The sequence below is a fragment of the Enterococcus sp. C63 genome (genome assembly GCF_040887215.1).
Lineage (GTDB): Bacteria > Bacillota > Bacilli > Lactobacillales > Enterococcaceae > Enterococcus_B > Enterococcus_B hirae.
The window spans coordinates 57,672-115,342 of the sequence record NZ_JBFOFI010000008.1 but is presented as its reverse complement, the minus strand read 5'-3'; the positions used below and the strand labels follow the sequence as shown (position 1 = coordinate 115,342).

General features: G+C 37.0%; 53 protein-coding genes, 1 pseudogene and 1 other annotated feature (1 of these 55 only partly in view). Of the genes and pseudogenes, 42 read left to right on the top strand and 12 right to left on the bottom strand.

Annotation, left to right across the window (positions count from 1 at the left end; translation table 11 throughout):
• Window positions 1–143: 143 nt before the first annotated feature.
• Genes AB3H90_RS12085 through AB3H90_RS12055 form a run of 7 tightly spaced genes read left to right on the top strand, consistent with a single transcriptional unit; the run spans window position 144 to window position 6,301 of the window.
• Window positions 144–2,087 carry a transcription antiterminator gene (locus AB3H90_RS12085; RefSeq protein WP_368016786.1) on the top strand — a complete coding sequence of 648 codons (1,944 nt, stop codon included), beginning with the start codon at window positions 144–146 and terminating at the stop codon, window positions 2,085–2,087.
• 1 nt (window position 2,088) lies between these two features.
• Complete coding sequence (locus AB3H90_RS12080; protein WP_342081976.1) at window positions 2,089–2,550, top strand: PTS sugar transporter subunit IIA; 462 nt, start codon at window positions 2,089–2,091, stop codon at window positions 2,548–2,550.
• A 23-nt stretch (window positions 2,551–2,573) separates the two neighbouring features.
• A complete protein-coding gene (locus AB3H90_RS12075; RefSeq protein ID WP_368016785.1) occupies window positions 2,574–3,920 on the top strand; it encodes a PTS galactitol transporter subunit IIC in 1,347 nt (448 codons plus the stop codon).
• A 22-nt stretch (window positions 3,921–3,942) separates the two neighbouring features.
• Entirely contained in the window at window positions 3,943–4,227 is a 285-nt protein-coding gene (locus AB3H90_RS12070) for a PTS sugar transporter subunit IIB (protein WP_010720673.1), read from the top strand.
• A gap of 26 nt (window positions 4,228–4,253) precedes the next feature.
• Window positions 4,254–5,081, top strand: coding sequence for a class II fructose-bisphosphate aldolase (locus AB3H90_RS12065; RefSeq protein WP_094940711.1), 828 nt, complete (start codon window positions 4,254–4,256; stop codon window positions 5,079–5,081).
• A gap of 12 nt (window positions 5,082–5,093) precedes the next feature.
• Window positions 5,094–5,789, top strand: coding sequence for a triose-phosphate isomerase (locus AB3H90_RS12060; RefSeq protein WP_368016784.1), 696 nt, complete (start codon window positions 5,094–5,096; stop codon window positions 5,787–5,789).
• Window positions 5,786–6,301 (top strand): YjbQ family protein, encoded by a 516-nt coding sequence (locus AB3H90_RS12055; RefSeq protein WP_088745227.1) that lies wholly within the window; start codon window positions 5,786–5,788, stop codon window positions 6,299–6,301. The genes AB3H90_RS12060 and AB3H90_RS12055 overlap by 4 nt, the downstream gene beginning before the upstream one ends.
• A 250-nt stretch (window positions 6,302–6,551) precedes the next feature.
• On the opposite strand, the gene AB3H90_RS12050 is transcribed toward AB3H90_RS12055, so the two are convergent.
• The 4 genes from AB3H90_RS12050 to AB3H90_RS12035 are packed head-to-tail and all read right to left on the bottom strand — an operon-like array spanning window position 6,552 to window position 9,895.
• Window positions 6,552–7,157, bottom strand: a complete 606-nt coding sequence (locus tag AB3H90_RS12050; protein WP_034700108.1) for a response regulator transcription factor — start codon at window positions 7,155–7,157, stop codon at window positions 6,552–6,554.
• Entirely contained in the window at window positions 7,150–8,265 is a 1,116-nt protein-coding gene (locus tag AB3H90_RS12045; RefSeq protein ID WP_368016783.1) for a sensor histidine kinase, read from the bottom strand. Before AB3H90_RS12045 ends, AB3H90_RS12050 begins: the two co-directional genes overlap by 8 nt.
• The gene (locus AB3H90_RS12040) at window positions 8,262–9,014 is read right to left on the bottom strand and encodes an ABC transporter permease (RefSeq protein WP_096708638.1); all 753 of its coding nucleotides are present in this window, start codon (window positions 9,012–9,014) and stop codon (window positions 8,262–8,264) included. Before AB3H90_RS12040 ends, AB3H90_RS12045 begins: the two co-directional genes overlap by 4 nt.
• The gene (locus AB3H90_RS12035) at window positions 9,011–9,895 is read right to left on the bottom strand and encodes an ABC transporter ATP-binding protein (protein ID WP_368016782.1); all 885 of its coding nucleotides are present in this window, start codon (window positions 9,893–9,895) and stop codon (window positions 9,011–9,013) included. The genes AB3H90_RS12040 and AB3H90_RS12035 overlap by 4 nt, the downstream gene beginning before the upstream one ends.
• A gap of 585 nt (window positions 9,896–10,480) precedes the next feature.
• Here AB3H90_RS12035 and AB3H90_RS12030 point away from each other — a divergent pair.
• Window positions 10,481–11,914 (top strand): 6-phospho-beta-glucosidase, encoded by a 1,434-nt coding sequence (locus AB3H90_RS12030; RefSeq protein WP_094940716.1) that lies wholly within the window; start codon window positions 10,481–10,483, stop codon window positions 11,912–11,914.
• A gap of 122 nt (window positions 11,915–12,036) precedes the next feature.
• On the opposite strand, the gene AB3H90_RS12025 is transcribed toward AB3H90_RS12030, so the two are convergent.
• The gene (locus AB3H90_RS12025; RefSeq protein ID WP_010737245.1) at window positions 12,037–12,405 is read right to left on the bottom strand and encodes a hypothetical protein; all 369 of its coding nucleotides are present in this window, start codon (window positions 12,403–12,405) and stop codon (window positions 12,037–12,039) included.
• Window positions 12,406–12,656: 251 nt separating this feature from the next.
• On the opposite strand from AB3H90_RS12025, the gene AB3H90_RS12020 reads away from it, so the two are divergent.
• The 11 genes and pseudogenes from AB3H90_RS12020 (at window position 12,657) to essC (ending at window position 28,029) form a co-directional block, all read left to right on the top strand.
• The gene (locus tag AB3H90_RS12020) at window positions 12,657–14,306 is read left to right on the top strand and encodes a DNA mismatch repair protein MutS (RefSeq protein ID WP_368016781.1); all 1,650 of its coding nucleotides are present in this window, start codon (window positions 12,657–12,659) and stop codon (window positions 14,304–14,306) included.
• 300 nt (window positions 14,307–14,606) lie between these two features.
• Window positions 14,607–15,542, top strand: a complete 936-nt coding sequence (locus AB3H90_RS12015) for an ABC transporter ATP-binding protein (protein WP_010720660.1) — start codon at window positions 14,607–14,609, stop codon at window positions 15,540–15,542.
• Window positions 15,535–16,305 carry an ABC transporter permease gene (locus AB3H90_RS12010; protein WP_010737247.1) on the top strand — a complete coding sequence of 257 codons (771 nt, stop codon included), beginning with the start codon at window positions 15,535–15,537 and terminating at the stop codon, window positions 16,303–16,305. The genes AB3H90_RS12015 and AB3H90_RS12010 overlap by 8 nt, the downstream gene beginning before the upstream one ends.
• 260 nt (window positions 16,306–16,565) lie before the next feature.
• Entirely contained in the window at window positions 16,566–17,084 is a 519-nt protein-coding gene (locus tag AB3H90_RS12005) for a GNAT family N-acetyltransferase (RefSeq protein ID WP_053765962.1), read from the top strand.
• A 116-nt stretch (window positions 17,085–17,200) separates the two neighbouring features.
• Complete coding sequence (locus AB3H90_RS12000; RefSeq protein ID WP_010720657.1) at window positions 17,201–18,163, top strand: tRNA-dihydrouridine synthase; 963 nt, start codon at window positions 17,201–17,203, stop codon at window positions 18,161–18,163.
• Window positions 18,164–19,144: 981 nt separating this feature from the next.
• Complete coding sequence (locus AB3H90_RS11995) at window positions 19,145–20,635, top strand: NAD(P)/FAD-dependent oxidoreductase (protein WP_063627654.1); 1,491 nt, start codon at window positions 19,145–19,147, stop codon at window positions 20,633–20,635.
• A complete protein-coding gene (locus AB3H90_RS11990; protein WP_010737250.1) occupies window positions 20,622–21,491 on the top strand; it encodes a phytoene/squalene synthase family protein in 870 nt (289 codons plus the stop codon). Before AB3H90_RS11995 ends, AB3H90_RS11990 begins: the two co-directional genes overlap by 14 nt.
• 260 nt (window positions 21,492–21,751) lie before the next feature.
• Window positions 21,752–22,045, top strand: a pseudogene (locus AB3H90_RS11985) (WXG100 family type VII secretion target).
• Window positions 22,046–22,196: 151 nt separating this feature from the next.
• Window positions 22,197–22,472, top strand: a complete 276-nt coding sequence (locus AB3H90_RS11980) for an EsaB/YukD family protein (RefSeq protein ID WP_010720653.1) — start codon at window positions 22,197–22,199, stop codon at window positions 22,470–22,472.
• Complete coding sequence (essB, locus tag AB3H90_RS11975) at window positions 22,473–23,645, top strand: type VII secretion protein EssB (RefSeq protein ID WP_094940726.1); 1,173 nt, start codon at window positions 22,473–22,475, stop codon at window positions 23,643–23,645. It abuts the gene before it with no gap.
• Between the two features lie 70 nt (window positions 23,646–23,715).
• Complete coding sequence (gene essC, locus AB3H90_RS11970) at window positions 23,716–28,029, top strand: type VII secretion protein EssC (RefSeq protein ID WP_368016780.1); 4,314 nt, start codon at window positions 23,716–23,718, stop codon at window positions 28,027–28,029.
• 347 nt (window positions 28,030–28,376) lie between these two features.
• Here essC and AB3H90_RS11965 read toward each other — a convergent pair whose 3' ends face one another.
• Both AB3H90_RS11965 and AB3H90_RS11960 read right to left on the bottom strand, forming a co-directional pair.
• Window positions 28,377–29,609, bottom strand: a complete 1,233-nt coding sequence (locus tag AB3H90_RS11965) for an SWIM zinc finger domain-containing protein (RefSeq protein WP_368016779.1) — start codon at window positions 29,607–29,609, stop codon at window positions 28,377–28,379.
• A gap of 156 nt (window positions 29,610–29,765) precedes the next feature.
• Window positions 29,766–30,233: an Rrf2 family transcriptional regulator gene (locus AB3H90_RS11960; protein ID WP_368016778.1), complete on the bottom strand. Its 468-nt coding sequence runs from the start codon at window positions 30,231–30,233 to the stop codon at window positions 29,766–29,768.
• A gap of 127 nt (window positions 30,234–30,360) precedes the next feature.
• Between AB3H90_RS11960 and AB3H90_RS11955 the strand changes: the two genes are divergently transcribed.
• Both AB3H90_RS11955 and AB3H90_RS11950 read left to right on the top strand, forming a co-directional pair.
• Window positions 30,361–31,209 (top strand): SDR family oxidoreductase, encoded by an 849-nt coding sequence (locus AB3H90_RS11955; RefSeq protein WP_368016777.1) that lies wholly within the window; start codon window positions 30,361–30,363, stop codon window positions 31,207–31,209.
• 445 nt (window positions 31,210–31,654) lie between these two features.
• Complete coding sequence (locus AB3H90_RS11950) at window positions 31,655–32,095, top strand: DUF2798 domain-containing protein (protein ID WP_010720646.1); 441 nt, start codon at window positions 31,655–31,657, stop codon at window positions 32,093–32,095.
• A 153-nt stretch (window positions 32,096–32,248) separates the two neighbouring features.
• Here the strand turns inward: AB3H90_RS11950 and AB3H90_RS11945 are convergent, their stop codons facing one another.
• The gene (locus tag AB3H90_RS11945) at window positions 32,249–32,764 is read right to left on the bottom strand and encodes a PadR family transcriptional regulator (RefSeq protein WP_010720645.1); all 516 of its coding nucleotides are present in this window, start codon (window positions 32,762–32,764) and stop codon (window positions 32,249–32,251) included.
• 112 nt (window positions 32,765–32,876) lie between these two features.
• Between AB3H90_RS11945 and AB3H90_RS11940 the strand changes: the two genes are divergently transcribed.
• Together AB3H90_RS11940 and AB3H90_RS11935 are read left to right on the top strand one after the other, a co-directional pair.
• Window positions 32,877–34,091 carry an MFS transporter gene (locus AB3H90_RS11940; protein WP_368016776.1) on the top strand — a complete coding sequence of 405 codons (1,215 nt, stop codon included), beginning with the start codon at window positions 32,877–32,879 and terminating at the stop codon, window positions 34,089–34,091.
• Window positions 34,092–34,352: 261 nt separating this feature from the next.
• Window positions 34,353–34,670, top strand: a complete 318-nt coding sequence (locus tag AB3H90_RS11935) for a hypothetical protein (RefSeq protein WP_010737260.1) — start codon at window positions 34,353–34,355, stop codon at window positions 34,668–34,670.
• Between the two features lie 88 nt (window positions 34,671–34,758).
• Here the strand turns inward: AB3H90_RS11935 and AB3H90_RS11930 are convergent, their stop codons facing one another.
• The 3 genes from AB3H90_RS11930 to proB form a co-directional block, all read right to left on the bottom strand.
• A complete protein-coding gene (locus tag AB3H90_RS11930) occupies window positions 34,759–35,103 on the bottom strand; it encodes a hypothetical protein (RefSeq protein WP_010720642.1) in 345 nt (114 codons plus the stop codon).
• Window positions 35,104–35,206: 103 nt separating this feature from the next.
• Window positions 35,207–36,451, bottom strand: a complete 1,245-nt coding sequence (locus tag AB3H90_RS11925; protein WP_368016775.1) for a glutamate-5-semialdehyde dehydrogenase — start codon at window positions 36,449–36,451, stop codon at window positions 35,207–35,209.
• Window positions 36,448–37,254 (bottom strand): glutamate 5-kinase, encoded by an 807-nt coding sequence (gene proB, locus AB3H90_RS11920; RefSeq protein WP_010720640.1) that lies wholly within the window; start codon window positions 37,252–37,254, stop codon window positions 36,448–36,450. Before proB ends, AB3H90_RS11925 begins: the two co-directional genes overlap by 4 nt.
• Before the next feature lie 201 nt (window positions 37,255–37,455).
• On the opposite strand from proB, the gene AB3H90_RS11915 reads away from it, so the two are divergent.
• The 12 genes from AB3H90_RS11915 (at window position 37,456) to AB3H90_RS11860 (ending at window position 47,889) form a co-directional block, all read left to right on the top strand.
• Window positions 37,456–37,986 carry a dUTP diphosphatase gene (locus AB3H90_RS11915; protein WP_053765952.1) on the top strand — a complete coding sequence of 177 codons (531 nt, stop codon included), beginning with the start codon at window positions 37,456–37,458 and terminating at the stop codon, window positions 37,984–37,986.
• A 51-nt stretch (window positions 37,987–38,037) separates the two neighbouring features.
• Window positions 38,038–39,408, top strand: coding sequence for a DNA repair protein RadA (gene radA, locus AB3H90_RS11910; protein WP_010720638.1), 1,371 nt, complete (start codon window positions 38,038–38,040; stop codon window positions 39,406–39,408).
• 33 nt (window positions 39,409–39,441) lie between these two features.
• Window positions 39,442–40,602 carry a PIN/TRAM domain-containing protein gene (locus AB3H90_RS11905; protein WP_010720637.1) on the top strand — a complete coding sequence of 387 codons (1,161 nt, stop codon included), beginning with the start codon at window positions 39,442–39,444 and terminating at the stop codon, window positions 40,600–40,602.
• A 216-nt stretch (window positions 40,603–40,818) separates the two neighbouring features.
• Window positions 40,819–42,279, top strand: coding sequence for a glutamate--tRNA ligase (gene gltX / locus AB3H90_RS11900; RefSeq protein WP_368016774.1), 1,461 nt, complete (start codon window positions 40,819–40,821; stop codon window positions 42,277–42,279).
• Window positions 42,276–42,516, top strand: a binding site (T-box leader). (Overlaps the previous gene by 4 nt.)
• Before the next feature lie 75 nt (window positions 42,517–42,591).
• A complete protein-coding gene (epsC, locus tag AB3H90_RS11895; protein WP_010720635.1) occupies window positions 42,592–43,128 on the top strand; it encodes a serine O-acetyltransferase EpsC in 537 nt (178 codons plus the stop codon).
• A complete protein-coding gene (gene cysS, locus AB3H90_RS11890) occupies window positions 43,125–44,537 on the top strand; it encodes a cysteine--tRNA ligase (protein WP_368016773.1) in 1,413 nt (470 codons plus the stop codon). The genes epsC and cysS overlap by 4 nt, the downstream gene beginning before the upstream one ends.
• Complete coding sequence (locus tag AB3H90_RS11885) at window positions 44,534–44,929, top strand: Mini-ribonuclease 3 (RefSeq protein WP_010720633.1); 396 nt, start codon at window positions 44,534–44,536, stop codon at window positions 44,927–44,929. Before cysS ends, AB3H90_RS11885 begins: the two co-directional genes overlap by 4 nt.
• Complete coding sequence (gene rlmB / locus AB3H90_RS11880; RefSeq protein ID WP_010720632.1) at window positions 44,922–45,809, top strand: 23S rRNA (guanosine(2251)-2'-O)-methyltransferase RlmB; 888 nt, start codon at window positions 44,922–44,924, stop codon at window positions 45,807–45,809. The genes AB3H90_RS11885 and rlmB overlap by 8 nt, the downstream gene beginning before the upstream one ends.
• 4 nt (window positions 45,810–45,813) lie before the next feature.
• Window positions 45,814–46,344: an NYN domain-containing protein gene (locus tag AB3H90_RS11875; RefSeq protein WP_034700055.1), complete on the top strand. Its 531-nt coding sequence runs from the start codon at window positions 45,814–45,816 to the stop codon at window positions 46,342–46,344.
• A 77-nt stretch (window positions 46,345–46,421) separates the two neighbouring features.
• Window positions 46,422–47,000: a sigma-70 family RNA polymerase sigma factor gene (locus AB3H90_RS11870; protein ID WP_034700053.1), complete on the top strand. Its 579-nt coding sequence runs from the start codon at window positions 46,422–46,424 to the stop codon at window positions 46,998–47,000.
• A 113-nt stretch (window positions 47,001–47,113) separates the two neighbouring features.
• The gene (locus AB3H90_RS11865; RefSeq protein WP_005875105.1) at window positions 47,114–47,359 is read left to right on the top strand and encodes a Veg family protein; all 246 of its coding nucleotides are present in this window, start codon (window positions 47,114–47,116) and stop codon (window positions 47,357–47,359) included.
• 92 nt (window positions 47,360–47,451) lie between these two features.
• On the top strand, window positions 47,452–47,889 hold the full coding sequence (locus tag AB3H90_RS11860) for a GNAT family N-acetyltransferase (RefSeq protein ID WP_010720628.1): 438 nt from the start codon (window positions 47,452–47,454) through the stop codon (window positions 47,887–47,889).
• Between the two features lie 90 nt (window positions 47,890–47,979).
• On the opposite strand, the gene mscL is transcribed toward AB3H90_RS11860, so the two are convergent.
• The gene (gene mscL, locus AB3H90_RS11855) at window positions 47,980–48,444 is read right to left on the bottom strand and encodes a large conductance mechanosensitive channel protein MscL (RefSeq protein ID WP_368016772.1); all 465 of its coding nucleotides are present in this window, start codon (window positions 48,442–48,444) and stop codon (window positions 47,980–47,982) included.
• Between the two features lie 235 nt (window positions 48,445–48,679).
• On the opposite strand from mscL, the gene AB3H90_RS11850 reads away from it, so the two are divergent.
• From AB3H90_RS11850 to rny, 7 genes are all read left to right on the top strand, one after another.
• Window positions 48,680–49,948, top strand: a complete 1,269-nt coding sequence (locus AB3H90_RS11850; RefSeq protein WP_368016771.1) for a M16 family metallopeptidase — start codon at window positions 48,680–48,682, stop codon at window positions 49,946–49,948.
• Window positions 49,941–51,230, top strand: coding sequence for a pitrilysin family protein (locus AB3H90_RS11845; protein ID WP_010720625.1), 1,290 nt, complete (start codon window positions 49,941–49,943; stop codon window positions 51,228–51,230). Before AB3H90_RS11850 ends, AB3H90_RS11845 begins: the two co-directional genes overlap by 8 nt.
• A 230-nt stretch (window positions 51,231–51,460) precedes the next feature.
• Entirely contained in the window at window positions 51,461–52,351 is an 891-nt protein-coding gene (locus tag AB3H90_RS11840) for a RodZ domain-containing protein (protein WP_010720624.1), read from the top strand.
• Window positions 52,352–52,519: 168 nt separating this feature from the next.
• Complete coding sequence (pgsA, locus tag AB3H90_RS11835; protein ID WP_010720623.1) at window positions 52,520–53,098, top strand: CDP-diacylglycerol--glycerol-3-phosphate 3-phosphatidyltransferase; 579 nt, start codon at window positions 52,520–52,522, stop codon at window positions 53,096–53,098.
• Window positions 53,099–53,413: 315 nt separating this feature from the next.
• Entirely contained in the window at window positions 53,414–54,661 is a 1,248-nt protein-coding gene (locus tag AB3H90_RS11830; RefSeq protein ID WP_368016770.1) for a competence/damage-inducible protein A, read from the top strand.
• Window positions 54,662–54,766: 105 nt separating this feature from the next.
• Complete coding sequence (gene recA, locus AB3H90_RS11825) at window positions 54,767–55,807, top strand: recombinase RecA (protein ID WP_010720621.1); 1,041 nt, start codon at window positions 54,767–54,769, stop codon at window positions 55,805–55,807.
• 569 nt (window positions 55,808–56,376) lie between these two features.
• Window positions 56,377–57,671, top strand: the 5' portion of a protein-coding gene (gene rny / locus AB3H90_RS11820) for a ribonuclease Y (RefSeq protein ID WP_010720620.1). 262 nt of this gene lie beyond the right edge of the window; the window shows 1,295 of its 1,557 coding nt (coding positions 1–1,295); the start codon lies at window positions 56,377–56,379; the stop codon falls past the right edge of the window.

Genomic DNA, 57,671 nt, shown 5'->3' with positions numbered 1-57,671 from the left:
GTTGTCGTGAGTCTCACCAACATCAAAAAGTATAGGGTCATAATAATCTCTTCCACTTTAATGTGGAACAGATTACGTATTTATCTTTAGGGAGAAAAACTCTATGATATAGACAAGGAAAACGTTTTCTGAGGTGATGATGGATGTTATCAAAGCGCGAGAGTCAGTTAATTGAATTACTTTTAGAGGAGGAGAATTTTCAACCAGCAAGTTTCTTTAGTGAAAAACTCAATGTTTCGAATAAAACAATTTATCAAGATATTCAGAAGCTGGGACAGTTCTTGAATCGTTTTGAGTTAAAAATTGAAAAAAAACCTCGCATTGGGATCTACCTAATTGGAACGTCAACTAAAAAAAATGATGCCAAAATATTTATCACTAGTAAAGAAGCTATGTCAACAGAGGTAAAGTATAGTTCAAATTATCGGAGAGTGTACTTATTCGCTAATCTAATTTTTAAAACGGATAAAAAAAGATATGAGTATTTTGAAAAAAAGTTTTTTGTCAGTATTGCAACTTTGCGTAAGGATTATGAGGAAATCATCAAATATTGTCGGTTAGCTGGGATTAGGATTACTTCAAATCATGTAATAGACACACAAAAAACACCTGAAGAGTTGATCCAGCGGACATTTGTCAATTATTTTGAAAAAAACATCGGTGTAGGGAATGAAAAATGTCAATATCACTTTGTTTTTGATCCAGCGATGGTTAAGTTTGTGGATGATTTTGTAAAGAATTTTTACCAACAGTCTAAGCAGCAACCAACAAATTATATTGTCCATTCACTCAAACTTTCGTTGTTAACTTTGATTGGTCGAGTAAAGCATGGCTACCATTCACAAACAAATAAAAATCCTTTGTTTGTCGAAATAAAGAAAATGGAATTATATATGGTGGCACTAGATTTTTCAAATGGGGTCAAAGATGAATTGAATTGTTCCTTTACGATAAATGATCTTTACTTTATTTGTTCGTTGTTTATGGGACATGGAGTGAGACCGTTTGTGAATCTGGCAACCCATAGTCAACAAATCATGGAGACCACCAAACAATTCATTCAAGATATGTCGACACTGGTTGAGAAGGATTTGGAGCAAGATAGTCAGTTGCTTCAATCTCTATTTGCCCATATTGAGCCAATGGTTTATCGGTTGCAAATGGGGATTACCATTAAAAATCCTTTAAAAGAGGATATCATTCGGCAATACAGCACAATGTATACGCTAACAACTTACTGTATTCCAAAATTGGAAAAAGCAATGGGGATCAGAGTAACGGATGATGAAATTACTTTTTTGACTATTCATTTTCAGTTAGCTTTTGAAAAAATTGTGAATACGAAGCATGTTTTTCTTATTTGTCCAACTGGGTTGGGAACTTCGCAATTATTATTTCAGCGTATTCGTCATAGTTCTCCTAGCACCGTAGTCTATGAAGTGATTGATGTTCAAAAGTTGCAGGATTACAACTTAGATAGTGTCGATTTGATTATTTCAACAGTCAAATTGGAAAATGAGTATCAAACGCCGATTATTTATGTTCGACCATTACCAACGAAAGAAGAAATTGCATTGATTAATCGTCATCTTCTTACCTTGAATCAACAAGACAATACATTTTTACCATCCATTGCACCGGATAAAACGATTTTAAAGAAATATTTGAAGGATGGTTGGATGTTCTTGAATCAAGATTTTGATAGTAGAGAATCTGTACTTTCTTTCATCACTGAGAAATATAAAGAAGAACAATTAGTAAAGGATAATTTTCTTGAGGTTGTACTTCAAAGAGAAAAACTAGGAGCTACCGGACTTTCATCAGGCGTAGCCATCCCACATGCAAATCCTAAATATGTAGTAAAAACAAAAATTTCTATTATCACTCTAAAAAACAAAATTACTTGGGGAGATGTGGATGTAAGGGTTGTTTTATTCTTAGCGATTGCAGAAGAAGATATGATTCAAGTGAAAAATATGATTGCACTACTTTATGATGTCTTTGTCTCACCTGAGAGAATAAAAAGTATTGCAAGTAAAGAAACAAGGAATGAGATTATTAACGAAATTATAGGAAAGAGGAAGTAAGATGACGAGTTATTTTGGAAAGAAAATTGCATTATTTCAATCTGAGGTAAAGAGTCAGAAGGAAGCTTTATCAATTATTGCAACTTGTCTATATCAAACAGGTTTAGTGAAGGATTCGTTTGCAGAGAATGTACTGAAAAGAGAAGAAGTGTTTCCTACTGGCTTATTAATCAATGATGTTGGGATTGCTATACCACATACGGATGCAGAACACGTGAATGATTCTCAAATTGCATTTATGTCATTGAAAACACCAGTAACTTTTTATGAAATGGGAACTGCAGATAAGGAAATTTCAGTCAGCTTGATCTTCATGTTGGCGTTGAAAGAACCACATGCACAGTTAGAAATGTTACAGAAGTTAATTACGATGTTTCAAAAAAAAGAGGTGGTTCAAAAGCTTCAAGCTGTAAATAATACAGAGGAGTATTATCAAATTATTGAAAAAGAAGGATTCGTTTAATAACCATTTTGAGGGGGAGCATTATGTTAGATTTATTACAAAAATTTGTTGATCTCGGATCAATCGTTGTATTGCCAATCTTAATTTTTGTTTTTGGTTTGATTTTAGGAACGAAACCAAGTAAGGCTTTTATTTCAGCATTAACGGTTGGTGTTGGATTTGTCGGGTTGAATTTAGTTATCGATTTATTGACCAATAGCTTAGGACCAGCAGCACAAGCGATGGTTGAACGTTTTGGACTAAACTTAACAACCATTGACGTTGGTTGGCCGGCAGCAGCTGCGATTTCTTATGGAACCGTTTTAGGTAGTTTGGCGATTCCAGTAGCTATCGTAGTCAATGTGTTATTAATTATTGTTGGCTTAACAAAAACACTGAATGTTGATATTTGGAATATCTGGCATGCAGCATTTGTTGCTTCACTTGTCTACGCAGTAACGAATGACTTTGCAATGGGCATGTTGGCAACGGTTATTTATACAATGATGATTTTATTGTTTGGCGATATTTTAGGACCAATCATCAATAAATTCTATGGATTTCCAAATATCACCTTCCCACACGGAACAGCAGCACCTGGGTTTGTTTTTGCCTTACCTTTAAATTGGTTATTCGATAGGATTCCAGGATTGAAAGATTGGCATGCAGATCCAGAAACGATTCAAAAACGGTTTGGCATCTTTGGTGATTCAACAGTCATGGGCTTTTTAATTGGTTTGGTTATGGGAATTTTAGCTGGATATGATGTGGCGGGAATTGGTCAATTGGCGGTGAAAACTGGTGCCGTAATGGTCTTAATGCCTAAAATGGTGGCACTTTTAATGGAAGGCTTAACACCTATTTCAGAATCAGCAAATTCATTTGTTCAAAAACGTTTCCCAGGAAGAGAATTATATATCGGGATGGATGCCGCATTGTCAGTAGGACACCCAGCTGTATTGTCTTCTTCGTTAATCTTAGTCCCAATCACGATTTTATTAGCAGTGATTTTACCAGGTAACATAACCTTGCCTTTCGGTGATTTGGCAACTATTCCATTCTTAGTTTGTTTGATGGCAGCTGTCTTTGGTGGCAACATTATTCGAACAATCTTAGGTGGGACGATCTACATGGTCACCATTTTATACATCACTTCATGGGTGGCACCATTTTTAACAAAAGCAGCACAAGCGGCAAACTTTGATTTACAAGGACATTCATCAGTAACTGCGATGGCAGAAGGTGGACTGTGGACAACACTTTTATACGTTGGTGGCGCAAAACTATTTGGTTACTTTGCCCTAGTCGGAATTGGTCTGGTTATTACAGGTTTACTATTCTACGTGAATCGCATTTTACCTAAAAGAGCAGCTAAACAAACTGAAGCTTAATACAAAATAGGAGAGATGACAGATGAAAAAATTATTAATTATGTGTGGAACAGGTGTGGCTACTTCAACAGTGGTAACAGGAAAAGTAAAAGAATGGTTGAAATCAAAAGGACTCGAAAATGAAGTGAAACTATATCAATCAAAAGTTGCTGATGAGATTGGCAAAATTGATGACTACGATATTGTGGTCAGTACGACCGTGGTTCCTGACAACATTAAAGATAAAGTAATTATGGGGCTTCCTTTATTAACCGGAATTGGCATTGATGGGTTGTTTGACGAAATTGAAGCGAAGATTAAAGCCTAAAAAATACTTGAAAAGAAGGTAATCAAATGTTAGTTACAACGAAAGAGATGTTTGAAAAAGCGCAAAAAGAAAACTATGCGATTCCGGCAGCAAACTTTTTTGATTTAGATTCTGCAAGAACCTTTGTAGAGGTTGCAGAAAAAATGCAAAAGCCATTAATTTTAGCCTTTGCACAAGCGCATATTGAAGAATGTCCTCTTGAAGAGGCAGCATTAATTGCAACATATTTAGCCAAAAAAGCAAGTGTACCAGTAGCACTTCATTTGGATCATGGACAAGATGAGGAAATCATCAAGCAAGCAATCGAGCTTGGGTTCACTTCTGTGATGATAGATGCTTCGCAGGATGAGATTGAAACAAATATTCGTCGTTCAAAAGCAATTACGGAATATGCTCATGAAAGAGGCGTTGTGGTAGAGGCTGAGATTGGACACGTGGGAACGGGAAATAGTTATGAATTTAAGGAAACCACGGACACCATTTATACCGAAGTGGAGGAAGCAGCACGTTTTGCGAAAGAAACCGGCGTCGATTCATTGGCAGTTTCGATAGGTACGGCTCATGGGCAATACAAAGGAACACCGAAAATCAGCTTTGAGCGGTTGGAAGAAATAAAAAATGAAGTTTCAATTCCACTAGTGTTGCATGGTGGCTCATCATCTGGTGATGAAAATCTCCATAAGTGTGCTGTTTCAGGGATCAATAAAATTAATATCTTTACTGATTTTATCACAGCAGCAATGGATGTAATTAACGAAGAAAAACCAGAGGATTATTTTACACTTAAACGATTAGCGAACCAAGCGATTGCGGATACGTTAGCGCATTATTACAAAGTATTTGCAACAAAATAGAGGAGGGTTCTCATGAGAACAGTAAGAAAACCATTTTTTGTGGTTAATCCTAAATCTTATTTGTATGGTGAACAGGCATTGGAACTAGCAAAAACAGCGGATCAATTAGCTGCAGCATACGACATCGATATCATTTTTACTTGTCAACATGTTGATGTTCGGCTAATTAAAGAACAGACAACGCAGTTGATTGTGAGTGTTCAACATATCGATGGGATAGTCCCTGGTAGAGGGATGGGACACGTTTTACCTGAAGGCGTTGTAGCGGCTGGAGCAGAAGCGACCTTCCTTAATCACGCAGAACGTCCTTTATCGGTTAGTGAGCTGTGTGATGCCGTCAAGCGAGCAAAGGAACTTGGTCTATTGACTATTGTCTGTGCGAATTCTTTAGAAGAGGCGAAGCTCGTAGCTTCATTGAAGCCGGATGTAATGGTTTGTGAGCCTACGGAATTAATAGGCACAGGTCAAGCAAGTGACATTTCTTATATGATTCAAACCAATGAAGCTATACGCAAGATGGATCCTGAAATTTTTGTTCTGCAGGCAGCAGGGATTTCAACGGTAGCAGATGTTCGCAAAGCACTTGATTCGGGGGCTGATGCAACGGGTGGAACCAGCGGGATTGTTTGTGCCAAAGATCCTGTGGACACATTGAAAGCGATGATTGAAGAAGTAAGTAAATGGAAAAAGGAGCAATCGACAAAATGACAACTTATACTGAGCAACTTGTTTTGACTTCAAATGGACAGCGAGTGACGTATCATAATATTACCGAACAAGTAAAAGAAATTGTGGCAAAAAGTGGGATAAAAAATGGCATTTGTCTTGTTCAGTCGCCACATACTACTTGTTCAGTTATTTTTGAGGAATTCATGCACGATTTGGATTTTAATGGGGATGAATTTTTACAGGTTGATTTAAATCGGATTCTTGATCGGATCATTCCTCGAGAATTAACGGAAAATACCGATTATCGTTATCCTGGTCCGAAGCATCTTGATTTCTTGCTGTCCTTAGATGATCCAGACTATGCTGGTGATGCTGGAACGATTTTAAATGGAGATGCACATATCCGAGCATCATTCTTCGGAGCAAGTGAAAATTTCATTGTCAAAGAGGAAACATTAATGACAGGAGCTGTCGGCTCGATTTATTTCATTGATTTTGATCAAAACCGTGTTAGAAATCGAAAATGCCATATTTTAGTAATGGGTGAATAGAAAAGTAATAAGAAACAAACATTTGGGAAACTAATTGAATGATCACACCTATAAAAATTAATACGAAAGATAATAGTTAGTTCATTCCGTTTTTTTGGTTAAACGACTAAAATTCATCATAGAGAATACTATAGGGAAACAAAAACTATTTAGTTTAGAAAAAGTATAGCCAGTTATCTGATCGGTAAATAAGATCATTGGGAAGACCTTGCTTAAGGCGTTCTTCTCAGTGATCTTAATTTGTTGTTGTTTAAATCCATCCTTGCTTTATTGCAAAATTTATCGCTTCAATTCGTGAACGTGATGCTGTTTTGCTTAGAATAGCAGAGATGTAATTACGTACAGTTCCCTCACTCAAAAATAGAGTTTGGGCAATTTGTTGGGTGCTGATGCCGGTTTTTAACAACGTTAAAATTTCAAGCTCTCTTGGGGTTAAAGGGTTTTTTTGAGTAATGAATGATTGAATAACCAATTCAGGTGAAAAAATCGTATCACCCGCCATGATTGAGCGGATCGAACGAATAAGTTCTTCACTGGGACTATCTTTTAGCATATAACCGTTGACATTGTTCTGTAAAGCTTGCTGAAAATAGTGTTCTTGCGCAAAGGTAGTCAGAACCATAATTCTCACATCCTGTTTTAATAAACGAAGCTGCTTAGCAATTTCCAAGCCAGTCAACTTAGGCATTTCAATGTCTAATAAAACGATATTTGGTTTCAATTTGATGATGTCAGATAATGCCGTATCACCATCTGTTGCAGAACCAATAACTTCAAAATCTGTTTCAAGATTCAAAATCATCGTTAATGCAGTGTTCAATAATTGTTGATCCTCTGCCAAATACAATTTAATCATGCTCATTCTCCTTAGGCAACGAAATGACAATCTTTACTCCTTGTGTTCCAGTGATCGTCAACTGTCCTTTTTCAGTTTGAATCCGTTCTTTCATTCCGCTGATTCCATAGCCGGTTGATTTTAGTTGAGTGAATCCTTGTCCATTATCTTGAATGGTAATAAAATAGGTGTCTATATTCTCGGTAAAATCAATCATCGCAATACTAGCTTTGCTGTGACGAATCATATTTGTGATGGCTTCTTTAATAACTGCGGATACTGTATGTTGAATGTTCGTCGGCCATTTTTCGGCTAGTTCCTCTCCTACAGAATGAAGCTGAATATTGGTAAGGACTAAATTTTTTTCTTCTTCTAGCATCGTTTGGGCAATTGTTCGCTCTTGTAAATTTGAAACGATCCCACGAACTAATGATAAGTTTTTTCGGGAAGTCTCAGCAATATCATGTAATTCATTGGTTGCTTGGCGTGAATCAATTGCTATTAATTTCTCCGCTAATTCAGCCTTTAATGAAATGATGGAAAACGCTTGGCCTAAATGATCATGGAGATCACGAGCAATACGATCTCGTTCATTTTGGCGCACAACTGCTTCTAAACGTTTATTTTGTTGGTTGAGGCGATAGATCCGCCGATAAGATTCCCCTACCGACTTAGCTGCTAGTGGTGTAATAATAGCAGCTATGATAGTGATACCTACATTAATGTAACTGGATGAATGGGTGAAACGAGTGGTCCACAACATAGCGCCAAGACTAATCATGACGCTTACATAATAACCAGTCAAATAATGATAGAATAAACGTTTGGTTACTGGCAGGGAGCCAATCTCCCAGACAACGAAAATAAAGAGATATCCATTTTTTTGAAAGATACCAAATAAGCAGGCAATCAATAATTGAAGGAAAACGTCCCATGTTAAAAATTTATGAACTTCATAGCCATCTCGGTAAGCTTTAAAAAAAATAACTAAAAGTAATATAAATAACCAGTCAAACCAAGAATTAAGGGGGAACAATGAATAGATCGTCGGTATTAAAAATACTAACCAGAAATAAGGTGCAATGCCGAATCGTTTTGGGAAAAATATGTGCTTTTCGAAAAAACTCATATGGTAGAAACCTCACTTTTACTTTGAAAAAAGACGACTACTTTGAACAGTACGAATAAAATAATCGTCCAAACTAAGAGTACCCCAAAACTAACAAAATTAAAACGTTGATAATTGATAAATCTTCTTAAAATTACAGCTGTTTGACAAGTTGGTAGCCAGTGTCCAACCTTTTGTACCCATGGGGGCATTATGCTAAGTGGCCACCATAGTCCGCTTAAAATTGCCATGGGAAAAACGATGAGATTACTAAGCAAATTTACTACGTTATCTGAACCTAATAGAGAGATGATCATTCCAATCAATATAAGTGGGAATGATAACAATGGAACGAGGAATAAAAGACCTATTAAATGAAACCAATTAATTGTTAGCTGATTTACTAAAATTCCAGTCATTATTAGTGCCAAAACCGAAAGTATATTTAACGATAGAAAGACGATTAACATCGATAGATAATATTGTGATTTTGAACCTGGACGTAGTGCTACAAATAAATCGAACTTTCTAGTATGATCTTCTAACAGAGTATGTGCGACTGTCATAACAGAACTAATCAATGAGCTATACACAATCATACTAATCATATAAGCGATATTCCATGTTTTCGAAGCTACTGGTTGTGTTATTACCTGAGTAAATATAAGGTAAAAGCCTGTTGGCATGGCGATACTGAATAAGAGGAAGCGCAAGTTACGGAATACGATGCGTTTATAGTTGATTTGAACTTGAAACAAGAATTTTTTCATTTACCGCTACCTCCAATTACTTTTTGAAATAAAGAAGCCAACGAATTTTGCTGAATGGCTAATTCGTCTAATTGATTAAGATAAGGAATTAAAGCTTCCATCACTACGTTTGGTTCATCAGTTATTAATTGAATATGCTGATTAGTTTTTAAACATTCTTTAACAGCTGAAATGGATGTGAATGTTTCTTTTGGTAATGGAGTGGTAAATTGGATGGTTATATGACCACTTTTTTTCCGCAATGATTTCAAGGTACCATCGTATACTAACCTAGTATCTTTTAAAATAAGGATTCGATCTGCAATCTGATCTAGTTCCTCCAGATAATGGTTAGTGATAAAAAAAGTCTTTCCATTTTGCTTCAAACGGTCAATACTTTCCCAGAATGATTGTCGACTATTACTATCCATTCCAGCAGTCGGCTCATCTAAAAAAATTAGTTGAGGGTTTCCTGCCATAGTTGTTGCAAAAGTCAACCGACGTTTTTGTCCGCCAGACAATTGATCTAAGTAACACTTCTCCTTTTCTTTTAAGTTGGCTAAGCGAATCAAGGCTTCATAAGATAATGGGTTGTGATAGTAACTACGAGCAAGATTTAAACACTCTTTGACGGTGACTCGTTCGAGTGACAAGTTTTGTTGCAACATTACACCGACTTTGTCACGGACTTTCCTGATATCTTGGGTTCCCATCACATAAGTAGTTCCTGAATTTGGTTGAATCAATTGGTTAAGTAGATTGATCAGAGTGGATTTTCCTGCACCATTTTCTCCTAATAGTGCGACAGTCTCTCCGGGTGCAATCTGAAATGAGATAGTATCTAAAATGGTTGTCCGGTTATACACCTTCGATAAGTTTTGTACATCGATTATTGGATTCATATTCTTTCCTCCTGCTGATGTTATCTTAGCTATTTTTTGAGTTGTAAAACAGTCATGGATGTCATCAGTTGGACATGACAATTGTCATGTCTAAAGAACACAGAAATGTAGACTGCTGACTGAATAGTCAAAAAGTTGTTATTATTAATTAAAGAAGTGGAGAAAAGCTAAACTACCTTGTTGATTGTTCATTATGGAAACTCTTTTCACTTATATCTACTATTAAATTTCGCTAATTTTGATGTGGGGGAGGACTTTTGTTACTTGGCAACCAACTGATTTTTTTTGGAAGTTTGTGATTCATGGGGCACGTAAATTACTTTTATCAGACGTTCTACGGTATAATAAATGACGAACATGTTTCATTCATTTTCCTCTTACAACCGATTGAAAGCGTTTGTATTTTTGTTTCAAGAAAGATACTTAGATGCTTGGAGTATACTTTCGTTGATATCATTGATTGGAAAACGATACCTGATGCGCTTGTCACTAAAGTTTTTTCTGACAAGTGTGCATTTGGTGGTGTTCTAACTTCGTTTACTAAAGCAATTGAAATAAATTTGAGATGAAAAAGGAGCGGATAGGATGGCTTTTCCAGAGAATTTTTTATGGGGCGGTGCATTAGCAGCCCATCAATTTGAAGGTGGTGTAATTGGAACATCAAAAGGGCTTTCGGTGGCTGACGTGATGACAGCTGGCTCACATGGTGTACCTCGAGTAATTACAGATGGAGTTGTGGAAGGTAATTATTATCCCAATCATGTAGGGATTGATTTTTACCATCGCTATAAAGAAGATATTGCACTGTTTGCTGATCTTGGGTTCAAATGTTTTCGTACATCGATTGCTTGGTCACGTATTTTTCCAAATGGAGATGAGCTGGAACCTAATGAAGAAGGGCTTCAATTTTATGACGATGTCTTTGACGAGCTGTTGAAATATGGAATCGAACCGGTTATTACATTGTCCCATTTTGAAATGCCCTATCATATTGCCAAAGAATATGGTGGATTTATGAATCGTCAAACGATCGATTTCTTTCTTAAGTTTGCAGAAGTGGTATTTAAGCGCTATCAAAATAAGGTGAAATACTGGATGACATTCAACGAGATCAACAACCAAATGAACTATTCAAATGATATTTTTGGTTGGACCAACTCAGGGGTTCATTTTGGCGATTATGAAAATCCAGAAGAAGCGATGTACATTTGTGGCCATCATACGTTAGTTGCTTCTGCTAAGGCGGTTAAACTAGGAAAATCAATTAATCCAGATTTTGAGATTGGGAATATGATTGCGATGGTTCCTATTTATCCATTTTCTTCTCGACCAGCGGATCAAATCTTAGCGCAACAGATGATGCATGATCGTTGGTTCTTCTGTGATGTACAAGTTCGTGGACACTATCCAAATTATGCCCTTAAAATGTTTGAGCGTAAAGGGTACCAGATCGATATAACAGAAGCAGATCGACAAGCACTCGCTGAAGGTACAGTGGATTATATCGGTTTTTCATACTACATGAGTAATACGGTCGATTCGCAAGTCCATCAAGATGTTTCAACGAATGTTAGTGGTGGAAGTACGTACTCCGTAACGAATCCATTTATTAAGGAATCCGACTGGGGGTGGGCGATCGATCCAGAAGGTCTCCGTTATTCATTGAATGCTTTTTATGAGCGTTATGAACTCCCATTATTTATTGTTGAAAATGGGTTTGGTGCCATTGATGTTTTGGAGGCGGATCACACGATTCATGATCCTTACCGTATCGAATATTTACGTAGTCATATCCAAGAGATGGAAAAGGCGATCAATGAAGATGGTGTCGTGCTTTTGGGTTACACGCCGTGGGGTTGTATTGATTGCGTGTCATTTACAACAGGGGAGATGAAAAAGCGTTACGGTTTTATCTATGTTGATCGGAACAATGATGGTTCTGGTACGCTAGAAAGGTATAAAAAAGACTCCTATGATTGGTATAAGCGGGTAACAACCTCTAATGGAACAGAGCTTTAGACGAGCAAACATGTAAATAGACCACAAAAAATCAGCTGGTTGTTTTCAAATCAGCTGATTTACTATTTATTTGTATTAAATTGAAAGAGAGTAAAAAGTTTATGCAAGTTGACCAACCTTATTTATAGAACCGTTTTTATTTTTTCCCATAAGTGATCCAGATCCATTGTTCCGTACTCTGCTTTAGAAATAGCTATCACTGGTATCTGAGGGAATTTCTTTTCAATTTCTTCTTTGGCATAGGCAAACGTTGGGGTTAGTAAAATAATATCTGCTTCCGAGGCGTGTTCGTCTATCTGACTTGCTTCATATATTTTAAGAGCCCAAGATTGATTTTTTTCTCTTAAAAACTTCGCTAATTTCATTTCTAAGAACTGGGTTTGCAAACTACCATTGGTAGAAATAAAATTAAAAGACAGATCAAAAATGACAATAGTTTTCATTTTTTGTTCCGCATGTTTTTGAGGATTGTTCATCGAAGTAGTAGCCATTTGTTTTCTTCCTTTCGTTTCACCTATTCGTTATCTCTAGTATACGACAATTATTTTGTAAGCGCTATTTTAAGTTGGTGGAAATAAGTGTGCTTTTTCTTTTAATTTCATTTCATATAGCTACATAGTGAATAAATTGAATAAATATGAATAAACAGCTATTTTATGTTGAACTTTCATTATTCAGCTCATAAAAGGGGTCAAACAATGCTATACTTTATCCAATGGAAAACAGAATAGGAGAAAAATGTATGGATCAAAAAACATTTATTGTGCTATTGATTTGTGGCGTGATCGTTTTGCTCATTGCTCTAGATTTCAATGCGCGTCGAAAATTAAAAGAAAGTGTCCATCAGAAGTGGGGAAGAGTGCCTTATCAACCTCGATTTGATAAAGAAAAAAGTTTAAAGGAAGCGTGGCTCACAGAAAAAGAATTTCGTTCATGGTCAAGTGAAGTGGATGACTTGACGTGGTACGATTTGGATATGTTTGAAGTTTTTGAAGGCATCAACCTGACATACTCTAGTATTGGTTCGGAAGCTTTATATCAACGGCTGAGGAGCTTTAACTTTGGGGAAGATCAACGATTAGAAAAGTTAATTGCTTTTTACCAAGAAAACCCTCAAACAAGAGAAAAAATCCAATATCAATTTGCACGACTAGGGAAAAAAGATGGTAATTTTACGAAGCAATATTTAGCGGATGGCCAAAGTAAACAGATCGGACATGTCGGCTTTTATACTTTTTTAGGTCTTTTACCGATCATTGGTTTAATTTTATTATTATTTGGACAAGTCTTAGGTATCTATCTAGCGATTGGTAGTTTGATTTTTAATACACTTTATTATCAAGTCAAGAAACAGACATTGGAAACTGAGATTAATAGTATGGGTTACCTAGTCTCAACGATCTCAACAGCGAATCAAGTAGCAAAGATTGCTACACCGGTTCAAGATGAATTACGGCAAAATGTTAAACCGTTAAAAGATATTCCTAAATTTGGTTTTTCTTTTCGAGTTAAGAGTGGTTCGGAAGCAGAAATTTTATTTGATTATGTCAATATGATGTTCATGTTGCCGTTTATTTCTTATCACTTTGTTATTAGCAGGTTAGAGAAAAAAACGAAAGAAGCAATGAAGGTTTGGGAATTATTGGGAGAAATGGAAGTAGCGGCTGCGGTTCTCAACTATCGTACTTACATGCCCATTACCTGTCAGCCAGAATTTACGGATAATGGCGTAGAGGCAGAAGACCTCTATCATCCTCTCTTGAAAGAAGCGGTAGTGAACCCGGTAGATTGGCATCAGAACATCTTAGTGACGGGCTCGAATGCTTCAGGTAAATCTACTTATGTAAAAAGTATTGCGATCAATTGTATCTTAGCACAGACGATCCAAACAGCCCTCGCAGAAAAATTCACCTTGCAGCACGGTCACGTACTGACTTCTATGGCGATCGAAGATGACTTGTTTGCAGGAGATAGTTATTTTGTTTCAGAAATCAAATCGATTAAACGTCTACTAGATCAAGTGGAAAAAGGGGAAAGATGTTATTGTTTTGTGGATGAGATTTTAAAGGGAACCAATACGATCGAACGGATTGCTTCTTCTGCAGCAGTAATAAGATGGTTGGCAGATTACCCTTCACTAGCTTTTGTGGCAACTCACGATATTGAATTGACTGAGATCTTGAAAAATGAATGTGAGAATGTCCATTTTGAGGAACAGGTCACAGCAGAAAAAGGAATCAGTTTTGATTTTAAATTAAAGCAAGGTCCAGCAAAAACCAGAAATGCGATTGCATTATTGAAAGTCTTAAATTATCCGGAAAAACTAGTTGCGGATGCAAAAGAAGCGGCAACATTTTTTGATCAACATCGAAAATGGGAGATTTTTGACTAAAACGTACGGACTTAATATGTCAGGCTTGAATGGTTTGTCGCAAACTCATTTATATTAAAAAAGGAAGAAAGCGTGCCTTTTCCTGATGGAGAAATCATGCTTTCTTCCTTTTTGGAAATGGATAAAAGGATTCATTTATTTTAGTAGAACAATTGATCGAAAGAAGATGAAATGATTGATTTTATATTGGATGCTCGAATACATAAAATTCTATTTTATTTTGAAAACTTTATTCATTTTCTTTCAATCATTCCATGTTACAATAGAGAATCAGATGGAAAAAAGGAGATCGTTAAAAAAATGACACAGGCTCTTGAAATAAAGAATTTAAAAAAAGTATACGCAACGGGAGTTGAAGCGTTGCGAGGGATTGATTTAACGGTGGAAGAGGGCGATTTTTATGCCTTGCTTGGTCCTAATGGTGCGGGGAAATCTACGACAATTGGGATCATCACTTCACTTGTGAATAAAACTTCTGGTGAAGTAAAAGTGTTTGGTTATGACTTGGATACTGATTTGGTTCGTGCCAAACAACAAATCGGATTAGTACCGCAAGAATTCAATTTTAATCCTTTTGAAACAGTTCAACAGATCGTAGTGAATCAAGCAGGATATTATGGTGTTTCACGACAAGAAGCAATCAAGCGTAGTGAAAAATACCTTAAACAATCCAATCTGTGGGAAAAAAGAAATGTTCGTGCGCGCATGCTTTCTGGTGGGATGAAACGGCGACTGATGATTGCTAGAGCATTGATGCATGAACCGAAACTATTGATTTTAGATGAACCTACTGCAGGTGTAGATATTGAACTAAGACGTGAAATGTGGGAGTTCTTGCGAGAATTAAATGAACAAGGTACCACGATTATTCTAACGACTCATTATTTGGAAGAAGCCGAAATGTTGTGTCGGAATATCGGGATTATCCAATCGGGTGAATTGATTGAAAATACAAGTATGAAATCATTACTTTCTAAATTACAATTTGAAACGTTTATTTTTGACTTAGCACCGTATGAACAAGCGCCAGTTCTACAAGGGTACACTAGTACGTTTGAAGATGAGCGGACCCTTGCTGTTGAAGTAGAACGGGATCAAGGGGTCAACGGAATCTTTGATCAATTAAGTGAACAAGGGATAAAAGTGCTTTCGATGAGAAATAAATCGAATCGCTTAGAAGAATTATTCTTGAAAATCACGGAAGAAAATGGTCATGTGGAGGAAAAAAATGTTTAGTCTTTATTTTACAGCTTTAAAAAGTTTAGCCATCAAGGAAACCAATCGCTACTTGCGGATTTGGGTCCAAACACTGGTACCACCAGTGATTACCACTTCACTTTATTTTGTGATCTTTGGGAAAATGATTGGCGGACGTATTGGTGATATGGGTGGATTTTCCTACATGGAATTTATTGTTCCAGGGTTGATCATGATGTCCGTTATCACTAGTTCTTATTCCAATGTTTCGTCTTCATTTTTTTCTCAAAAATTCCAGAAAAATATTGAAGAAATTTTAGTTGCGCCCGTTCCCACACATGTGATTATTTGGGGATTTGTGATTGGTGGACTGGGTCGTAGTATCTTGGTTGGGGCGTTGGTAACGATGATTTCACTATTCTTCGTTCCGCTAAATGTCTTCTCTTGGGGCATCGTGATTGTTACTTTGCTGATGACATCGATTTTATTTTCACTAGCGGGTTTGATCAATGGGATTTTCGCACAGTCGTATGATGATGTGTCGATCGTGCCGACCTTTGTCCTTCAGCCATTGACATACCTCGGTGGTGTCTTTTATTCGATCTCTATGTTGCCACCAATCTGGCAGGCAATTTCTAAAGTTAATCCGATCGTTTACATGATTTCAGGATTTCGTTATGGGTTCCTTGGAACGACAGATGTACCCATCATGATTTCGATCACGATTCTTGTGTTATTTAGTTTAGTGCTTTATTCACTATGCTGGTATTTAATCAATAAAGGTAGAGGGTTAAGAAGCTAGAGTTTGTGAAATGATCAAAAAAACTTATTCGGTTTTCTACAGAAACGGATTGATTTGATCAAATTTTTGGTAATAGACAAGAAATAGTTGAGGCTAGGATAGATGCTTATCCTAGACTTTTTTTGTTCGATTAAAGGACTTCCTCATACAAATTTAGACGATCTACTCTTAAATTAACTAAATATAATATGTTAAAATGATAACTAAACTTTAGTTTTTAGTGTTTTATCTAGTATAGAAAAATAAAAAGGGGATATGGAATGACAATTGAATTTCGCGAAACGACGTTAACTGATGTGCCAGCCGTCATGAAAATCATTAATGAAGCAAAACGGTTATTAGCTTCCGCTGATAGTCCGCAATGGCAAAATGGTTATCCAAATGAAGAAACGATCAGGCAAGATATCGAAAAAACATGGTCTTATGTTTTGGTAGTCGATGGAATCATTGCTGGAACATTAGCCTTACAAAAAACACCTGATAAAAATTATCAAGAAATCTTTGAAGGAAGTTGGGAAAAAGCTGATGCGCCCTATACAACAATCCATCGCATTGCACTAGCTGATGCATTTCGCGGACAAAAGCTGGCTTACCGACTCGTTGAGTATGCAGAAGCAGAAACAAAGGCCTTAGGAATGGCACAAGTAAGAGTTGATACGCACAAAAAGAATACTAGTATGCAACGTATCATGGCTCATTGTGGGTTTGAGTTACGTGGTATCGTCTATGTCGACGATGAGATAGACAATGAACGATTGGCGTATCAAAAATTGCTTTAGTAAAGGAAGCAGTGGTTTTGCTTCTTTTGTTGATTCCTAGTATAATGACTCTGTTTTTTAGAATAGCGAACGAAGAGTATTACATGGCGAAACTACAATGAAATGGAGAGTTATCAGTGAAAGAAAATTTTTGGGCAGAATTACCGAAGCCCTTTTTTATATTAGCACCAATGGAGGATGTCACAGATGTGGTGTTTCGACATGTTGTGCAGGCGGCAGGAGCGCCCGATGTGTTTTTTACAGAATTTACAAATTCCGATAGTTTCTGCCATCCTGATGGTAAAGAAAGTGTCAGAGGTCGCTTGACATTTACCGAAGATGAACAGCCGATGGTTGCTCATATCTGGGGTGATAAACCAGAATTTTTTAGACAAATGAGTATCGAACTAGCAGAAATGGGTTTTAAAGGGATCGATTTGAATATGGGATGTCCGGTTCCTAACGTTGCTGAACGTGGGAAAGGGAGTGGCTTGATTCTTCGTCCGGAAGTTGCAGCGGAACTGATCGAAGCAGCGAAAGCAGGAGGATTACCTGTAAGCGTCAAGACAAGAATCGGCTATACAGAACAAGAAGAGTTGGAAGGTTGGTTGAGTCATTTATTGAAACAAGATATCGCCAATCTTTCTGTTCATTTACGTACGAGAAAAGAAATGAGTAAAGTAGATGCGCATTGGGAGTTGATCCCTCAAATCGTAGCATTAAGAGATCAACTTGCGCCACAAACGTTGCTTACGATCAATGGCGACATTCCTGATCGGCAAACGGGCTTGGAATTAGTTGAAAAATATGGTGTAGACGGGATTATGATCGGTCGTGGGATCTTTAAAAATCCTTTTGCTTTTGAAAAAGAACCAAGGGAACATTCAGCAACTGAATTGATTGATCTTTTACGTCTGCAATTAGATCTCCAAGACCAATATGCCAAAGAAATCCCCCGTTCAATGACTGGGCTACATCGTTTCTTTAAAATCTATGTCAAAGGATTTCCGGGCGCAAGTGACTTACGTGTTCAATTAATGAATACTAAATCGACCGACGAAGTCAGAGCGCTTTTAAATGCTTTTTCTAATCAAGAGTAACCGATGAAAATTTCAAGAATACTGTATTCTGTTTGTATTTTTGAATCTTATAAAAGAAATCAGAGTAGATAAAACGCCGAATGATCCGAATGAATTTTCGTGATCATTGGGCTTTTTTTTGTAAAAGTAGTTATTTAATGAGAAATTTGAATGGCAAATGAGACAAAACTTGTCACAGTCTCTTCTAGTATCTCTAAAAACGAATAAACGGTGTTCAAACATCAGCTCCTTGAAATAAGCCTGAATTTTTCAAAACATGAGAAGCTGTTTCAAAAAATTCTTTCTTATTGTCATCAGAGCTACCCGATGTTTTCACGACCTCTGATTCACGGCGTTCAAGAAGCAACTCCTCAAGAATAAGCGATGATTTTCTAAAATATGAGGAGCTATTTTAAAAAATCCTCTCTTATTCGCTCGGGGCTAAACGCTTCTTTCACAGCCTCTTGCTAAACGGTGTTCAAACATCAGCTCCTTGAAATAAGCCTGAATTTTTCAAAACATGAGGAGCTGTTTCAAAAAATTCTTTCTTATTGTCATCAGAGCTACCCGATGTTTTCACGACCTCTGATTCACGGTGTTCAAAGAGCTGACCTTCGGCGATAAGTCAAAAAATCTCAAAACATGGGAAGCTGTTTCGAGATTTCCATCCTTAATGCTCCTGCGATTACTCGTCGCAGTTTTTACTTGGTGAGCGCTCAGGTCAAAACACTCTTTTCACGACCTCTTGTTCACGGTGAGACAAAAGTAGCATCTTCGGAAAATTTGCTGAAATTTACCAAAAATTTGAGAAGCACCAAGTAGGTAACAATCAACATCAAAAACTAGTTTTTGTGTTTCTTGTCAATTTTCGGAAATTCCTTCTTATTTCTTGATGCTAAACACTTTTGTCTCAACCTCTTTGAGCATATTAGTTTATCACTTGATAAATTTTGCGTTATCATTAAATTTATCAAGTGATAAAAAAGGTAAGTAGGTGATCCCATGAAAAAAATTATTGTCATTGGGGCGGGAGTAGCTGGATTAAGTGCCGCAGTTCGGTTGCAAAAGCTAGGATATGAAGTCACACTGTACGAAAAAGATCGTCAAGTTGGCGGGAAAATGAATCAAATCAAAACGGCAGGATTTACCTTTGATTTAGGACCAACGATTGTGATGATGCCAGAAATTTATCGGGAAGTATTTGAATTTTGTGGGAAAGACCCCGATGACTACATTCCAATGAAAAAAGTTGATCCAATGTTAAAACTGTATTTCAACAAAGAGGAACCAATCGAGTTTTCCAATGATTTAATTGAATTGACAAAGACGTTGGAAAACATTTCGCCAGAAGATACACAAGGTTATTTCGCATTTTTAGCAGATATCTATCAGCGATATACGATCGCAAAAGAAGCCTTTATCACGAAATCATTTCGTGGTTTTTGGGATTTTTATAATCCTAAATCATTATGGGCAGGGATCCGCTTGCGGACATTCAGCGATGCGTATACGTCTATTTCTAAATTTGTGAAGGATGACCGTTTGCGTAAATCATTGGCTTTTCAAACACTTTATATCGGGGTATCGCCTTATCAAGGACCCTCTTTATATACGATTATTCCAATGATCGAATTATTTTATGGTGTTTATTTTATTGAAGGTGGAATGTATACGTTAGCGACTTCATTGGCTCGATTGTTTGAAGAATTAGGTGGAAAGATCGTTTACGAAACATCAGTAGATGAAATCCTAATTGACAATAAGATCGCTAAAGGGATCCGAATCGGGAAAGAACAAGTGATGGCTGATGCTATTGTATGTGGCGCTGATTTTCCTTATGCGATGAAGGAATTAATTCCTGATGAAAGAAAACGGGGAAAGTATACAAATAAAAAAATCGCTAAATTTGAATATTCATGTTCTTGTTTTTTGATGTATCTTGGCTTAGACAAGAAATACCCAGAGGAACACTTGCATAGTATTTATTTTGCAGAAGACTTTAAACAAAATGTGGATGATCTCTTTGAACGAGGAAAGTTACCAGATGATCCATCTTTTTATTTGTACCGACCGTCATTGATGGATGATTCGCTTGCACCTGAGGGTCAGGAAGGCTTATATGTCTTAGTACCAGTACCAGAATTGTCAAAATATGAGAAGTGGACGGAACAAACGATGCAAGCCTATCGCCAAAAAATCATCCGATTGCTCAAAGAAAAGACGATTTTTAAGGATATCGATGAGCATATCGTATCCGAAACATTGATCACGCCCAAAGATTTTTCTGAACGTTTCAATGCTTATAATGGAGCGACTTTTGGCTTAAAACCGACATTGAAACAAAGTAATTATTACCGCCCGCATAACAAATTTTCTGCAGCAGAAAATTTATATTTTTGTGGGAGTAGTACCCATCCTGGCGCAGGGGTACCAATTGTTATGCAAAGCGCAAAATTAGCGGTAGAGGAGCTGTTGAGAGATGATAACCATTAACAATGATCCTTTTCAAGAATACCAAAAAGATTTTGCCTATTGTGAATCAATCATCAAGAAAAATTCAAAATCGTTTTACCTGGCTTTCTCACAGTTGCCTAAACGAAAAGCTCAAAGTGTCTATGCCGTGTATGCGTTTTGCCGACGTGCAGATGATTTGATTGATCGCGACAACAATCAAGCGGGATTGAGACAGTTAGAACGGCAATTGCTAGATTTTAATGAGGGAAAGGTTCCCAACGATCCAGTCTGGCGTGCGCTATCAGTGGTCTTTGACAATTTCCCCATGGTAACCGCTCCTTTTTTTGATATGCTGACTGGTCAACGAAAAGATGCTGATTTTAAGCAACCAGAAACAAGAAAAGATCTTGAAGAATATTGTTATTACGTTGCAGGTAGTGTAGGTTTGATGTTGCTTCCGCTTTTAACTGAGCGCCCAGCTGACATCGTTGTACCAGCTAAAAAATTAGGAGAAGCGATGCAGTTAACGAATATTTTACGAGATGTTGGAGAAGATTATCAAATGGGGCGAATCTACCTGACAAAAGAAGACATGACTAGATTTGGGGTGGCAACTACCATGTTAAAAGAAAAGCAAGCCCAAACACAATTAGTCGCTTTATGGGAATCACTGGCTAAGCAGGCTGAAAACTTATATGAAGAATCATTTGAAATGTTTCCTCTTATTACAGAAGATTGTCGTCAAGCACTTGCCAGTGCTGCGTTTATTTATCGTGAGCAATTAAATATCGTGAGAAAACAGCATTATTCTTTATTTGATAATAAGAATAAAGTTAGTCATTATCGAAAAGTACAGCTTTTAAAAGAGGTCAAAAGTTATCTCAAAAGCTATTGAACCGTCTGATTATTAAAGAACCGAATATAAATTCAATATTGTTGTTTTCAAACGATCATTAGTTGAAAAAATTGAAAGCAATGAGCCCGAGACCAAAAAGGTTGTCGGGCTTTTTATCACTTTTTTGTTACATAGGTCTTTCTATGCGAGAAAAATTTTCAGATAAAAATAAAGATTTAGCGGAATATTTTAGAACTTGTCGTATATTATTCATGACCAAGGTAATCGTTTTACCAACTAAATGCTAGGAGGATGGAAGAATGGGACCAATTGCAGTTACGCCTGATCAATTAAAATCACAAGCGAAGATCTATCAGCAATCAGCGCTCCAAATACAAGAGGCTATCCGAAAAGTAAATACGATGAACCAGCAAATTGCACATAATTGAAAAGGACAAGCTTTTCAAGCATATCTTGATCAGTATCACCAGTTAGAAGGTAGCGTTAAACAAATGACACAATTATTTGAAAGTATTTATGAGCAACTCAACAACTATGCGAATACCGTCTCAGAACGGGATCGTCAAGATGCTCGGAATTTTGGGTTGCTATAGCGTTTATCAGTAAAAACCAATCTTCGTTTGACTTGTACCCATTAAAGCAGCAAATGTCAGTTGTTTTTTAGCTATTTTCATTTGGTTTTTGTTTTGATTCCTTGACTTTGAATGTAAAAAATAAGCCATACATGAAAAAAGGGGTAACTCAATGAAACAGGGAATAGTCATTGATATTTGTTTGCAAATCGAACAGCAAACGATCGACTTGCAAATACCTAGGGAAATAACCATTAGGCGCTTAAAGGAATTATTTGTGAACGCGCTTCAGGTTTCTTCGATCGTGCTACCGGCTGCGTTCGATTTAGAAGTGACAAATAAATCAATACGATTGAATGAAGAATTTCTTTTATCAGATTATCCAATTAGTCATGGTGACCAACTGTTAATCAAGCCACGTATCCTTAATGGTGGTGACAACAAGTAATTGAAGAGCGAAAAGGATGTATTTAAAAAAGAAGGTATTAAAATAACCGATGAACGAGTGGAAATTCAGCTACAAGCGAATCAATATGCGCTGGATCAGATCGAACAATATACATTTTTTTTAAAACCTAAAAGAAATTTACTGGCAGGTGACGTTAGCCATTTATCTACAGAAAAATTAATCATTCAATACAAAAAAACAAATCAAATGAAGTGTTTCTCACAGGTTTTGATTAAATTAGATTTTTACCAACGATTATTGCTTGCCCAAAAAGTCAATCAATTGTGTGATTTTATGAATGGACCGATCCAACCATTGTTTCATCCCGATAATTTGTTTCTGTTTGGAGAAGAGATTTTTCTTGCACATCGAGGATTTATGCAAGTTATCGCTCCATATACGGTCACTGAAAATGATTTTCTGAAGCAATATCGGGCACTGGTGTTGGCTATCTTATATCCTAATTTGAGTTATGAGAGTTTAAATGGAGGAAGTGAAGGATTAACAGATGACTTGTCGAAATTGCTCCATGGAGCAAAAAATGTAACAGAAATCAATCAGATTATTAGCGACCAAATCGAAACACAAAAGGAGATTCGAGCGACAGAATTACGTGTGGTCAGTAGGAAAAATTACTTTATTTTTAAATGGGGTAGCCTTTTATTCAGCTTGTCAACCATCCTTTTTGCTTTATTAACAGGAAATTATGCGTTTTATCAATTACCACAGATAGAACGGAGCGTGGATGCACAAGCAAAATATATAGCCAAGGATTATGCAGGTGTTTTAACGGCTTTAGCAGATGTATCCCCCAGTTTGTTTTCTCAAAGTATCAAATATATAGTGGCTGTTAGTGTCATTCAATTAGATCATTTAACTTCATTAGAAAAAACAGCTATTTTAAATCAATTATCTCAAGAGTCAAGTGAGAATCGTTTGCTTTATTGGATTTACATTGACAGAAATAATCTCCAACAGGCATTGGATATCGCTCAAAACATTGGAGATGAGCAGTATCTTTTGCATGTCTATACTAAGTTATATCTGACAGTAAAAATGAACGATCAAATGAGTGGTGAAAAAAAGCAAAAATTACTAAAAAACTATCAAGAAAAAATTAGTCAATATAGCAAAAAGCCAGGAGAGAATAAATCTGAAAATCCCACAAAATAAGACACTATGCACCGAAAATCAGATGAATATCAGTCTTTCCATCCTTTTTGATCTCTTTTATTTTGGGGAGATGTTTATTCATGAAGTATTTACTCAAAATGATAAAGAGCTGGTGATCGCCGGCAAAAAAATCTGTTATATCAAACAGCATATAAATTTTTCAGACTCTTCGATCAAAGATGATCCGAGGTTTCTGATATTAAAGCATGAAACATTGCAGAGAAAGTGGATCGATCCACCGAAGCAATTGATTGATATTTCATGTGCAACAACCTCTGCCTTGATGATTGAATCAGATGCAATGATTGCGATAGATTATCAGGATAATAACTATCAATTGAGTATATATCCTAGTAAAGCACCCGTTTATTATAACCAGCAACTTGTAACAAAAGGTGTATTTACTTTCCAAGTAGGTGATCAGATCGTAGTGGATCAGTGGATTATCGAAAGGCGGGAAAAGCAGTGGCAGATCATCGGTTTAGGTCAAGCGATCCAATTAAATCCATGGGTACTTTCTGAAGTCCCTTATATACCTGAATATCCTAAGCAATTCCCCTTTTTTAGAAGAAGCCCTAGAATCTATCTGGAAGAGCCAAAAGTACAAGTGGAGGTTCGATTACCGAGACACGAAGCAGCTCAGGAGAAACAATCCTTTTTTAAATTGGTTCTCCCGGCTTTAGGCATATTTATCTTAAGCGGAATGTTTCTGTTTTTTAGCAATCGAAACCTTCTTCTGATACTAGGTATGTATGGACTTAATTTATTGACGTCCAGTATCTCTACTATCAATTATTTATTAAATAAAAAGAAAATAAAACGAAAAAAAAGTGAACAAAAAATAACTATCCAACAATATAGAATCAAAAAAGCTTTTGAATTAAACAGGTTACAGCAAAGACAAAAAGAAGTTTTACAGTACATGTATCCTTCTAATAATCAATTAGCACGAATGACAAAGGAATGTCATCCAAGAATCTATGAACGTCGACCAAAGGATAAAGATTTTTTAACCGTTCGCTTAGGAATAGGCGAACGTCCATCCAGTTTTAAAATTGTTAGTTCTCATTTGGATGAGGATCAATGGAACGATGAAGTTCTATCCGATTTTATTCGTCCTTATCAAAAATTAAAGAACGCACCTATTGCGATTTCGTTAGCAACTCAGTCAGTGGGGCTTGTCGGTCCATCGAATGTTTTGCAGGAAGCTCTTCAATCTTTACTATTTCAAATTTCTGTCTTGCACTCTTACCAAGAGGTTGAGTTTATCACTCTTCTTCAAGAAAAAGAATATGAAAAAACATGGAAAAATTGGCGTTGGTTACCACATCATACGTTGCGATCCTTTCCACTTAAACAAAGAGGGCTCCTATTCAATTTAAAAAATCGAGAGTTGGTTTTGAGTGCATTTTATAAGATCCTTTCTAAAAGGAAGCAACAACTACAACATGCTGATTATCAGAAGATAGCTTTTAAACCAACTTATGTTTTTTCAATTATCACAGAAGAAGGCTTGCGGGAGCATGAAATCAGTGAGTTTTTAACGGAAGAATTAAATCGGTATGGTGTCGTAGTTATTTGGGCGAAGGAATCTATCGATCAGTTGCCTGAAACTGTAACGACGTTAATAGCGTATCAAAGTCAAGATATTGCTATGTTGATCAATCATAAAGAACAACACATTAATCAACCATTTACACCTAATCGTTTACCAACTAGTTATCCACTTGAACAAGCAATTTTTCGCTTAGCTAACTTATTCCATGAAGAAATTGAAAATCAAAATCTGCCAGAAAAAATCAATTTATTAGAGCAATATCAAGTTCAGATTGTTGAGGAGTTAATGATTTCTAAGCGCTGGTTGAACGCAGAGCCAAGTAAGACATTGCGTTCATTAATCGGCTGGCAGAGAAAAAATCAGGGGATCTACTGGGATCTCCATGAACAGGCACATGGACCTCATGCTTTAATTGGTGGCACGACTGGTTCAGGGAAGTCAGAATTTCTGATTACTTATTTACTGGGATTAGCCATCAATTTTTCTCCTGAAGATGTAGGGATTCTAGTGATTGATTGGAAAGGTGGCGGCCTCGCACAAACAGTAAGTAAGTTGCCACATTTTATGGGTGCGATCACTAATTTAGACCGAGTTGGTACGTCCCGTGCATTGATCAGTATCAAAGCGGAGCTGGAAAAGCGACAAAGGTTACTTGCGACCTATGAAGTAAACAACATCAATGAGTATATGCAGTTATACAAACAACGAAAACAAAGGAACGTTTCTGAATACCCTGATCAGCCGCTGCCTCATCTTTTTCTAGTATCCGATGAGTTTGCCGAATTAAAAGTCAATGTGCCAGAATTTTTGGAGGAGCTGACTTCAGTAGCTCGGATTGGTCGTTCACTTGGCGTCCATTTAATTTTAGCTACCCAAAAACCAGCCGGAGTAGTCAACGACCAAATCGAGGCGAATAGTAAAAGTAAAGTGGCATTGAAAATGGCAAGTGTTCAAGACTCAAAGGAACTTTTACAAACAACAGATGCAGCTTATGTGTCAAGACCAGGGAGGGGTTATCTTAAGGTAGGAGAAAATGACGTCTATGAATTGTTCCAAAGTGGTTATACAAAAGCACCCTACGCACCAAACCAATCTCTTGAAGATGAACGGATCGTTGTTGTGAATGAATTTGGTCAAAAGGAAGTCCTATTTGCTCCTACAGAAAAAGATTCGAGGAAAGCAGCGGGCAGTATAGTTACGCAATATGAGGCAGTCAGAAGGTTGATTGTACAAACTTTTCAACAATCAACATTCAGCCAACCATCACAACCTTGGTTACCAGAATTACCAACGTGGTTAGTAATGCCTGTCTTTAAAGGAAATGAACGGAATACATTAAAGGTTCCCATAGGCTTGTTAGATGTACCTCATGAGCAAAAGCAAAGTCATTATTACTATGATTGCGAGAAAAGTAGTCATACCGTTGTATTCGCTAGTTCTGGATATGGAAAATCTACGTTATTACAAACAATTGTTTTAAGTCTTGCAAGACAAAATACTCCAAATCAAGTATGGTTTCATCTAGTTGATTTTGGTACTAATGGCCTTTTACCGTTGAAGAAGTTGCCACATGTCGTTGACATCGTCACTTTAGAAGAAGAAGAAAAAAGACAAAAAATGTTTGTGAGAATCAATCGATCATTGGCGGAGAGAAAACAACTGTTTAAAGAAAAGGGTGCCACAAATCTCTACCAATACCAAGAAAAAACGCGCATCCAATTACCGATCATTTTTATTATATTAGATAGCTACGAGAGTTTGGGGATAGAGGATAAACGAAAAGATTCCATCGATGAAACAATCGTACATTTACTAAGAGATGGTGCAAGTTTAGGGATTTATCTTATTCTATCTGCAAATCGTGTCGGGAGTATTCGCCTAAATATGATGAGTCAATTTGCAACAAAGCTGTTTATGTATTTACATGATGAAAGTGAAATCAAACAAGTGCTGGGAAGAGAAGCGATTGTTGCGTTACCTATTAAAGGAAGAGGTCAAGTGATGCTTGATCGACCAACGATATTACAATTTTATTTACCCACTAATGGTCAAAATGAATCAGAAATATTCGAAAAAATGGCAGAAGAAATAACAAATATAGATCAAGACTGGGTAGGAAAACGTCCTGAAAAAATCCTGATGGTGCCCGAACGGTTAACGCCAAAAATTTTCAGTCAGTTTGTGCGCAATAAAGAAAAAGACTTGGTGTATCTAGGTTTGAATAAGCAAACAGTTGAGGTGGAATCATTTGCATTTTTTCTTGGAAAGCAGCTAGGTTTATTTTTTACTTCCAATGTACAATTGCAGAGGATGTTTTCATGGTGGCTGTCACAAATGATAAATGTGGAAGGAAATGTTATTTTAATCGATGTTTCTGGAACATTGAAGCAAATAAAAAACGAAGTGACTTCGTATTTTAGCTTACATGATGTCGCAAAACGAAGTGAGAAATTTACTCATTTCTGGGATGAACTGTGGTTCACGCCAAAAACGAGAAAAATCGTGGTTCTTAATGGACTGGCTGATTTCGTGGAAGAAATGGGGTTACTCTCGGGAGAAGTAGGCAAGTTATTAAATAGAGGAAATTCGTGTTTTCAATTCATTTTTATTGATCTGTTAGCGAAAACTGGCAATTTTTATGGTGGAATGACTCAAATAGTAAAAGAAAATGTTTCTCAGATCCTTTTTGATGGGAGTCTCCAAACTCAAGGATTTGTTGATGATTTTACATTTACAAGAGAAAATAACCCAAATAATAAAAATAGTTTTTACAGTTTAAAGGATGGAAAGTTGGAAATCATAGTAGTTCCTGTCGAAGAAGAGTGAGGGTAAAAATGATACCGCACTAAAAATAATGTACCCGAACAAGAGGGCACGGGTGCATGGGTTAGCTCCAACAACAGAAGGAAGAATTTTTTGTAATAGCTTCTCAAGTGTTCGAAAATTCATGCGATTTCGAGGAATTAATTCTGGAATGTCTATTTGGCAAGAAGGTATGCTCACCATTTATTCATTTTTACACCTAAAAGAGTCTGGGAAGTCCTTTTTTGTCCCAGACTCTTAACGGTAATTTTTTTGAAAACTTCTTCTTATTATTGAAGTTTAAAGCATTTTATTCTGTCTTTGGCAAAAAACTCAGGATCACTCGTAAATAACGTTGGCATAATAAATAGTTACATTTTTTTTTCGAGTAATTTTAATTCTTGGATCATTGCTTTTTTTCGCGGGTATTTTTCTTTTAATTCTTTGATCAACAATTGAACCGAGATCATGCTGTTTGGTAAAGTAGCCATTTCTTCAATATATCTCACCAGTTTATGATAATGATTCCGAGTAGTCATAGTATGGGCTATTTTCCGCAATTCATATTCATATTTCTGTAATAGTGCTTCGGGAGTCTGTTTTTTTAAAATATTGAAATAACGATTAGCTTCTTTGATTCCAGAGGTCTCTAACACACGATTCAATAATAGATCATAGCATTTTTCCTGTGAATAAAGTAAGCCAATGTCTTGATGATTATGTAATTCTTGGAACAAACGGTTTCGCAACGATATCCATTCGTCTTTTGAACAAGTTTTTTTCAATTGGTGAACTAGATTCATATCTAATGCATCATTCTCAATCAATAACTTAAAAACTTGATTTATGTATGCTTCTTTTTTTCCTAATTTATAATAGAGTTTTTTTAGAGAATAACGATGAAGTTGAACGAGATCAGGAGATTGACGATCCAAAAGCAGACTCTCCTGTAATACTTTTTCTGCTTCTTTGTATATTCTGTTTTTAAGTAAGTAATTAACATATTGTGTCCTGATAGTAGGGGAGTGCCAGTTTTCTTGGATAGTATGTTTAATTTTTTGCTTGGAATAGTTTAAGTACTCCATTTGTTTAACAGATAAAATTTGTTTCTTTTTTTTCAATCCTCTTTTTTTGTCTGCGGGTTCTTTCTTCAACGAGGAAGCAGATTGTTTCTCATAGTATGCTTGATATTTATTGATATCAAAAGAAGCATCTGAATAAATATATTGTTGAAAACGTTTTGCTAAGTGGTCATTTTCCTTTAAAATCATCTTTAAAAAAGGACGGATTTGTGAATCTTCCGCGTAGGAAACCAAATATGCGCTGTTATTTGCATCTTTCTTTTGTAAGTATTTATTGTATTCGAATAAAACGGCTACTAAATGGGGACAATGATCGTTCGATAAGCAGGGGCAGCTACAAACCATTTTTTCTAAATAAAAGTGGTCAACGAGGTCAATGATTGCATGATAGTTTTCATTACTAGTAATGTTGGCAGTAATCTGTTTTTGCTTAACCTTAAAGTTTTTTACCTGTTCCCCAATAAAATAGGAGTATCCTAAATCTATTGTAGTTTCTAAAAAATATTCTTTCCAGTTGTTCACCTAATCTCCTCCTTTATATTAATTCTTACTTAATAAGTTTAACGGATAAATGAATGAAAAACAGTATTTTTTTGTTGATACGTAAGTTATTTAATTTTAATATAAATGGCTATTTTTAGGTATATTTTTTATAGTAAAATAATTAACAATTGTTGTTTAAAGAAATTTTTTTATTCTTTCGTGATTGTGAGGGCGTTTTTCAATTTCTAATACAGCAATTTTGTGTAGCAAAGAGTCTAACGTGATATGTGACATTTCTTCCTCTACTTTTGCTTGGAGTTGGGTATAGCTTGCCGTCAATGTTTCTTGAATATTCGCACCAACGATACAATTTGGGTTTGTTTTCGGATCCACTTGAATGAGATTAGTATTTCCTTCAATACTTTTATAAATATCTAAAAGTGAAATTTTTTCAGGAGAACGAGCTAAAGAAGGTGCAGCTTTTCCGACTTTCGTAATAATCAAATTCGCTTTTTTTAGTCGGCTCATGATTTTACGGACATTAGCTGCACTGGTTTCAATACTTTTCGCAATCATCTCACTAGATAACATATCGCTATCTTGAAAAATTGCTATGTAGGCTAAGATGTGGATCGCATCGCTCAATTGTAAAGAATATTTCATACTATCCCATTCCTTTCGACGTTTATTCTTGACTTATTTTAACATACTCTTTAAGATAATGTTGTAACTTAAAAATGTACAGGTTTTATTTAAAAAATTTATCAATGTGAAAAAAGGAGTGGTTAGAATGAATTATCTCATTACTGGAGCAACTGGTGGTTTTGGTAACTATGCTATGGAGTACTTAAAACAGCTCGTTCCTCAGGAAAATATCTATGTGTTGGCGCGGGATGAAGAAAAGGGGAAAACACTTGAAGAAAAGGGTTGGAATGTCCGTTTCGGAGATTATGCTGATTATTCTTCTATGAAAAATGCCTTACAGGGAATTGATCGCTTGTTGTTTGTGTCTGGTGCACCTGGTAATCGGCAAGCTGAGCATGAAAATGTTGTGAAGGCCGCAAAAGCAACTGGTGTTTCTTACATTGCTTATACTAGTTTTGCTGATGCCGATCACTCGACCAGTATTCTAGCGCCAGATCATCAGTTTACAGAGAAAGTAATTGCTGATTCTGGAATCGCACATACTTTTTTACGTAATAATTGGTACTTAGAAAATGAATGGCCACTCATTGAACTTGCCTTAAAGAATGGGCGCTTTATTTATTCAGCAGGTGAAGGTAAAACTGGCTGGGCATTAAAACGAGAATATGCCGAAGTTGCAGCAAAAGCACTAGCGAACTTGAACTTTCCAGAAGTTCTTGAATTATCGGGTAAACCGATTACGTATAAAGAACTAGCTAAAGAATTAAAAGAAGTGACAGGCAAACCTATTGATATCGTGGCTACCAATGACCATGAGTTCATCAAAAATTTAGAGGAGGATGGTTATCCTGAATCTGCTGCACAAATGTTTGCAGCTATTCAAAAAGATATCAAGAATAATCAACTCGATGTTTCCTCAAAAGATTTTGAACAAGCTTTGGGACATCCACTTGTCTCTTTAAAAGATGGACTAGAAGAACTGTTGAATCAATAGTTGTAAAAAGCGGTTGAGACAACGTTATTAATTTTATGAAACAAGGGTAAATTCTCGCAAGTGACAAGAAGTATAAAAATAAGGTTTTTACGGTTGACACTTACCTGCTTACTGTTTCTTATTGAGTTTATTGCTGAAAGTTTAGTCAGTGAAAACCGTGAACAAAAGGTCGTGAAGCATCGTTTAGCTCTGATAACCATAAGAAAGATTTTTTGGAACCAGTTTTTTGGTTTTGAAAAATTCGGACTTATTTCAAAGAGTAGCTGGTTGAACACTGTTTATTCGTTTTCACACCTATTTAAAGAGTCTGGGATCAGGCTCTTTTTTTTGCATTTAAGTGATAAGTAGAAGATTGACTTTTTTGAATGTAATAAAAAAAACACTTACGAGAAAATGAGAAATATGCTACGATACTTTTCGTGACAAATTTAAAGGAGTGGTATAGTTGCCTACAAACAAAAAAGAAGGAATTATTTTTACATCACTAATGTGTTTTCTCATGGTCTTAGGAATGAGTGTGTATAATCTCTGGCTTCATGGGGATTTATATTTTTCAAATCTATTGATTGGTTTAGTTCCAGGATTCATCGTGGCTTTTATTCTAGATGTCTTTATTGTTGGTGTGATTGCGAAAAAAATAGCTTTCAAGTTGCCAGTAAATTCAGAAAGTAAATTTCAAATGATCGTAACGATTTCTTGTCTGATGGTCCTAGGAATGGTTACCTGTATGTCGTTGTTTGGTGTTGTGATTGAGCAGGGAATACCTGACCAATTACTTTCAGCGTACCTTACTGCATGGAAAATGAATGTGATTGTTGCATTGCCTTTGCAATTACTAATCGTAGGTCCCATCTCTCGATTGGTATTAAGCACGATCCAAAACTAAAAAGATCTTTTAGATTATAAAAAAAGAGGATGCGACTTGTTTAGCATCAAGAGATAAAAGAACTTGCCTAAAATTGCGTATACGCTTATTAGGAAGTTTCGTTTATTTTTTGAATGAGCTACTTCAGTCACATGCTCTTTTTTTTAAGAACAATTAATCAAAAAATGTTTGCATCATTTCACGAACCTGTGTACACCATTGTAGTTCTTGCTGGCAAAGTAAAATTCTTCGTTGAATAACGACATAGCGTCCAAATTCTTCTTTTTTATTTACTGAAAGATCTGCTAGTTTTGCTTGGTTTTTTTGCATGATTTTGTTTAATTGTTGTTCTCTTGTAAATAAAAGACCCGTCGCTGTTGTTTTATCTAAGGTAGAAAAAGCGTACAGTTTGGCTAAAAATTCATCTTTTTGAGTAGGAGCAGGGGTCTCTTCTTTGATCCATTCTTCTACGATCGCTTTTCCTTCATTGGTGAGGGTATAAATTTTTTTCTGCGAATGTTCTTCGATTTCCAGGACAGAAATATAACCTTTCTGGTCTAATTTAGCCAGTGTCGTGTAAATCTGACTGTGGTGAGCTTCCCAGAAAATGGTGATTAATTGTTTTAGTTCATAACCGGAACGAGGTTTAGACAAAAGAACGCATAATAAGATATAGGCTAAAGTATTCATACGATACCTCCTGACTGATTTTCTCTTATTATAGCATATTTTTTATTTTTGTTTTTACATGTGCATATTGACATGTAAAATAAATTATGTATGATGCTAGATAGAGAAAGGAATGGGGAATTTGGAGAATCAAATAGAAATCAAAGAAGAACTAACAGAGAAAGGACAGGAACAAAGTAAAGGAAAGAATTCAGCGTTAGTAGTCGCTGCGACTTGTATGTTTGCATTTATGGGAGTCGGCTTAGTAGATCCCATTTTAAAAACGATTGCTGCTCAATTAGATGCAACACCTGCCCAAACGACATTATTATTTACGAGCTACATGTTGGTAACGGGAGTAGTGATGTTGTTTACAGGTTTTTTATCGAGTCGAATTGGTTTGAAAAAAACATTGATGGCAGGTTTGGTCATTATTGTTGTATTTGCTGGCTTAGGTGGATTATCCAATGATATTGGTACATTGATCGGATTGCGTGCTGGTTGGGGTGTAGGGAATGCTTTATTTGTTTCAACAGCACTTGCGACTATTGTAAGTATTTTAGTGGGGAACACTGAAAAAGCTATTATGATGTATGAAGCAGCACTAGGCTGTGGGATGGCTGTTGGACCATTAGTTGGCGGCATACTAGGAAGTGGCTCGTGGCGGTATCCTTTTTATGGAGTAGCTACGTTGATGTTTATTGGCTTTTTAGCATTGGCGATTCTTCTTCCAGAGGCTGGAAAACCACAAAGAAAGGTTGGTTTTTGGGAAGGGGTCAAGGCATTAAGTAATCACAAATTGCGTTCAATTGGTCTGATTGCCTTATTATATAATTTTGGTTTCTTTACGTTGCTTGCCTATGCACCATTCTTATTAGTGGGGTATAGTGAGTTAGAGGTCGGTTTTGTTTTCTTTGGTTGGGGCGTTTTATTAGCAATTGCTTCGATTTTTGTCGCACCAGTACTAGAACAAAAATTCACTACTTACCGAACGATTTTAGCAGCGTTTGTTTTCTTTATTATTTGTTTGGCGTTACTAGGTGCCGGTTCAACTATCCAAATTTTAGTGCCAATCAGCATTGTACTTTCAGGTTTTTTCCAAGGGATCATCAATACATTATTGACAACGATTGCTATGGAGATACCAGGTTTACCAAGAAATGTGGCTTCTTCAAGTTATAGCTTTGTTCGTTTCTTTGGTGGGGCATTAGCGCCATTTATTGCAGGGATCATTGGCGAAAAACTAGGTGAAAGTTATGTTTTTTATTTTGCTGCAATCATTGTCGTAATTAGTGTCTTTTGTATTATTCATCATCAAAATTATTTTGTAACAGATGAAGATCAATAAAAATGAGGTTTTGAAAGAAAGAATAAAAACCGAAAAAAATAGTTAATGATGAATCAATAAAACCTTGAATTTCACATACTGTGTTTCAAGGTTTTTTTTTGTTATTTGTGACGTTCGATCTACAGTTCTGGTAACTGGTATCGTGAGAGGGTTTATTTTTAACATGTGTTTCAACGAAAAAGGTCAATGAATACACTGTTTTTGTCATAAATCATGTTATGATGAGAATAAGACACAGCCAGTAAAAAGTGAGGAAAAGCGATGATTGAAGAATATTTCAAAGAAGTAGGTATCACGTTGGTTGAACTTCCCATCGAGTTGGTGGATGATCGACCCGTTTATGGTGGTTATCTAAAAGAGCTGCCTGTAATCAATGCGACAGGAGAATCTCGAAAAATCATGCACCAGAAACTAGCGAGTATGTATCAAGCCTATCGTGAACAACTACTTACAGATATGGAAATAGAAAAAGAAAAAACAATGAATCTGTCGACAGAAGAATTGTTAAGATATTATGATGGTGAGACATTCGATGGGTTTGCCATTTTTTCTAACGATAATGAAGATCATCTTGGCTAAAATAAGCTATTATCGACTTAAAGTTACGCTTAATGCGTTTCTTTTAGTCGATAATAGCTTATTTCAATCATTGTAGTTATGAGGCATTCTAGTTAAAGCGCTTGGGTAAGTTGTTTTTGTTTAATTGATATTTGAAAGACAAATGGAAAATCCCGGCAATCAATAAAGTGATCGTATAAGCAATCGAATGGTGGAACGCTAGATTGTAATTGATCACAGCTAAAATGCCTAAAGCGAGCATATAACTAACATGTAGCCTTTGAACAATGCCTTTAGGACCGATTTTTTGAAGATAAACTTGCCATTTTTCCTGAGTGGGATTAAAATTTCTTTTTTTTATTTGGAAAAAAGTGGCTAAAATCATCACTCCTATAAAGGCAGCGATGTTTAAAGAAATCAAGTATACTAAAAATATCGTGAAAATTTCGAACATAAAAGTAACCTTTCTAACTAAAAAACTTTTCAAGAATCAAAAAATAAAGAAAAATTTTGTCATATTTTTATTGTGAAGACTAAAATGTTTCGTGTGAAACATTTTAGCGGATTTGACCTTCGCCGTAAATGATATATTTCGTAGAGGTCAGTTCATTCAATCCCATCGGACCTCGAGCATGTAATTTCTGAGTAGAAATACCGATTTCAGCACCAAAACCAAAAACAGCTCCGTCAGTAAAACGAGTTGAGGCATTCACATAAACCGCAGCGGCGTCCACTTCGTTCAAGAAACGTTGGCTTGCTTGGTAACTATCCGTAACGATGGCTTCAGAATGTTTTGTATTGTGGCGATTGATATGGTCGATCGCTTCATCTAAAGAATCAACGACTTTCACAGCCAGAATATAGTCTAGATATTCCGTATCCCAATCAGCTTTTTCTGCAAGGGTTGCAGTTTCTAAATATTCCATGGCACGCGTATCTGCACGTAGAGAAACCCCATATTCTACTAATGCTTTTTCAATAACAGGTAAAAAGAAAGGGGCGATCTCTGAATGAATCAACAATGTTTCTGCAGCATTACAAACAGATGGACGAGAAGCTTTTGCATTGACGATGATATTCGTTGCCATGGTCAACTGAGCATCTTTATCGATATAAATATGGTTGTTACCAGTGCCAGTCTCAATGATTGGGACTTTGGCTTGTTCCTTCACTCTTCTGATCAAATTTGCGCCGCCTCGAGGAATCAACACATCTAAGTACTCTGTTAATTTCATTAATTCAGCAGCCGTTTCATGAGATGTATCGTCCACAAATTGAACAGCGTAAGGAGACAGGCCAGCATCAGTTAACGTTTGTTGCAGAAGCTTCACTAATAATTGATTGGAAAAGAAAGCTTCCTTTCCGCCTCTAAGAATAACGGCATTTCCTGATTTAAAAGCCAAGCTGGCTGCATCAGTCGTCACATTCGGTCTAGATTCATAAATGATTCCGATGACACCAAGTGGGACACGTTTTTTTCCAATCAGTAACCCATCAGCATTCTTCCACATTTGTTCTACTTTTCCAATTGGATCCTCTAATGAAGCGATTTTACTGATTTCTTCAGCCATATCATGGATACGCTCAGGCGTTAAGCGTAAGCGGTCAAGCATCGTTTCGCTCATCTGATTTTCGGTTGCTTGCTCTAAATCTTTCTGATTGGCTTCAAGTATCGCTCCTTGATTTTTTTTGAGCATCAATGCCATCTGTTTGAGAAGGTCATTTTTCTGTTCTGTACTCATCAAAGCAAGAGTTTGGGCGCTTTGTTTTGCATTTTTTCCAAGTTGATTTAAATCAGTCATACGTGTTCCTCCTTAAATAAGGTTCCAAGTTCTTTGCCGGCTAAAAGATCGAAGATAATGGTAGGATTTTTTCCGTTTGCCAGGATCATTGTACTGTTGGCTTCAAAAATACGTAATGCTGCTTGTAACTTACTAGACATTCCTCCTGTTCCAAAGGTGCTGCCAGCACCACCCGCTTGTGCCATTAAACACTCGTCAATGACCGAAACGGTTTGATACATCTTTGCGTCTGGATTTTTTGAAGGATCGGCGGAATAAAATCCGTCAATATCAGATAAAACAATTAATAAATCTGCTGTGATCAATTTTGTAACGATCGCAGATAGTTGATCATTATCACCAAATTTCGTTGTATGTTCAAGTTCATCGACTGCTACAGTATCATTTTCATTAACGATCGGGATGGTTCCCATTGCTAATAACTGTTCAAGTGTGTTGATCACATTGACTCTACTTTGAGGGAAATCGATCACATCCCGAGTAACGAGGATCTGAGCTGTTTGCTGATTGTAAACACTGAAACGTTGATTATAAATGTTCATCAATTCTGCCTGCCCGATCGCAGCGATTGCTTGTTGTTCCGGGATCGTTGTGGGGCGTGTAGCTTGATTCATTTTGTGCATCCCGACACCAACAGCGCCGGATGAAACTAATACGACTTCTTTCCCTTGATTCCGAAGATCAGACAAGACAAAGGCAAGCTGATCAATCGCAGCGAGGTTGATGTTTCCATTGGGATAGATTAAAGTACTCGTTCCCACTTTAATAACAATTCGTTTGGCTTTTGTAACTTCTTTTCGCATGTGACACCTCTAACTAAATACACGTTTTGATTTCGTTCTATTCTACTTGTTTTACACCATAAAGTCATGTACAAAATTTATTTTTTTATGACAGCAGTATTTTATTCATCTTAACATAAATTAATGAAGAATTTTTTAAGTCGTCCTTTTGGTATCATGAATATGGTAAAATAAATATAGTCTATTTTGGGAGGAAATTCGGTGAGAAAAAGAGGATTTGAAGTTATTTCAACATATGCACAACAAAAGATACAATTACCTCAACGAGCAACTCATCATGCTGCTGGATATGATTTTGAAGCGGCAGAAGATATTGTTATTCCAAGTATTTGGAAAGCTGGATTAAAACAAGGGATAACAGCTCTTTCAGAGGTATTGAAAAATGAAGAAACAACAGTCGACGAGAAAACATTAAAACCAGTTCTTGTTCCTACTGGGATCAAAGCCTATATGGGAGAAGATGAATTTTTACAGTTAGCCAATCGTTCAAGTAATCCGTTGAAGCGTTTTTTAGTTTTAAGTAACGGAGTAGGTGTCATTGATAGTGATTACTATAATAATGATGCAAATGAAGGGCATATCATGTTCCAATTTACTAATTTTGGTTTGAAGGATGTTGTCATCAAAAAAGGTGAGCGAATTGGACAAGGAATTTTCTTGCCATTCTTAAAAGCAGATCAAGACCAAACAGAACAGGCCCGTAAAGGTGGCTTTGGTTCATCAGATGTATAACCATTCAAGGTTTATTTAATTCAAAAATAATTATTTAAAGGAGGCGGGACAATGGCAAAAAAAGCGAAAGTCCAGTTTGTTTGCCAAAATTGTGGCTATGTTTCGCCTAAATTCTTAGGGCGTTGCCCAAATTGCGGGAAATGGAACACGATGGTCGAGGAAATCGAGCAAGATACGACTGACCGTAGAACACGAACAAGTTTGACTGGAGAAAAAGCCAAACCAACGAAAATTGCAGAAGTGATTCCTAAAAAGGAACCACGAGTCAAAACAAAATTAGATGAATTGAATCGAGTTTTGGGTGGGGGCGTAGTTCCGGGGTCAATGATTTTGATTGGTGGCGATCCAGGTATCGGTAAATCCACATTACTTTTACAAGTATCCCAACAATTAGCTGATATCGGCGGAAAAGTATTATATGTTTCTGGAGAAGAAAGTGCAGAACAAATTAAATTACGTGCCGAGCGTTTGGGCTCAATCAATACAGAATTTTACTTATATGCTGAAACTGATATGAATGAAATTAGCCGTGCCATCGAACAGATTTCACCAGATTATGTGATCATTGATTCGATTCAAACGATGACACAACCTGATATTACGAGTGTAGCAGGGAGTGTCAGTCAAGTGAGAGAAACGACTGCTGAGTTGTTGAAAATAGCGAAAACAAATGGGATTGCGATTTTTATCGTAGGACATGTAACGAAAGAAGGATCGATTGCGGGTCCACGTATGCTTGAACATATGGTTGATACTGTTTTGTATTTTGAAGGAGAACAGCATCATAGTTTTCGAATTTTGAGAGCAGTAAAGAATCGATTTGGTTCAACAAATGAAATTGGTATATTTGAAATGCATGAACATGGATTAGAAGAAGTTGCGAATCCTTCCCAAATCTTTTTGGAAGAACGATTAGAAGGAGCAACAGGCTCAGCGATTGTTGTGGCGATGGAAGGTACCCGCCCAATTTTAGTGGAAATCCAAGCACTGGTAACACCAACAATGTATGGAAATGCTAAACGAACCACTACTGGCTTAGATTTTAACCGAGTATCATTGATCATGGCAGTTCTCGAAAAACGTGCAGGCTTACTGTTGCAGAATCAAGATGCTTACTTAAAAGCAGCAGGTGGGGTAAAATTAAATGAACCAGCCATTGATTTAGCGATTGCTGTGAGTATTGCTTCCAGTTACAAAGAAAAAGGGACACAACCGACAGAATGTTTTATTGGCGAAATCGGGTTGACGGGCGAAATTCGCCGTGTCAGTCATATTGAACAGCGTGTCAAAGAAGTACAAAAGCTGGGTTTCACAAAAGTTTATTTGCCAAAGAACAATCTAGGAGGGTGGAATCCTCCGACTGGCATTGAAGTCGTAGGTGTCGCTACCTTGGCGGAAACGTTAAAACGTGTCTTTCGTTAAAAATAGTAAAATTAAAGAAATGGAGGAAAGAGTATGCAAAAACGTGTCATCACCTTGCTGATGATTATTGTCGGTGCCAGCTTAGGTATTTCTTTTTTACCAATGGCTTGGCAGACAATTGGTCAGCAAACAAATGGATGGCTGAATAATACATTTACCAATAGCCTGTTAGGTGCACTTATTTTCTTTTTATTGTCTTTGCTATTGGCAAAACATATCTCAGCTGTTATCAAGCAAATTGAGGAAAAATTAAGTGAGGTTAGTTTAACTTACCTATTGTTTGGTGCAATTGGTGGGATTATCGGGCTAACTTTAGGTGTAATTATTTCAACGCCACTATATAATTTGAAAATTCCGTTTGTAAATAGTGTTCTTCCCATCTTATTAATGGTTATTTTAGGCTATTTAGGATTCAGGATGGGAACCACTCGAATCGATGAATGGAAAAAAATCTTTGGTTCAAGAAACAAGAAAGTGGAACAAGAAACACCTAGTCAAGTGGAGAGCCAAATACTGGAACGGAAATTAGGCGAGAACTTTCATAAATACAAGATCTTAGATACTAGCGTGATCATTGATGGACGAATCTATGACATCACCAAAACTGGTTTTTTAGAAGGCACACTGATGATTCCGAATTTTGTGCTTTATGAATTACAGTATATTGCTGATTCTGGCGATAGCCTAAAACGTGTTCGCGGACGCCGCGGGCTGGATATCCTCAATGCTTTGCAAAAAGAAGAAGGAATCTCTGTTGAAATGTATGACGGTGATTTTGAAGATATCACTGAAGTGGACAGCAAATTGATCAAATTAGCGAAACTTTTAGATGGTGTCATCGTGACAAATGATTATAACTTAAATAAAGTCTCAGAGTTTCAAAATGTACCAGTGTTGAATATCAATGCTTTAGCGAATGCAGTAAAACCGGTAGTTATTCCAGGTGAAAACATGAATGTTTTAGTCGTAAAAGCAGGAACAGAACGTCAACAAGGGGTTGCTTATCTCGATGATGGCACCATGGTGGTTGTGGAAGATGGACAGCATTATATGAACGAACATATCGAAGTGGTTGTTACAAGTGCCTTACAAACAGCTGCCGGGCGGATGATTTTTGCAAAACCAGCCCATGCAGGTCGTGGGATCGATAATAAAGACAATAAAAAAGAAACTGAAAAAAGTAAACATGCTTAACGAAAGAAAAATCGGAATATGAGTATAAAAAGTAGCCAACTGGTAAGGAAATTCAAGCAGTTGGCTTTACTATTTCCCATATTAAAGGTAAAATTTGTGCTGAGTGGCTTTCATTTTAATGAAAAAGCCTTTAAGGAATATGAGGATGTAAAACAGAACATGTTTTTCGTGTTTTGTCTCATATTTTAAAGTCTAGTTTGAAAGAAGAGGAAGAAAATGACGAAAGTACGCGTACGCTATGCACCAAGTCCAACTGGGCACTTACATATTGGGAATGCTCGAACAGCATTGTTCAATTATCTATTTGCTCGCCACAACGATGGAGACTTTATTATTCGTATTGAGGACACAGACCAAAAACGAAACATTGAAGATGGTGAAAAGAGCCAATTGGAAAATTTGGCTTGGTTAGGTATCGATTGGGATGAATCTCCTGAAAATCCTGGAGAATATGGTCCTTATCGTCAATCTGAAAGAAAAGAAATTTATCAGCCTTTGATTGATCAACTTCTTGCAAGTAATCGGGCATACAAATGTTACTGTACAGAAGAAGAGTTAGAAGCAACTCGTGAAGAACAACGTGCACGTGGAGAAATGCCTCATTATGCGGGTACTTGTGCAAATCTAACACCAGAAGAACAAGCAGAAAAAGAAGCGCAAGAGATTGAACCAGTGATCCGATTCCGTGTACCACGTAATACGGAATATGCGTTCAAAGATATGGTCAAAGGGGATATCACCTTTGAATCAGATAATATCGGTGGCGACTATGTCATTCAAAAACGTGATGGTATGCCAACATATAACTTTGCTGTAGCTGTAGATGATCATATGATGAAGATTACTCATGTCTTACGTGGGGATGACCATATTGCAAATACACCTAAACAATTGATGATCTATGAAGCTTTTGGTTGGACACCACCAACATTCGGTCACATGACATTGATCATCAATACAGAAACTGGGAAAAAACTAAGTAAACGTGATGAATCGATTTTACAATTTATCGAACAGTATCGTGAATTAGGTTACTTACCAGAAGCAATGTTCAACTTTATTGCATTATTAGGTTGGTCACCAGTAGGCGAAGACGAAATTTTCAACCAAGAAGAATTGATCAACATGTTTGATCCAAATCGTTTGAGTAAATCACCTGCAGCCTTCGATGCGAAGAAATTACAATGGGTGAATAACCATTACATGAAAGAAATGGATTTAGATAAGTTAACAGACATGTGCTTGCCTTACTTGATCGCTGACGGTCGAGTACAAGAAAATCCTGATGAAAAAACGATCGAATGGGTCAAAAGAATCGTTAGTCTGTATCAACCACAAATGAGTTACGCAGCTGAAATCGTAGAAGCTTCTTCCTTATTCTTCAATGAACATCCTGTATTGAACGATGCGGCTAAAGAAGTATTAGCAGGCGAAACTGTTCCACTTGTTCTTAATGCGTTTAAAGCACAACTAGAACAAATGGAAGTCGTGGATGCCCCAACCGTAAAAGCAGCAATCAAAGCTGTCCAAAAAGAAACTGGCGTTAAAGGTAAAAATCTTTTCATGCCAATCCGAGTAGCTGTTTCAGGACAAATGCACGGACCAGAATTACCAGATACGATCGAATTGCTTGGTCGTGAAAAATCATTAGCACATTTAAATCAAGTCATCAACTAAACACGATGAACAGAAAGAAGTAAGTAATCATTGATCTCAAGAGAGGTGACGGGCGGTGGAAGTCACTGATCGATGTTTACTGAAATGCCTCTGGGAGTGGTTTCGGCGAGTGAAATAGACACATCTCTTTGTGACGAATTTCAGGTAGTCGAGAACGTATAAGCTTACGTTAACAGCTAGAGGTAATCATATCTGATTATAAATAAAAGTGGAACCACGCCAATTAGCGTCTTTTAATAAGGAAACTTGTTAAAGGCGCTTCTTTATTTGTCAGAGAACTACATAAATTATTGAGAGGAAGGAGCGATGACGATGGGGTGGTTTGCCCGAGCGGTAGAGGCAGCTAAAAAAAATGACCCGGCTGCTCGTTCAACATTAGAAATCGTTTTGACATATCCAGGGTTTCATGCCTTATTTTGGCATCGGGTGTCACATTACTTATATCAGCATAAACTTTACTTGCTGGCAAAAATCAATGCACAATTTTGGCGATTTATAACAGGAATCGAGATACATCCTGGAGCCCAGATCGGACAAGGTGTTTTTATCGATCATGGGATGGGGATCGTGATTGGAGAAACCGCAGAGGTCGCTGATGATGTAGTTCTTTTTCATGGAGTTACGTTAGGTGGTACAGGTAAAGAAACGGGCAAAAGGCATCCCACAGTGAAACAAGGGGCAATGCTTTCTGCCAATGCTCAAATATTAGGACCGGTCACGATTGGGAAACATACGAAGATTGGTGCCGGTGCAGTCGTTTTAAAAGACATTCCAGATTATGCTACAGCCGTGGGGGTTCCTGCAAAAGTAGTACGGATTAATGGAGAAAAAGTGAGGAGATCAGAATGATAAAAATTTACAATACATTGACTAGACAAAAAGAGGAATTTGTACCGATTCAAGCAGGAAAAGTCGGTATGTACGTGTGTGGTCCGACTGTTTATAACTATATTCATATTGGAAATGCCCGAAGCACGATTGCTTTTGACACGATTCGACGCTACTTTGAATATCGGGGATATCAAGTCGATTATGTTTCCAATTTCACTGATGTAGATGATAAAATCATTCGTGCTGCTAATGAATTAGGGATCACCGCGCCAGAAGTAGCCAATCGTTTTATCCAAGCATTTGAAGAAGATACCAAGGCGTTGAATGTGGAGCCAGCTACAGCGCATCCTCGTGTGATGGATCATATGTCAGATATTATTTCTTTCATCCAAGTATTGATCGAAAAAGGTTATGGGTATGAATCGAATGGCGATGTCTACTACCGTACAAGAAAATTTCCAACCTATGGACAACTTAGTGATCAATCGATTGATGAGTTAGAAGTGGGCGCGAGTCAACGGACGGGAGCAGAACAAAGTCAGAAAGAAGATCCGCTTGATTTTGCACTATGGAAAAAAGCAAAACCTAATGAGATCTCTTGGGATTCTCCATGGGGACCCGGACGTCCAGGATGGCACATCGAATGTTCCGTTATGGCAACGAAACATTTAGGGGAAACAATTGATATCCATGGTGGTGGGCAAGATTTAGAGTTTCCACATCATGAAAATGAGATTGCCCAAAGCGAAGCAAAAACGGGAAAGAAATTTGCCAATTATTGGATGCACAATGGTTATGTCACGATTGGCGATGATGATCAGAAAATGAGTAAATCATTAGGTAACTTTATTACTGTCCATGAAATGATCCAAACGGTAGATCCACAAGTGTTGCGCTTCTTCATGGCAACAACTCAATATCGCCGACCGATTCGTTATAGTGAGGCAACGATGAAGGAAGCAGCGACAAACTTGCAACGCTTAAGAAATACATTTGATAATCTTAAATTCCGCCTAGCAACAGCAGAAAAATCTCTGGCGGATGAGACAAAGTATTTAGCTGAGCTTGAACAAATCGAACAACGTTTTATTGAAGAAATGGACGACGATTTTAATGCTGCGAATGGAATTACCGTCGTTTATGAATTGGCAAAATGGTTAAACACATATTTGGAGAAAACAACTGTTTCAGCGGATGTTCTAGCAAAAGGGGAAGCATTATTTACCCAATGGTTGGCTATTTTTGGTATTTTATTTACATCTGAGGAATTACTTGATGAAGAGATCGAGCAGTTGATCGAAGAACGTACGCAAGCAAGAAAAAATCGTGATTTTGCCCGTAGTGACGAAATCCGTGACCAATTAAAAGAAAAAGGGATCTTGCTTGATGACACACCGCAAGGAACTCGTTGGAGAAGAGAAGCATGAAAGACTATACACAATTAAACGGACTAGCTTTAGCTTATGTAGGGGATGCCATCTATGAGATCTATATTCGTGACTATTTGATCGAACAAGGGGCGACTAAACCGAATAAACTTCATAAAGCAGCCACGAATTATGTTTCAGCAAAAGCACAAGCTTATCTGATTAAAGAGATGCTAGAAGAAAAATTGATGACACCAGAAGAAGAAACTTTTTATCGTCGTGGTAGAAATGCCAAAAGTCATACAAGTGCAAAAAATGCAGACGTCACAACTTATCGAATTGCCACAGGTTTTGAAGCTTTGATGGGGTATCTGCATTTGACGAAACAAACAGAACGGTTAGAAGAATTAATTGAATGGTGTATCCAGAAAGTCGGTGAAAAAAATGGGTAGAGAACAAAAAGAACGTCATTATAACAAACGTAAAAAAGCAACGAAACAGCCAATGAACGCTTCATCACAGAAAAAATCGCAAAAAAAGCGAAACCATTATGACACTTCCTATGAACCTGTAGTTGGGGAGAAAAAAGAGGAAGCAATCGAAGATAATTTTGTCTTTGGTCATCATGCAGCAGTAGAAGCCTTACAACAAGGTAGAGGGAATAAATTATTTTTACAAGAGGACTCACGGGGAGAAAAAACCGAAGAGTTAAAGAACATTGCTAGAGATCAAGCTGTACCAGTTAAATGGGTACCAAAACAAAAATTAGATACATTAAGTGATCATGGTGTACATCAAGGAGTAGTCTTAGCGATTACCCCGTATGAATATTTATCCTTAGACCAGCTTCTTCAGCAAACCAAAGAAAAAACAGAAACACCTTTCTTTGTCATTTTAGATAGTATTGAAGATCCTCACAATTTTGGTTCGATCCTACGAACAGCGGATGCAAGTGGGGTAGACGGCGTAATCATTCCTAAGCATCGGGCGGTAGGCATTACACCAATCGTCACAAAAACCTCTACTGGAGCAGTCGAACATGTACCTGTAGCACGAGTGACTAATCTTGTTCAAGCAGTCCAACAACTAAAAGAGGCCGGTTTTTGGGTTTTTGGGACAGATATGGATGGTACAAATTTCCAAAAATGGAATGCAAAAGGCGCTATTGCTTTAGTGATTGGAAACGAAGGACGAGGAATGAGTCCTGGATTGAAAAAAGAAATGGACGAACTTTTGACCATTCCAATGGTCGGTCACGTTCAAAGTTTGAATGCGAGTGTTGCTGCTGGATTGTTGATGTATCAAGCTTTTTCTCAACGTCAAGGAGAGTGATCAGATGAAAAAGCAGCTCCTAATTGTTGATGGTTATAACATGATCGGTTCTTGGCCAGAACTCGTTTTGTTGAAAAAACAAGAAAAGATGGCGGATGCTAGAGAAGCTTTGTTGCATCGTTTGTCAAATTATGCCAAATACGAAGGAATTGAAGTGATAGTTGTTTTTGATGCACAATTGGTTCCAGGCATTCAGCAAAACTATAAGAAATACCAATTAGAAGTCGTCTTTACAAAAGAAGATGAAACGGCAGATAGTTATATTGAACGTATTGCTGGCCAATTGAATGATCGTTTAACGCAAGTAACTGTTGCCACGAGTGACTTAGCCGAGCAATGGATGATCTTTTCACAAGGGGCTTTGCGGACTTCTGCCTATGAATTATATAAAACGATCCAGAAAACAGAGAAAAACATTGCACAAGATAATATAAATATGCAATTTGATAATTTTCGTCGTAATTCGCCTTGGAGTAAAGAACAATTAGAAAAATTGTCCCAAAAGTTAGACGATTTAATGCGAAAAGATAGATAACACAGTTATATGATTAGTCAATCGGATGATTGATGGTAAGATTCCTCCATAATCGAAAGAGATGGAGGAATTATTTTATGTCTGAGGAGTTATTGCGCGCCGCACGTGACGGTGATGAAGAAGCATTCGCTATCCTATATCAAAAATATTTTCCACTTTTGTTACGTTTAAAAAATATGTACTACCTAAGAAATTATGTGTATGAAGATTGGGAACAAGAAGCAAGGATCGCCTTATACCAAGCTTTAAAGACTTATGAAAATAACAAAGGCGTTAGCTTTGGCAGCTATTATAAAAGCATTATCAGTAATCAAATTTATTCATTATTAAGAAAACAAAATGCCTTGAAACGTAGAGACCAAAAAGATGAATTATCGATTGATCAAAAGGTTGAAACAGAAGGTCCGGACTTTTTAGCAGAAATCACTACTCAAGAACCACTTGCGATGCAACGATTACTGTTAAATGAAGCCATTGAAGATTGTGAAATCAAATTTTCAAAAAAGGAAGCAAAAATATTTTATTATTATATGCAAGGAACCGATTTCAAGAGGATGGCAGAGGAACTTTCAATGGATGTCAAACAAGTCAAGAGTGCGTATAGCCGTGTGAAATTTAAAATAAAACAACATCTCAAAAATTATCATGAGGAATAATTTATAAAATTATTAATGTTTTTCTTATTTGTTTTTATTGCATTTCTTTTTTTTATATGGTAAACTTGAAAATTTTTAGAAAGTGTGGTATATTGGGTAATGAGGTGAACTGTATGCCAACAACTTTAGCTACAATCAAAAAAGATTTAGAAGGTCGTATCGGCAGCCCAATCATGCTGGTTGCTCAGACAGGAAGAAAGCGTCAAACAGAACGCCGAGGCGTTTTAACAGAAACCTATCCTTCAGTATTCGTTGTTGATTTGGATCCTGAAGAAAATTCTTTTGAACGAGTATCGTATAGCTATTCAGATGTACTTACTCGAACAGTCGAGATTGAATTTTTAACTGAAGCAGTTTAAAAAGCAAGCGAGCCTAGTTTTTTATAAGGTTCGTTTGCTTTTTTGTTTGGAAATAGGTATGCTGAAAAAAAGAGAATTGGAGGCACTTTCAAATGGAACATTATGTAAAAAAATTTGCGGATTTGACCACTCAAGAATTTTATGAGATTGTCAAAGAACGCATTGCTGTTTTTGTCGTAGAACAAAATTGTCCCTACCAAGAAGTGGATGAAATTGATAGCCAAGCTTGGCATACGTATTTCAAAGATGAAGCAGGGAAAATTTCTGCTTATACACGTATTTTTGAAGAAGATGGAACCATTCATTTTGGTCGAGTGTTGGTCAATAGTGAGCATCGTAAAGAAGGGTTGGGACGTAAGATCGTGCAACGTACGATGGAAGTGATTGAAGCCAATTACCCGCAACGACCGATCGTCATTGGGGCGCAAGTCTATCTTCAATCTTTTTATGAGTCATTTGGATTCGAGGCCATTTCAGATGTTTATTTAGAAGATGACATTCCCCATATCGATATGAAAAAATCGAGCTAAAGTGATCATGAAGATTAAGTAGCGCAATACAAAAAAGAACAGTTACAGTGAAAACTGATAGCTGTTCTTTTTTGTATCATTTAGTTTTCTTTATTTTTCAGTTGTCTGATCAGCGGTTGCTTGTGTAGTTGGTCGTCCGTTGTTTTCTGCTGTTTGTTGTGCAAGTAGATCACGAATGTCGCTCAAATAATCTTCAGCAGTTGGTTTGGCAGGGGCTTCTTCTGTTTCTTTTTCAGGACGTAATCTTTTAGCGTGGTTGGCTGCTTTCACCACTAAGAATAAGACAAACCCTGTAATAATAAATGTTATGATTGCACTAATAACATTGCCGAAAGCAAACGTAACTCCTTTAGTAGGTGACCAGTCCAAGATAGAAAGGGCGCCTTCCAAATCAGACGTGCCAGTAATCATCGCTACAACCCAGCCTACAAGAGGTGTGATCAAACCTTGAACGATCTGATTGACAATGCTAGTAAATGCACTCCCGATAACAACCCCAACGGCTAAATCTAATACGTCGCCACGCATAATAAACTCTTTAAATTCTTTAATCATTTTTCTCCTCCTCTCACTTATCCTTAGTATAACGAAGAATAAAAAAATATAAAAACGACATGCATTTATGGCTAAGGTCTGTCGTTCAAGTACTTATATGCTATACTAGAAGGTGACTCTTAAGTGATGCAAGAGAGAATTAAAGCAGTAAAAAATAGTAGCCACATATTCTTTTATCCACCAAGATAAAATCAACCATGTCGGAGAACGAACTGCTAATAAAGGAGCATGTACTATGACATATCAACTGGCAGAGGGTGTAAACCTCCACGTCTTGCAAACAAAACAATATAAAACGGTTCGTATCTTTGTTCGCTTTACTACGCGTTTAAAAAAAGAAGTCATCACGAAACGTTCCCTTTTAAGTAGCTTGTTAGAAACGAACAGTTTAAATTATCCTGACCAGACTCAGTTAAGTGCAAAATTGGCGGATCTTTATGGTGCTAGTTTTGGAACGTCCGTGAGAAAAAAAGGCAATCTTCACTGGTTGGATGCTAGCATCAACTTTGTCAATGGCAAGTATATCAACGATACCAGCATTTTAAACCAAGCTGTTGCTTTTTTGAAAGAAGTTCTCTTTTATCCAAACATTACGGGGCAAAAATTTGATCCAGCCACTTTTGCTTTAGAAAAAAACAATTTGAAACTTTATTTAGAGAGCTTAAATGAAGACAAGCAAACGATGGCTTCACTGGCGCTTCAAGAGTTGTATTTTGATCAGTCGGAGGCGCAGAAAATACCAAGTTTTGGAACAATCGAAGATCTAGATGAACTCACAGCTGAAGTGTTAGCTGACTATTATCATCAGATGATCACAGAAGATCAGATCGATATCTTCGTAGTGGGAGATGTCTCTCCTGCAGAAGTCCAAGCAGCTTTTAGTGAATGGGCATTTCCAGAGCGAGAAAGATTACACCCGGAAATTTTTTATAGCCAACCGCAAGAAAATATCATCAAAGAACGACAGATCGAAGAACCAGTGACTCAGGCGAAATTAAATTTGGCTTATCAAACCAATGTCTATTATGACCAACCGGATCGTTTTTCATTGATGGTCTTCAATGGATTATTTGGCGGTTTCCCACACTCTAAATTATTTATGAATGTTCGTGAAAAAGAGAGCCTAGCTTACTATGCTTCCAGCAGCATTGATACTTTTCGTGGGTTCCTAAGTGTACAAACAGGAATTGATGGACGTAAACGTAACCAAGTATTGCATCTGATCCATGAACAATTAGAAAGTCTACGAAATGGGGAAGTCACAGAACTTGAATTGACACAAACTAAGGCCATGTTACGAAACCAATATCTATTATCATTAGATGCCCCGCAAGTAGCTGTCGAGACTGCCTATTTAGAGAATTGGTTGCCAGAAACGAAATTAACAGATGACGAATGGTTAAAACGGATGGAAAAAGTAACGGTCGAAGACATCCAAAAAATAGCTCGACAAATCGAGTTGCAGGCAATTTTCTTTTTAGACGGAGGTACAACAAATGAATAAAACAGAATATGATCAAATCAACGAAACACTGTACCATGAAGTATTACCAAATGGTTTGACTGTTTATTTATTACCTAAAAATGATTACCATAAGACATATGGTTTATTTAGTACAAATTATGGTTCGATCGATAATGAATTTATTCCATATGGTTCAGATAAAAAGATAAAAGTTCCAGATGGTATTGCCCATTTCTTGGAACATAAATTGTTTGAAAAAGAGGATGGCGATGTCTTTCAATTATTTGGACAACAAGGGGCCTCAGCTAACGCGTTTACCAGTTTTACCAAAACAAGTTATTTATTTTCAACGACAGATCAAGTTGAAAAAAATTTGACGACTTTACTTGATTTTGTCCAAGCACCTTATTTTACGGAAGAAACTGTTAATAAAGAAAAAGGGATCATTGGACAAGAAATACAAATGTATGAAGATGATCCAAATTGGCGGATGTTTTTTGGCATTTTGAATAATTTATACCCTGAACATCCTTTGCATATCGATATAGCTGGCACAGTTGAAAGTATTGAAGCAATCACTGCTGATGATTTATACACCTGCTATCGGACATTTTATCAGCCAAGTAATATGGTCTTGTTCGTAGTAGGAAAATTAGAGCCGGAAAAGTTGATGGAATTGATTCGAACCAATCAAAATGCTAAGGATTTTCCACCAGCTCAAAAAATCAAACGTTATTTCCCTGACAATAATGGTGATATTATTGCGAAAAGCTCAATGCGCTCAGCAATCACTAGAGATAAGTTTGTCTTGGGGATCAAAGGGCTAGATGTTTTACCAGCAGAAGGGAAGGAATTATTGAGATACAAGACCGCTCTCAATCTTTTATTCCAATTGTTATTAGGGAATACTTCTCAAAATTATTTGAAAATGTACAATGATGGTTTAATTGATGACAGCTTCGGTTTTGAATTTAGTTTAGATCGAGAATTTCATTTTGCTGACTTTAGCGGAGACACGGATCAGCCAGAAAAAGCAGCTGAAAAAGTGAAAGAAATTCTTCTGCATTTTGAAGAGGATCAAGAACTGTCTGAAGAAAATCTAACATTGTTGAAGAAAAAGATGTTAGGACAATATTTCCAAACATTAAATTCACTGGAATACATTGCAAACCAATTCACGCAAAGCCTATTTGGGGATCAAACATTATTTGATTTACCAGAAATTATTGAATCCATTCAATTAGCAGATGTATTAAAAGTAGGTCGTTCTTTTATCAAAGAAGAAGCGTTCAGTGAGTTTTATATGCAGCCAAATGTCTGATATAGAAGTAGAGATGACGAATGGGAAAGTAGTTAAACTCTTAAATTTCGTTATAGAGTGCATTCAATGTTACCCTAAGATAACTTCGTTTATGGTATTCTTAAGAAGATAAAGAATAAAAAATGGGCGTTGGTGTATGGCGTGTTACATTCTTAACGAAAAGGAACAATTAGACGACTAGCGTTTATACAATTGCTGGTTAGAATAAAAAGACTGGAGAAGATGAACGAGTGGCTTTTGAAACCATCGGAGAAACATTAAGGCAAGCTCGCCTAAATAAGAAAATATCTTTAGATGAATTACAGCAGATTACGAAAATTCAAAAACGTTATCTAGAAGCAATCGATAATGATGATTTTGATCAACTACCTGGAAAATTTTATGTTCGGGCATTTATTCGTCAATATGCAGAAGCTGTCGGTGAAGATGGCGATCATTTAGTTGATGTATTTGATGGGAAAAGCAAATTATCAGCTGGAGAAGTTGTCGCACGTCCTGAACCAGAAACAGTGAGTGGTTCGAGAAAAGCGATGCATCAGGAAGAAGCCAATCCAAGTAAGTTTTGGACAAGTCTACCGGTTATTTTACTTGGTTTAGTCGCTTTAGCAATTATTACTGTTGTGGGTTATATGACTTGGCAGGATCGAAAATCTGACCCGATTATTGATACAACGGCAACTTCAGTTTCGGTTGACGGTGCAATTACACAAACGACATCTAGCACTAAGAAAGAGCGTGAATCCTCTTCTTCAACAAGTACGACAACCACTTCAACAACACAAGAAGAGAAAAAGATGGCGATTACGGCTGGTGAAGACACAGGTAGTACGATCGCAGTGAATGTCACGGATGCGAAAAAACCTGTTACACTTGAATTTGCAGCGACTAACCGAATTTGGATCGGTGTATTAGTGGATAATGCCTATGTTTATCAAGGGACATTAGCAGCAAATGAAACACAAAGCACGCAATTACCGGAAACGGCAACCAATGCAACGATTCGATTAGGAGCTGCAAGTAATGCAACGGTTAAGATAAACGGGGAAGAAATCCCTGTTAATCCAGGAGCGAATAATCAAAATCCTAAAAATGTCACATTGACACTACAGTATGCAGAGTAAATCGCTTATAAGTAGAATGATGTGAAAAAAGAAAACAAGATAAGTACCTGGGAAGGCAGATTCATCTTAGGTGCTTATCTTTTTTCACGACTGCTGATAAAAACTGATCATTATCGGTGGAAAGTTTAGAACGAGTCACGTAGAATAGGGAAGAAAGGAGTCGATAGTGTGAATTTACCAAATAAATTAACTGTACTTAGAATTTGTATGATCCCGATTTTTATTTTAGTTGTCGGATTACCCTTAGATTGGGGACAAGTAACCGTAGGAACAACATCACTTGCTGTAACACAATTAGTAGGAGCGATTATTTTTGCTTTAGCAAGTATTACCGATTGGCTCGATGGAAAAATTGCTCGTGCCAGAGGATTAGTCACCAATTTTGGAAAGTTTGCTGATCCATTAGCAGATAAAATGTTAGTGATGACCGCTTTTATCATGTTGGTGGGGCAAGGTAAGGCACCAGGATGGGTAGTTGCGATTATCGTTTGTCGAGAACTAGCTGTTACCGGTCTGCGACTATTGTTAGTCGAAGATGGGGAAGTCATGGCAGCAGCGTGGCCAGGAAAAGTAAAAACGGCTACGCAAATGGTGGCTATTATTTTATTATTCATCAATAATATTCCATTTAATCTGATCAATTTACCGATGGATCAAATCATGTTGTATGCTTGTTTGATCTTCACGATTTATTCAGGTGTTGATTATTTTATGAAAAATAGTGGTGTGTTCAAAGGTTCGATGTAAGATTCCTTACAAAGATGTACCATTTCGATAATTCGTCTTACCCCAAAATAACATTTTATATTTTGGGGTAAGACGAATTTATTTATGCTGATTCACGTTTCAATCATTTATTTGATCGCCATTTTTCTAAACTAGCTAGATGCCTAGCTATCTTATGATGAAGATGAAAATGATGAAACTCTTTATCAGAAAATGAGCAAATGATAAATGAAACGTTTAGCAAATGGCGTATACTATTAGTAGATAAAAAGAGATTGAGAAGAGACCAAAACAGGCCAACGAGAATTCGTCTGTTGTAATGAAGGAAGCGAAAAAATGAAATCAGAAATCATAGCAGTAGGGACAGAACTTTTACTAGGACAAGTAGTCAACACGAATGCCACGTTTTTATCCGAACAGTTAGCAGACCTCGGGATTGATGTGTATTATCAAACGGTGGTTGGTGATAATCCCGACCGCTTAGAATCATTACTCCAATTAGCAGAAACCAGAAGTGACTTGATCATTTTATGTGGAGGGTTGGGACCGACAGAAGACGACCTGACGAAAGAAGTTACTGCGAAACATCTAGGGGAAGAATTGATCCAAAACACCGAAGGCTATAAAAAATTATTAGCATTTTTTGAAACGACCAAGCGTAAAATGACTGAAAATAATTTACAACAATCACAAATCATCGATGGGGGGATTGCTTTACCTAATCGCACAGGCTTAGCATTAGGTACGTTCTATCAAACAGCGGACCATGTCTATCTCTTGTTACCTGGACCACCGAGCGAATTAAAGCCAATGTTCATTGAACAAGCTCGCCCATTATTGGAGCAAAACTTTCCATCTGAAGAAATGCTGATCTCAAAAGTTTTACGTTTTTACGGTATCGGGGAATCCCAACTAGTCACAGAATTAAAAGACTTGATTGAAACACAGATCAACCCAACGATTGCCCCTTACGCAAAACCTAACGAAGTCACTTTACGATTAACTGTGAAGACCAAAGACAAACATGCAGGAAACCAAGCCTTACTTGCTTTGGAAGAAAAAGTATTGGCGAGAGTAGGTGAGTACTTCTATGGATATGGTGATGATAATTCATTGCCTAAAGTGGTCGTAGAATTATTAAAGAAAAGAAACCAAACAATTACTGCAGCAGAAAGTTTGACTGCTGGAGCCTTTCAATCAGCTTTGGGAGAGATCTCTGGTGTTTCTCAAGTCTTCCCAGGAGGCTTCATTACCTATTCTTTAGAAACTAAATCAGAATTTTTACACATCGATGATGCACTATTGAAGCAGCATGGAACCGTCAGCCAAGAATGTGCAGAACAAATGGCTATCCAAGCACGTAATTTAGCAAAAACAGATTATGCGATTTCGTTTACTGGAGTGGCTGGACCAGATACCTTAGAAGGACAGCCAGCTGGAACAGTTTGGATCGCGGTTGCAACAAGTGAAGGGGAGGTCATTTCGCAGAAATACCAATTTACCAGAGACCGTTCTCATATAAGGAATAGCGCAGTAATGCAAGGATTTGATCTCATTAGAAGACAACTATTAAGAAAAAAATAAATGCGAATATTTGTTCGGTTTTTTCTTGCTTTTTGTCATTAAAAACGATATGATTAGTACAATGAAATGTCGCACTGATTTGTGAATATAAGGAGGATTATCGTATTGGCAGATGATCGTAAAGCAGCCTTAGATGCTGCGTTGAAAAAAATTGAAAAGAACTATGGGAAAGGCTCGATCATGAAACTTGGCGAAAAAATCGACCAACAAGTTTCGACTATCCCAAGTGGTTCTCTTGCATTAGATGTTGCTTTAGGTGTTGGTGGTTACCCACGAGGACGTATCATTGAAGTATATGGTCCTGAAAGTTCAGGTAAGACAACCGTTGCCTTGCATGCAATCGCTGAAGTACAAAAAAATGGCGGAACAGCCGCTTTTATCGATGCTGAGCATGCCTTAGACCCACAATATGCTCAAAAATTAGGGGTAAACATTGACGAATTACTTCTTTCACAACCAGATACTGGGGAACAAGGGCTAGAAATCGCTGATGCGCTTGTATCAAGTGGTGCAGTAGATATCGTAGTAGTCGATTCGGTTGCAGCTTTAGTTCCACGTGCTGAAATCGATGGAGAAATGGGTGACTCTCACGTAGGGTTACAAGCTCGATTAATGTCACAAGCATTGCGTAAACTATCTGGGTCGATCAATAAAACAAAAACGATCGCTATTTTCATTAACCAAATTCGTGAAAAAGTTGGAGTGATGTTCGGTAATCCTGAAATCACACCTGGTGGACGTGCATTAAAATTCTATGCAACGATTCGTTTAGAAGTGCGCCGTGCGGAACAATTGAAACAAGGAACAGACATTGTTGGTAACCGTACGAAGATCAAAGTAGTTAAAAATAAAGTAGCGCCACCATTCAAAATTGCTGAAGTCGATGTGATGTATGGGCAAGGAATTTCTCAAGAAGGAGAATTGCTTGATATGGCGGTTGAAAAAGATATCGTTGATAAAAGTGGTGCTTGGTATTCTTACAAAGAAGATCGTATTGGACAAGGTCGTGAGAATGCAAAAAATTACATGTCCACTCATCCCGAAATGATGGCAGAAGTTTCTGCTTTAGTCCGGGCGGCTTATGGGATCGGTGAAGATGTAGAAATACCCGAAGAAACGCAAGCAGAACTTCCTTTAGAGGAATAAGACGAAGTAAGAATAGAAATAATCGAATAACTATTCAAAGGATGTTTGAGCATCTAGAGAACTCGCATCGTTCAGAGAAAGTGTTTTCCTTTGATATGTTGTCGATTGAATCTAATAAGCCGAAATTTTTTAAAATTTCGGCTTATTTTTTGTCTTTTAAGTAGTCATTTGACTATACTTTCTCCTAAAACATAATGGAAAATGGGGGATGTTTAAGTAGTGACTGACTACATCGACAGAAAGGGACTAATCTACTTAAATGAAAGGATAACATGTTACTTAAAAGTCATTTTTTGTTCTTAATTTTCATTAATGCAAAATTATTTGTTCTTAATATGTTTTGGTTATTATTTAATATTATCTTCTATTCATAAAATGATCTTTAAATGAAAATCGAGAAAGCCGTTTCTTATGTATTTAAAGTTGACACTACGGGGTACAAACATTAGAATAAACTTGTGCATGTTTTTGTACACCTATGCATAAAGCATATTAACAAGTTTAGAGTACTTTATCATAAAAGTTATATAGATGATAAAAATGAAAAAGATAGTATGGAGGTGGATTTTATGGTATTCAATATTCTCCTCGCTATCATCGGTTTAATTGTCGGTCTTGGTTTAGGGTTTATGGTTGCAAAGTCACGTCATGAAAAAGAAATTGCAGGTGCTCAATCATCAGCAGCTGGAATTATTGATAGTGCAAAGAAAGAAGCAGAAACTCTAAAAAAAGAAGCATTGTTAGAAGCTAAGGAGGAAAACCAGAAATATCGTTCTGAAGTGGAGAGTGAGTTGAGAGAAAGCAAGTTAGAATTAAAATCTCAAGAAAATCGTTTAATTCAGCGTGAACAAACGTTGAATCGTAAGGATGACTCATTGGAAAAACGTGAGACCTCACTTGAAAGCAAAGAAGAAGCACTTAGTTCAAAACAGCAATTGATTGAAGAGCGAGAAAAAGACGTTGAAAAGTTGATTGAAGAACAACAAAGAGAATTAGAAAAAATTGCTGGTTTATCTAAAGAAGATGCAAAAGATGTCATCATGAAATCAACTGAAGAAGAATTGAATCATGAATTGACGTTAATGGTCAAAGAATCGGAACAACGTGCAAAAGAAGAAGCAGATCGTAAAGCCAAAAATCTTTTATCGTTAGCGATTCAGCGCTGTGCGGCAGACCAAGTATCTGAAACAACTGTATCCGTAGTAACTTTACCAAATGATGAAATGAAAGGACGCATCATTGGTCGAGAAGGACGAAATATCCGTACACTAGAAACATTGACTGGAATTGACTTGATCATTGATGATACACCAGAAGCAGTGGTCCTTTCAGGTTTTGATCCAATTCGTAGAGAAATCGCTCGGATGACTTTAGAAAAACTGATCCAAGATGGACGGATCCATCCTGCACGAATCGAAGAAATGGTCGAAAAATCGCGTAAAGAAATGGATGAACGAATCCGTGAGTATGGGGAAGAAGCGGCGTTTGAAGTTGGTGCGCATACCCTTCATCCAGATTTGATCAAAATCATGGGTCGTCTTCATTTTAGAACTAGCTATGGACAAAATGTTTTGAAACATTCAGTAGAGGTTGCTAAATTGTCAGGTATACTAGCCGCTGAGTTAGGCGAAGATATCCAATTAGCTAAACGAGCTGGTTTGCTTCATGATATCGGGAAAGCATTAGATCATGAAATCGAAGGTTCTCACGTAGAGATCGGCGCAGAGTTAGCTGCTAAATACAAAGAAAATCCTGTAGTGATCAATGCGATTGCATCTCATCATGGAGATGTTGAAGCAACGTCAGTTATTTCTGTCTTGGTAGCTGCTGCAGATGCCTTATCCGCTGCACGACCAGGAGCTAG

Excerpts from the sequence above, each read along its gene's own strand:
- AB3H90_RS12085 (WP_368016786.1), top strand. The coding sequence starts at position 144 with ATGTTATCAAAGCGCGAGAGTCAGTTAATTGAATTACTTTTAGAGGAG.
- AB3H90_RS12080 (WP_342081976.1), top strand. The coding sequence starts at position 2,089 with ATGACGAGTTATTTTGGAAAGAAAATTGCATTATTTCAATCTGAGGTA.
- AB3H90_RS12075 (WP_368016785.1), top strand. The coding sequence starts at position 2,574 with ATGTTAGATTTATTACAAAAATTTGTTGATCTCGGATCAATCGTTGTA.
- AB3H90_RS12070 (WP_010720673.1), top strand. The coding sequence starts at position 3,943 with ATGAAAAAATTATTAATTATGTGTGGAACAGGTGTGGCTACTTCAACA.
- AB3H90_RS12065 (WP_094940711.1), top strand. The coding sequence starts at position 4,254 with ATGTTAGTTACAACGAAAGAGATGTTTGAAAAAGCGCAAAAAGAAAAC.
- AB3H90_RS12060 (WP_368016784.1), top strand. The coding sequence starts at position 5,094 with ATGAGAACAGTAAGAAAACCATTTTTTGTGGTTAATCCTAAATCTTAT.
- AB3H90_RS12055 (WP_088745227.1), top strand. The coding sequence starts at position 5,786 with ATGACAACTTATACTGAGCAACTTGTTTTGACTTCAAATGGACAGCGA.
- AB3H90_RS12050 (WP_034700108.1), bottom strand. The coding sequence starts at position 7,157 with ATGATTAAATTGTATTTGGCAGAGGATCAACAATTATTGAACACTGCA.
- AB3H90_RS12045 (WP_368016783.1), bottom strand. The coding sequence starts at position 8,265 with ATGAGTTTTTTCGAAAAGCACATATTTTTCCCAAAACGATTCGGCATT.
- AB3H90_RS12040 (WP_096708638.1), bottom strand. The coding sequence starts at position 9,014 with ATGAAAAAATTCTTGTTTCAAGTTCAAATCAACTATAAACGCATCGTA.
- AB3H90_RS12035 (WP_368016782.1), bottom strand. The coding sequence starts at position 9,895 with ATGAATCCAATAATCGATGTACAAAACTTATCGAAGGTGTATAACCGG.
- AB3H90_RS12030 (WP_094940716.1), top strand. The coding sequence starts at position 10,481 with ATGGCTTTTCCAGAGAATTTTTTATGGGGCGGTGCATTAGCAGCCCAT.
- AB3H90_RS12025 (WP_010737245.1), bottom strand. The coding sequence starts at position 12,405 with ATGGCTACTACTTCGATGAACAATCCTCAAAAACATGCGGAACAAAAA.
- AB3H90_RS12020 (WP_368016781.1), top strand. The coding sequence starts at position 12,657 with ATGGATCAAAAAACATTTATTGTGCTATTGATTTGTGGCGTGATCGTT.
- AB3H90_RS12015 (WP_010720660.1), top strand. The coding sequence starts at position 14,607 with ATGACACAGGCTCTTGAAATAAAGAATTTAAAAAAAGTATACGCAACG.
- AB3H90_RS12010 (WP_010737247.1), top strand. The coding sequence starts at position 15,535 with ATGTTTAGTCTTTATTTTACAGCTTTAAAAAGTTTAGCCATCAAGGAA.
- AB3H90_RS12005 (WP_053765962.1), top strand. The coding sequence starts at position 16,566 with ATGACAATTGAATTTCGCGAAACGACGTTAACTGATGTGCCAGCCGTC.
- AB3H90_RS11995 (WP_063627654.1), top strand. The coding sequence starts at position 19,145 with ATGAAAAAAATTATTGTCATTGGGGCGGGAGTAGCTGGATTAAGTGCC.
- AB3H90_RS11990 (WP_010737250.1), top strand. The coding sequence starts at position 20,622 with ATGATAACCATTAACAATGATCCTTTTCAAGAATACCAAAAAGATTTT.
- AB3H90_RS11980 (WP_010720653.1), top strand. The coding sequence starts at position 22,197 with ATGAAACAGGGAATAGTCATTGATATTTGTTTGCAAATCGAACAGCAA.
- essC (WP_368016780.1), top strand. The coding sequence starts at position 23,716 with ATGTTTATTCATGAAGTATTTACTCAAAATGATAAAGAGCTGGTGATC.
- AB3H90_RS11960 (WP_368016778.1), bottom strand. The coding sequence starts at position 30,233 with ATGAAATATTCTTTACAATTGAGCGATGCGATCCACATCTTAGCCTAC.
- AB3H90_RS11955 (WP_368016777.1), top strand. The coding sequence starts at position 30,361 with ATGAATTATCTCATTACTGGAGCAACTGGTGGTTTTGGTAACTATGCT.
- AB3H90_RS11945 (WP_010720645.1), bottom strand. The coding sequence starts at position 32,764 with ATGAATACTTTAGCCTATATCTTATTATGCGTTCTTTTGTCTAAACCT.
- AB3H90_RS11940 (WP_368016776.1), top strand. The coding sequence starts at position 32,877 with ATGGGGAATTTGGAGAATCAAATAGAAATCAAAGAAGAACTAACAGAG.
- AB3H90_RS11935 (WP_010737260.1), top strand. The coding sequence starts at position 34,353 with ATGATTGAAGAATATTTCAAAGAAGTAGGTATCACGTTGGTTGAACTT.
- AB3H90_RS11930 (WP_010720642.1), bottom strand. The coding sequence starts at position 35,103 with ATGTTCGAAATTTTCACGATATTTTTAGTATACTTGATTTCTTTAAAC.
- AB3H90_RS11925 (WP_368016775.1), bottom strand. The coding sequence starts at position 36,451 with ATGACTGATTTAAATCAACTTGGAAAAAATGCAAAACAAAGCGCCCAA.
- proB (WP_010720640.1), bottom strand. The coding sequence starts at position 37,254 with ATGCGAAAAGAAGTTACAAAAGCCAAACGAATTGTTATTAAAGTGGGA.
- radA (WP_010720638.1), top strand. The coding sequence starts at position 38,038 with ATGGCAAAAAAAGCGAAAGTCCAGTTTGTTTGCCAAAATTGTGGCTAT.
- AB3H90_RS11905 (WP_010720637.1), top strand. The coding sequence starts at position 39,442 with ATGCAAAAACGTGTCATCACCTTGCTGATGATTATTGTCGGTGCCAGC.
- gltX (WP_368016774.1), top strand. The coding sequence starts at position 40,819 with ATGACGAAAGTACGCGTACGCTATGCACCAAGTCCAACTGGGCACTTA.
- epsC (WP_010720635.1), top strand. The coding sequence starts at position 42,592 with ATGGGGTGGTTTGCCCGAGCGGTAGAGGCAGCTAAAAAAAATGACCCG.
- cysS (WP_368016773.1), top strand. The coding sequence starts at position 43,125 with ATGATAAAAATTTACAATACATTGACTAGACAAAAAGAGGAATTTGTA.
- AB3H90_RS11885 (WP_010720633.1), top strand. The coding sequence starts at position 44,534 with ATGAAAGACTATACACAATTAAACGGACTAGCTTTAGCTTATGTAGGG.
- rlmB (WP_010720632.1), top strand. The coding sequence starts at position 44,922 with ATGGGTAGAGAACAAAAAGAACGTCATTATAACAAACGTAAAAAAGCA.
- AB3H90_RS11875 (WP_034700055.1), top strand. The coding sequence starts at position 45,814 with ATGAAAAAGCAGCTCCTAATTGTTGATGGTTATAACATGATCGGTTCT.
- AB3H90_RS11870 (WP_034700053.1), top strand. The coding sequence starts at position 46,422 with ATGTCTGAGGAGTTATTGCGCGCCGCACGTGACGGTGATGAAGAAGCA.
- AB3H90_RS11865 (WP_005875105.1), top strand. The coding sequence starts at position 47,114 with ATGCCAACAACTTTAGCTACAATCAAAAAAGATTTAGAAGGTCGTATC.
- AB3H90_RS11860 (WP_010720628.1), top strand. The coding sequence starts at position 47,452 with ATGGAACATTATGTAAAAAAATTTGCGGATTTGACCACTCAAGAATTT.
- mscL (WP_368016772.1), bottom strand. The coding sequence starts at position 48,444 with ATGATTAAAGAATTTAAAGAGTTTATTATGCGTGGCGACGTATTAGAT.
- AB3H90_RS11850 (WP_368016771.1), top strand. The coding sequence starts at position 48,680 with ATGACATATCAACTGGCAGAGGGTGTAAACCTCCACGTCTTGCAAACA.
- AB3H90_RS11845 (WP_010720625.1), top strand. The coding sequence starts at position 49,941 with ATGAATAAAACAGAATATGATCAAATCAACGAAACACTGTACCATGAA.
- AB3H90_RS11830 (WP_368016770.1), top strand. The coding sequence starts at position 53,414 with ATGAAATCAGAAATCATAGCAGTAGGGACAGAACTTTTACTAGGACAA.